Annotated in this window: 55 protein-coding genes and 1 tRNA gene (1 of these 56 running past the window's edge); 37 read left to right on the forward strand and 19 right to left on the reverse strand. The window is 39.2% G+C overall.

All coding sequences use genetic code 11. The features are described 5' to 3' along the window. The coding region (locus BW142_RS10065; protein WP_216351714.1) for a hypothetical protein at nucleotides 1-346 on the forward strand (346 nt) is incomplete at its 5' end. A gap of 224 nt (nucleotides 347-570) precedes the next feature. Here BW142_RS10065 and BW142_RS10070 read toward each other — a convergent pair. Beyond that, complete coding sequence (locus BW142_RS10070) at nucleotides 571-2,424, reverse strand: DEAD/DEAH box helicase (RefSeq protein ID WP_076924790.1); 1,854 nt, start codon at nucleotides 2,422-2,424, stop codon at nucleotides 571-573. Nucleotides 2,425-2,584: 160 nt separating this feature from the next. Then, nucleotides 2,585-2,848 carry a GrxA family glutaredoxin gene (locus tag BW142_RS10075; protein ID WP_002958470.1) on the reverse strand — a complete coding sequence of 88 codons (264 nt, stop codon included), beginning with the start codon at nucleotides 2,846-2,848 and terminating at the stop codon, nucleotides 2,585-2,587. A gap of 256 nt (nucleotides 2,849-3,104) precedes the next feature. Between BW142_RS10075 and BW142_RS10080 the strand changes: the two genes are divergently transcribed. The 9 genes from BW142_RS10080 to BW142_RS10120 all read left to right on the forward strand — a co-directional run bounded on the left by BW142_RS10080 (nucleotide 3,105) and on the right by BW142_RS10120 (nucleotide 12,996). Continuing rightward, nucleotides 3,105-4,142, forward strand: a complete 1,038-nt coding sequence (locus BW142_RS10080) for a response regulator (RefSeq protein WP_076924791.1) — start codon at nucleotides 3,105-3,107, stop codon at nucleotides 4,140-4,142. 22 nt (nucleotides 4,143-4,164) lie between these two features. Further along, a complete protein-coding gene (locus tag BW142_RS10085; RefSeq protein WP_076924792.1) occupies nucleotides 4,165-4,776 on the forward strand; it encodes an isochorismatase family cysteine hydrolase in 612 nt (203 codons plus the stop codon). Beyond that, the gene (locus BW142_RS10090; protein WP_076924793.1) at nucleotides 4,769-7,579 is read left to right on the forward strand and encodes a PAS domain-containing hybrid sensor histidine kinase/response regulator; all 2,811 of its coding nucleotides are present in this window, start codon (nucleotides 4,769-4,771) and stop codon (nucleotides 7,577-7,579) included. Before BW142_RS10085 ends, BW142_RS10090 begins: the two co-directional genes overlap by 8 nt. Nucleotides 7,580-8,268: 689 nt before the next feature. Further along, nucleotides 8,269-8,559, forward strand: coding sequence for a hypothetical protein (locus BW142_RS10095; protein WP_002958474.1), 291 nt, complete (start codon nucleotides 8,269-8,271; stop codon nucleotides 8,557-8,559). Nucleotides 8,560-8,973: 414 nt separating this feature from the next. After that, nucleotides 8,974-9,786, forward strand: a complete 813-nt coding sequence (locus BW142_RS10100) for an EAL domain-containing protein (protein ID WP_231616766.1) — start codon at nucleotides 8,974-8,976, stop codon at nucleotides 9,784-9,786. A 108-nt stretch (nucleotides 9,787-9,894) separates the two neighbouring features. Continuing rightward, on the forward strand, nucleotides 9,895-10,269 hold the full coding sequence (locus tag BW142_RS10105; RefSeq protein ID WP_076924794.1) for an Hpt domain-containing protein: 375 nt from the start codon (nucleotides 9,895-9,897) through the stop codon (nucleotides 10,267-10,269). Nucleotides 10,270-10,278: 9 nt separating this feature from the next. Further along, nucleotides 10,279-11,676, forward strand: a complete 1,398-nt coding sequence (locus BW142_RS10110) for a sigma-54 dependent transcriptional regulator (RefSeq protein ID WP_076924795.1) — start codon at nucleotides 10,279-10,281, stop codon at nucleotides 11,674-11,676. A 113-nt stretch (nucleotides 11,677-11,789) separates the two neighbouring features. After that, on the forward strand, nucleotides 11,790-12,320 hold the full coding sequence (locus BW142_RS10115; protein ID WP_024598195.1) for a redoxin domain-containing protein: 531 nt from the start codon (nucleotides 11,790-11,792) through the stop codon (nucleotides 12,318-12,320). 229 nt (nucleotides 12,321-12,549) lie between these two features. Beyond that, entirely contained in the window at nucleotides 12,550-12,996 is a 447-nt protein-coding gene (locus BW142_RS10120; protein ID WP_007585496.1) for an Hsp20 family protein, read from the forward strand. 60 nt (nucleotides 12,997-13,056) lie between these two features. Here BW142_RS10120 and BW142_RS10125 read toward each other — a convergent pair whose 3' ends face one another. Next, entirely contained in the window at nucleotides 13,057-14,613 is a 1,557-nt protein-coding gene (locus tag BW142_RS10125) for a cryptochrome/photolyase family protein (RefSeq protein ID WP_076924796.1), read from the reverse strand. Between the two features lie 442 nt (nucleotides 14,614-15,055). Continuing rightward, nucleotides 15,056-15,517 (reverse strand): globin, encoded by a 462-nt coding sequence (locus BW142_RS10130; protein WP_024598197.1) that lies wholly within the window; start codon nucleotides 15,515-15,517, stop codon nucleotides 15,056-15,058. Nucleotides 15,518-15,949: 432 nt separating this feature from the next. Here BW142_RS10130 and BW142_RS10135 point away from each other — a divergent pair. The 25 genes from BW142_RS10135 to BW142_RS10255 all read left to right on the forward strand — a co-directional run bounded on the left by BW142_RS10135 (nucleotide 15,950) and on the right by BW142_RS10255 (nucleotide 41,055). Further along, nucleotides 15,950-16,026, forward strand: a tRNA-Met gene (locus BW142_RS10135). A gap of 281 nt (nucleotides 16,027-16,307) precedes the next feature. Continuing rightward, nucleotides 16,308-16,763 carry a ribosome maturation factor RimP gene (gene rimP / locus BW142_RS10140; RefSeq protein ID WP_024598198.1) on the forward strand — a complete coding sequence of 152 codons (456 nt, stop codon included), beginning with the start codon at nucleotides 16,308-16,310 and terminating at the stop codon, nucleotides 16,761-16,763. Between the two features lie 39 nt (nucleotides 16,764-16,802). Then, nucleotides 16,803-18,302, forward strand: a complete 1,500-nt coding sequence (nusA, locus tag BW142_RS10145) for a transcription termination factor NusA (protein WP_007585502.1) — start codon at nucleotides 16,803-16,805, stop codon at nucleotides 18,300-18,302. Nucleotides 18,303-18,327: 25 nt separating this feature from the next. Further along, the gene (gene infB / locus BW142_RS10150; protein WP_076924797.1) at nucleotides 18,328-20,988 is read left to right on the forward strand and encodes a translation initiation factor IF-2; all 2,661 of its coding nucleotides are present in this window, start codon (nucleotides 18,328-18,330) and stop codon (nucleotides 20,986-20,988) included. Nucleotides 20,989-21,145: 157 nt separating this feature from the next. Next, on the forward strand, nucleotides 21,146-21,631 hold the full coding sequence (gene rbfA, locus BW142_RS10155) for a 30S ribosome-binding factor RbfA (protein ID WP_024598200.1): 486 nt from the start codon (nucleotides 21,146-21,148) through the stop codon (nucleotides 21,629-21,631). After that, nucleotides 21,615-22,574: a tRNA pseudouridine(55) synthase TruB gene (gene truB / locus BW142_RS10160; RefSeq protein ID WP_076924798.1), complete on the forward strand. Its 960-nt coding sequence runs from the start codon at nucleotides 21,615-21,617 to the stop codon at nucleotides 22,572-22,574. The genes rbfA and truB overlap by 17 nt, the downstream gene beginning before the upstream one ends. 153 nt (nucleotides 22,575-22,727) lie before the next feature. Beyond that, on the forward strand, nucleotides 22,728-22,997 hold the full coding sequence (gene rpsO, locus BW142_RS10165; RefSeq protein ID WP_002958490.1) for a 30S ribosomal protein S15: 270 nt from the start codon (nucleotides 22,728-22,730) through the stop codon (nucleotides 22,995-22,997). Between the two features lie 395 nt (nucleotides 22,998-23,392). Further along, nucleotides 23,393-25,519, forward strand: a complete 2,127-nt coding sequence (gene pnp, locus BW142_RS10170; RefSeq protein WP_076924799.1) for a polyribonucleotide nucleotidyltransferase — start codon at nucleotides 23,393-23,395, stop codon at nucleotides 25,517-25,519. Nucleotides 25,520-25,660: 141 nt separating this feature from the next. Further along, nucleotides 25,661-26,539, forward strand: coding sequence for a lipoprotein NlpI (nlpI, locus tag BW142_RS10175; protein ID WP_024598203.1), 879 nt, complete (start codon nucleotides 25,661-25,663; stop codon nucleotides 26,537-26,539). Further along, nucleotides 26,526-27,701, forward strand: coding sequence for a hypothetical protein (locus BW142_RS10180; RefSeq protein WP_076924800.1), 1,176 nt, complete (start codon nucleotides 26,526-26,528; stop codon nucleotides 27,699-27,701). The genes nlpI and BW142_RS10180 overlap by 14 nt, the downstream gene beginning before the upstream one ends. Before the next feature lie 216 nt (nucleotides 27,702-27,917). Next, nucleotides 27,918-30,710 carry a monovalent cation/H+ antiporter subunit A gene (locus tag BW142_RS10185; RefSeq protein WP_024598205.1) on the forward strand — a complete coding sequence of 931 codons (2,793 nt, stop codon included), beginning with the start codon at nucleotides 27,918-27,920 and terminating at the stop codon, nucleotides 30,708-30,710. Further along, nucleotides 30,710-31,063: a Na+/H+ antiporter subunit C gene (locus tag BW142_RS10190; protein WP_076924801.1), complete on the forward strand. Its 354-nt coding sequence runs from the start codon at nucleotides 30,710-30,712 to the stop codon at nucleotides 31,061-31,063. The genes BW142_RS10185 and BW142_RS10190 overlap by 1 nt, the downstream gene beginning before the upstream one ends. After that, the gene (locus BW142_RS10195; RefSeq protein ID WP_076924802.1) at nucleotides 31,060-32,577 is read left to right on the forward strand and encodes a monovalent cation/H+ antiporter subunit D; all 1,518 of its coding nucleotides are present in this window, start codon (nucleotides 31,060-31,062) and stop codon (nucleotides 32,575-32,577) included. The genes BW142_RS10190 and BW142_RS10195 overlap by 4 nt, the downstream gene beginning before the upstream one ends. After that, a complete protein-coding gene (locus BW142_RS10200; protein WP_024598208.1) occupies nucleotides 32,577-33,113 on the forward strand; it encodes a Na+/H+ antiporter subunit E in 537 nt (178 codons plus the stop codon). Before BW142_RS10195 ends, BW142_RS10200 begins: the two co-directional genes overlap by 1 nt. Continuing rightward, entirely contained in the window at nucleotides 33,107-33,376 is a 270-nt protein-coding gene (locus BW142_RS10205) for a K+/H+ antiporter subunit F (RefSeq protein ID WP_007378493.1), read from the forward strand. Before BW142_RS10200 ends, BW142_RS10205 begins: the two co-directional genes overlap by 7 nt. Nucleotides 33,377-33,385: 9 nt before the next feature. Then, complete coding sequence (locus BW142_RS10210) at nucleotides 33,386-33,718, forward strand: Na+/H+ antiporter subunit G (protein ID WP_024598209.1); 333 nt, start codon at nucleotides 33,386-33,388, stop codon at nucleotides 33,716-33,718. A gap of 130 nt (nucleotides 33,719-33,848) precedes the next feature. Further along, entirely contained in the window at nucleotides 33,849-34,346 is a 498-nt protein-coding gene (locus BW142_RS10215; protein ID WP_024598210.1) for a DUF2059 domain-containing protein, read from the forward strand. Between the two features lie 687 nt (nucleotides 34,347-35,033). Continuing rightward, the gene (locus BW142_RS10220; RefSeq protein ID WP_076924803.1) at nucleotides 35,034-35,477 is read left to right on the forward strand and encodes a MerR family transcriptional regulator; all 444 of its coding nucleotides are present in this window, start codon (nucleotides 35,034-35,036) and stop codon (nucleotides 35,475-35,477) included. Continuing rightward, entirely contained in the window at nucleotides 35,467-37,713 is a 2,247-nt protein-coding gene (locus tag BW142_RS10225) for a heavy metal translocating P-type ATPase (RefSeq protein ID WP_076924804.1), read from the forward strand. The genes BW142_RS10220 and BW142_RS10225 overlap by 11 nt, the downstream gene beginning before the upstream one ends. Before the next feature lie 20 nt (nucleotides 37,714-37,733). Then, complete coding sequence (locus BW142_RS10230; protein WP_007378488.1) at nucleotides 37,734-38,087, forward strand: cupredoxin domain-containing protein; 354 nt, start codon at nucleotides 37,734-37,736, stop codon at nucleotides 38,085-38,087. A gap of 71 nt (nucleotides 38,088-38,158) precedes the next feature. Next, nucleotides 38,159-38,374, forward strand: a complete 216-nt coding sequence (locus BW142_RS10235) for a TIGR02450 family Trp-rich protein (protein ID WP_076924805.1) — start codon at nucleotides 38,159-38,161, stop codon at nucleotides 38,372-38,374. Between the two features lie 615 nt (nucleotides 38,375-38,989). Then, nucleotides 38,990-39,202 carry a calmodulin gene (locus BW142_RS10240; RefSeq protein WP_024605574.1) on the forward strand — a complete coding sequence of 71 codons (213 nt, stop codon included), beginning with the start codon at nucleotides 38,990-38,992 and terminating at the stop codon, nucleotides 39,200-39,202. Nucleotides 39,203-39,372: 170 nt separating this feature from the next. Beyond that, nucleotides 39,373-39,579, forward strand: coding sequence for a calmodulin (locus BW142_RS10245; RefSeq protein ID WP_076924806.1), 207 nt, complete (start codon nucleotides 39,373-39,375; stop codon nucleotides 39,577-39,579). Nucleotides 39,580-39,659: 80 nt separating this feature from the next. After that, on the forward strand, nucleotides 39,660-39,875 hold the full coding sequence (locus tag BW142_RS10250) for an EF-hand domain-containing protein (protein ID WP_076924807.1): 216 nt from the start codon (nucleotides 39,660-39,662) through the stop codon (nucleotides 39,873-39,875). 232 nt (nucleotides 39,876-40,107) lie between these two features. Then, nucleotides 40,108-41,055 carry a PDC sensor domain-containing protein gene (locus tag BW142_RS10255; protein ID WP_024605575.1) on the forward strand — a complete coding sequence of 316 codons (948 nt, stop codon included), beginning with the start codon at nucleotides 40,108-40,110 and terminating at the stop codon, nucleotides 41,053-41,055. A gap of 35 nt (nucleotides 41,056-41,090) precedes the next feature. Here the strand turns inward: BW142_RS10255 and BW142_RS10260 are convergent, their stop codons facing one another. Further along, entirely contained in the window at nucleotides 41,091-42,710 is a 1,620-nt protein-coding gene (locus tag BW142_RS10260; protein ID WP_076924808.1) for a M28 family metallopeptidase, read from the reverse strand. Nucleotides 42,711-42,852: 142 nt separating this feature from the next. Here BW142_RS10260 and BW142_RS20725 point away from each other — a divergent pair, with 142 nt between their 5' ends. Beyond that, entirely contained in the window at nucleotides 42,853-43,002 is a 150-nt protein-coding gene (locus BW142_RS20725) for a hypothetical protein (RefSeq protein ID WP_007585545.1), read from the forward strand. A 106-nt stretch (nucleotides 43,003-43,108) separates the two neighbouring features. On the opposite strand, the gene BW142_RS10265 is transcribed toward BW142_RS20725, so the two are convergent. Next, the gene (locus BW142_RS10265) at nucleotides 43,109-43,348 is read right to left on the reverse strand and encodes an RNA-binding protein (protein ID WP_007585551.1); all 240 of its coding nucleotides are present in this window, start codon (nucleotides 43,346-43,348) and stop codon (nucleotides 43,109-43,111) included. Between the two features lie 255 nt (nucleotides 43,349-43,603). On the opposite strand from BW142_RS10265, the gene BW142_RS10270 reads away from it, so the two are divergent. Then, nucleotides 43,604-44,884: a VCBS domain-containing protein gene (locus BW142_RS10270; protein ID WP_076924869.1), complete on the forward strand. Its 1,281-nt coding sequence runs from the start codon at nucleotides 43,604-43,606 to the stop codon at nucleotides 44,882-44,884. Between the two features lie 80 nt (nucleotides 44,885-44,964). Here BW142_RS10270 and lipA read toward each other — a convergent pair whose 3' ends face one another. From lipA to leuS, 13 genes are all read right to left on the reverse strand, one after another. Next, the gene (gene lipA, locus BW142_RS10275) at nucleotides 44,965-45,930 is read right to left on the reverse strand and encodes a lipoyl synthase (protein WP_002958515.1); all 966 of its coding nucleotides are present in this window, start codon (nucleotides 45,928-45,930) and stop codon (nucleotides 44,965-44,967) included. After that, nucleotides 45,927-46,580 carry a lipoyl(octanoyl) transferase LipB gene (gene lipB / locus BW142_RS10280; RefSeq protein WP_010554695.1) on the reverse strand — a complete coding sequence of 218 codons (654 nt, stop codon included), beginning with the start codon at nucleotides 46,578-46,580 and terminating at the stop codon, nucleotides 45,927-45,929. Before lipB ends, lipA begins: the two co-directional genes overlap by 4 nt. 19 nt (nucleotides 46,581-46,599) lie before the next feature. Then, nucleotides 46,600-46,878, reverse strand: a complete 279-nt coding sequence (gene ybeD, locus BW142_RS10285; RefSeq protein ID WP_002958517.1) for a DUF493 family protein YbeD — start codon at nucleotides 46,876-46,878, stop codon at nucleotides 46,600-46,602. A gap of 175 nt (nucleotides 46,879-47,053) precedes the next feature. Beyond that, a complete protein-coding gene (locus BW142_RS10290; RefSeq protein ID WP_024598218.1) occupies nucleotides 47,054-48,217 on the reverse strand; it encodes a serine hydrolase in 1,164 nt (387 codons plus the stop codon). Nucleotides 48,218-48,270: 53 nt separating this feature from the next. Next, nucleotides 48,271-49,035 (reverse strand): septal ring lytic transglycosylase RlpA family protein, encoded by a 765-nt coding sequence (locus BW142_RS10295; RefSeq protein WP_076924809.1) that lies wholly within the window; start codon nucleotides 49,033-49,035, stop codon nucleotides 48,271-48,273. Continuing rightward, nucleotides 49,035-50,141: a rod shape-determining protein RodA gene (rodA, locus tag BW142_RS10300; RefSeq protein WP_076924810.1), complete on the reverse strand. Its 1,107-nt coding sequence runs from the start codon at nucleotides 50,139-50,141 to the stop codon at nucleotides 49,035-49,037. Before rodA ends, BW142_RS10295 begins: the two co-directional genes overlap by 1 nt. After that, nucleotides 50,138-52,006, reverse strand: coding sequence for a penicillin-binding protein 2 (mrdA, locus tag BW142_RS10305; protein WP_076924811.1), 1,869 nt, complete (start codon nucleotides 52,004-52,006; stop codon nucleotides 50,138-50,140). Before mrdA ends, rodA begins: the two co-directional genes overlap by 4 nt. 9 nt (nucleotides 52,007-52,015) lie before the next feature. Continuing rightward, on the reverse strand, nucleotides 52,016-52,486 hold the full coding sequence (rlmH, locus tag BW142_RS10310; protein ID WP_007585562.1) for a 23S rRNA (pseudouridine(1915)-N(3))-methyltransferase RlmH: 471 nt from the start codon (nucleotides 52,484-52,486) through the stop codon (nucleotides 52,016-52,018). A 37-nt stretch (nucleotides 52,487-52,523) separates the two neighbouring features. Continuing rightward, nucleotides 52,524-52,841, reverse strand: coding sequence for a ribosome silencing factor (gene rsfS / locus BW142_RS10315; RefSeq protein ID WP_007585564.1), 318 nt, complete (start codon nucleotides 52,839-52,841; stop codon nucleotides 52,524-52,526). Between the two features lie 55 nt (nucleotides 52,842-52,896). Next, nucleotides 52,897-53,532: a nicotinate-nucleotide adenylyltransferase gene (nadD, locus tag BW142_RS10320; RefSeq protein WP_076924812.1), complete on the reverse strand. Its 636-nt coding sequence runs from the start codon at nucleotides 53,530-53,532 to the stop codon at nucleotides 52,897-52,899. Between the two features lie 21 nt (nucleotides 53,533-53,553). Beyond that, nucleotides 53,554-54,591 (reverse strand): DNA polymerase III subunit delta, encoded by a 1,038-nt coding sequence (gene holA / locus BW142_RS10325; protein WP_024598223.1) that lies wholly within the window; start codon nucleotides 54,589-54,591, stop codon nucleotides 53,554-53,556. Beyond that, the gene (gene lptE, locus BW142_RS10330; RefSeq protein WP_024594704.1) at nucleotides 54,591-55,082 is read right to left on the reverse strand and encodes an LPS assembly lipoprotein LptE; all 492 of its coding nucleotides are present in this window, start codon (nucleotides 55,080-55,082) and stop codon (nucleotides 54,591-54,593) included. Before lptE ends, holA begins: the two co-directional genes overlap by 1 nt. A 1-nt stretch (nucleotide 55,083) precedes the next feature. Next, a protein-coding gene (leuS, locus tag BW142_RS10335; RefSeq protein WP_076924813.1) for a leucine--tRNA ligase crosses the window boundary here: on the reverse strand, nucleotides 55,084-57,671 show its 3' portion. Its footprint extends 1 nt past the window's final position; 2,588 of the gene's 2,589 nt are visible here — the last part of the coding sequence; only part of the start codon is in view: it crosses the right edge, with 2 bases visible at nucleotides 57,670-57,671; the stop codon is at nucleotides 55,084-55,086.

Consider the following 57,671-nt stretch of genomic DNA (forward strand, 5'->3'; position numbering starts at 1 on the left):
TATATATACCTTAAAAATAGTATATCTTTTAGGAATTATGGAAGCGACTCTTTTACAAGTTTGTCATGTTATAGGCATTCGCCACTTTTCAATTGGAAAAGAGCCTATTACTTTAATTATAAAATTAATTATAGATATTTACGCATTACAAACTAGTTTTCTTGACGATGGAGAATCTGAGTGTAGCTTTTATTTCTCTCAAAAAAGACAAAGTGCCTTAGTCGATATTTTAAATCTATGGATTAAATATAGTTCGATTTCTAATGTTAATAGAGATAAATATACCGCTGACGATTTCCGACATGAGTGTTTTATAACAGAAGTATTGAGAAGTCAGCCTAGATAGAAGCTAATAATTACAAACGCATAAAATTTGAATTTCTTTTTAAAGAGTTATTTTTAATAAAAGCTAAATTATATTTTACGGTTAATTTCTCAAGTTTAATATGTAGTTAAAAATTTAACGCGAGTTGCTCAAGTCTTTCATCTTGAACCTATTACCTTCAAGCTCCAGACACAAAAAAACCTTGTCACTTTCGTGGCAAGGTTTTTTTATTAAAGAGTCGTTGCTTATTTAGCTGTGAAGCTCACTGGGCGACGTTCTTTACGAGGACCGGTACGCTTATCACCGCGTGCGCTGTCATCTTTGTTAAAGCTGCGTTTTTTGTCACCAGCTGGGCGCTCAGAGCGCTCGCCGCGTGGTTCAGCAGGACCTTGATCTTGTGTAATTGTTAAGCCCATAGGACGTTTACAAATAAACACTTTTTGGAAATGATCAAGTACATCTTTAGGCATGTTTTGCGGTAATTGAACCGTACTGTGATTGTCGTGTAAACGAATATCACCAATAAACTTGCTTGAGATGTCAGCTTCGTTAGCGATAGCGCCAACAATATTTTTAACCTGAACACCATGTTCACGACCTACTTCGATACGGTAAGTATCCATAGGACCTGCATCACGGCTGTTACGTTCGCGAGGTTTACGCTCAGCGCGCTCACCACCACGTTCGCCGCCACGCTCGTTACGACGTCCACGGTCACCGCGATCGTTGCGGTCATTACGTGGGTTACGGTCGTTACGCTCGTTACGTTCACGAGGTTGAATCTTAACTTCTTCAACTTTAATTGGAGACTGTTGCTGTGCTAAACACAGTAACGCACCCGCTAAGCTTTCAAGAGGAAGTTCAAGCTTTTCAGCCATGTTAGTAGCTACTTCATTGAAGAACGTGATGTCTTTGTTTTCAAGCGCAATAGTTAATTTTGCTTGTAACGCTTCGATACGTTTTTCTTCAACGATTTTTGCAGTTGGTAATTCAACTTGTGCAATTTCAGACTTCGTATGACGAATGATATTTTTAAGTAAATAACGTTCGTTATGTTTTACGAATAAAATTGCTTTACCAGTACGACCAGCACGACCTGTACGGCCAATACGGTGAACGTAGGCTTCAGAATCTTGTGGGATATCGTAGTTGATAACTAAGCTTAAGCGGTCAACATCTAGACCACGAGCAGCAACGTCTGTTGCGATAACAACATTTAGCATGCCGCTTTTTAAGCGTTCTACAGTGCGTTCACGTGCTTGCTGGTTCATGTCACCATTAAGTGGAGCTGCAGAGAAACCTTCGCGCTCTAATAACTCAGCAAGTTGTACTGTATCGTTACGCGTACGTACGAAAACAATAGCACCTTCATACTGTTCAGCTTCTAAGAAGCGAACAATCGCTTTATTTTTATGTACGCTTGCATTCCAAAACACTTGCTCAACAGATGATACTGTAGAGTTACGCGCAGAAATATGAACCTGTTCAGGATTGTTCATATATTTGCTACTGATGTTTTGAATTTGCTTAGGCATAGTCGCAGAGAAAAGACATGTTTGCTTTTCGCGCGGTGTTTTTTCCATGATGCTTTCTACATCATCGATAAAGCCCATACGTAACATTTCATCGGCTTCATCAAGTACAAGTGCTTGTAAAGCATCAAACTTGATAGTGCCACGGTTAATGTGATCGATTAAACGACCTGGAGTTGCAACAATAACCTGAGCGCCACGACGAAGTGCGCTTAATTGGATACTGTAGCTTTGGCCACCATATAGTGCCAATACTTCAATACCACGAACATGTTTAGCATATTGTTCGAATGCCTCAGCAACTTGGATCGCAAGCTCACGTGTTGGTGTGAGTACAAGGATCTGTGGCTGTTTCACAGACGGGTCAATATTATTTAGTAATGGCAGTGCAAATGCTGCGGTTTTACCTGTACCCGTTTGAGCTAGTCCCAGTACGTCCTTTCTTTCTAGCAATAACGGTATACATTGAGCTTGGATTTCAGATGGTGTCTTGTAACCCAACTCTTCAACTGCCTTCAAAATTGCAGGAGAAAGATTTAGAGATTCAAACGTGACTGGTTCTGACATTAATACGCCTCAACGAATTTAAAGAGGCGCGCATTATATAGGATTCGCGAGGCAAATGCTTGTATAAATTGAAACTAATTTGTATGTGTTTGATGTTGGTCGAAATTTAACCAGTCTAATTTGAGCTTTATTAAACTGGTTAACAAATTTGATACAAAGCTTACTTATACAAGCCTAGGTTTTCTTTTGCGTAAGCTTCAAATTCGGTAAACCCACCAACGTGTGTTTGATCTACAAAAATTTGTGGAACTGTTGGGCAAGGCTTACCCGCTGACTTTTCAAGATCGGCTTTACTTATACCTTCCTTAATTATATCGATGTAACGAAATTTAAAGTCATCACGTTCATTTGATAGTTGCTCAGCCACATCTTTCGCACGAACACAAAATGGACAGCCTTCACGGCCAAAAATTACAGTTAGCATAGTTTTCTCCTCAATTTGATTAATATCAGTTTAAATGATTAAAAAATTATTTAAAGCGAAAAAAATCGATTGCACCATTCTAATAAAATCATAAATCATATTATGCATAGCAATATGATTTGCAAAATGCGAATGAGGAACTAAAGCGCGCCTGTCTAATACTTAAGTCTATGAATGCAAGTGGGTTTACAAGAATTAATTTGTGGCACACAACTTGATGATATAGAGCCATACATTGGGTTAACAAGAGTACTTTATGAATATTAATAGTCACGTTTTAGAAATTATCCAAGGGATAATAGGTAAATATTGTGAAACCCAAAATCGAAATTTCTCTATTACCTTAATCAATAAGCTGCAATGTAACTACGTCTGTTTGCAAATTCCGATTGAGCATATGATTGCGCAATGCGAAGAGTTTCTTATACCGGCGCTGGCTTCTACAAAAGAGAGCTTTTTACTTACGCTTGAAGCAAATATCCAAGGGATTAGTTTTCATTACCAAATTGATGATTCTGAACAAGTAAATATATTCGATTTCCACGGACTTTTAGCTACAAAAGAATCAGTTAGTTTAGCGCTTGATATTACCCAGAATGTAGACGTTTTAACTGATTGTGAGGCGCTACTTAAAAGCTGCTTAAAAATGTCGGCCAATACTCATAACCGTTTTGGTTTAAATTTTAAATTATTTAATAGTAACTTTAGAGAGTCGGTACAGCTAGAAGATTTACGCCACCTTAGTGGTAACGCGTTAATAGATAGGTTGAATAGTGACAGTTTAAATACACACATAAAGTTGTGCACAATTAACGACATTAATGAGTTAAGTCAAGCTCATAAATTATCTAAAAAAATATTGGGTTGGCCATTTTTTGATACTGATTTAATTACTATTTTAACAACGTTTCACACGCAAACACGTTTGTCGGTATTGGTTGCGGATGACAGCTTACCGAGCCAAATTGCTACAAAGGTAATGCTTGAAATGCTGGGCTGTTTAGTAACATGTGCAGAAAATGGTGCTAGCGCTTTGACCCTCGCCCAGAATGAATCATTTGACTTACTGCTTTTAGATGAGCGTATGCCAGGAATGTTTGGTAGTGATGTTGCGCAGCAATTAGTTAGGGAAAATACTCCTAACAACAACACACCTAAAGTTATTTTAACAGGGCTAACAGGGGATGATGAAATAGCTGGGTTATTTGAAAAAGGAATAACTCACTATTTACAAAAACCAGTGACAAAAGCAGTACTTGAGAAGTTTATTAAACCTTGGCAGATAGCATCTTAAATTGATTAATAAGGAGAGGGCTATGGATGATTTATCTACAACAGCACTTGTTTTAATTGGATTTCAAAATGACTATTTTTCCTCAAAAGGTATTTTATATGACGTGGTTGAGGAATCATCAAGAATTACTGGTGTTGTAGAAAATACAGTCTCTTTATTAACTTCTTGTGCAAAGCATTTTGCTTTAGTTGTTAATACACCTATTCATTTTACGCAAAATTACAGTGAGCTAAAAAACCCGATTGGTATATTAAAAGTAATTGCCGATGTAGGTGCATTTAAAGCTGGCTCCTATGGCGCTCAAACAATAGAGCAGCTAGACCCCTTTAATAATATTATAGAAGTTGTACCTGGAAAAAGAGGTTTAAATGCTTTTACACATACTGCTTTGGCCAGCAAATTAAAAAAACATGGCGTAACCAATATAATCTTAGCGGGTACTGTGACTTCTATCTGTATTGATTCAACTGCACGCACCGCTGTTGAGCTGGGTTTTAATGTTGCCATTTTAAGCGACTGCACATCGAGCCGCACTCCTTTTGAACAAACATTTTACTGTGAAGAGGTTTTCCCCCTTTATGCAAGTGTTTGTGAGAGTGATACTTTTATAAAGCATTGGAGAGGGCATGGATAAAAATGATGAACTACAAGTGCAAATCCAGTATGCGCTGGTTGAAAAACTGTCCAATAGTAATCGACGTCAGGCAAAGTTATTAGCTATTTTAGATGAGTGTATTTTTGAGTGCGATAAGCATTTAAATTTCACTTATATTAATGAAGCTTGGGAGAAGAAACTAGGTTATTCAAACGACTCATTAATTGGCTCTAACATTACTAAACTAATGAATAGTGAAGATATTATGCACTTTGTCGCATACAGTTGTTGTCTGCTTGAAGGCAAGCAGGCTCCCAGTGTAGAAATACAAATAAAAAATAGTCTTGGACTCATGAACTGGTTTGAGCTGAGATTAGTTTATGATGAGAAAAGCGGTTTTATAGGCTCGTTCTATGACATACAACGCCATAAAGATTCTCAATTTTTGCTAACCCAACAACAAAAATATGTAAAACGTTTATCGCTCGTAGCGAGCCATACAAATAACTTAGTAATTATTACAGATAAATTTGGTGTAATTGAGTGGGTTAACAAAAGTTTTGAAGTACTTACAGGTTTCACATGTGATGAGGTTGTAGGCACTAGCCCAGGCCAATTGCTACAAGGGCCAAAGACATGTGAAAAAAGCCGTAAGGTTATGTCTCACGCTGTAAGAAATGGGCTTCCTTTTCAAGTTGAAACTATAAATTACGATAAAAATGGTAACGCTTATTGGGTTGCTATTGATGCAAACCCGGTGCGAGATGATGAAGGCCAAGTAAAGCATTTTATCGCTATAGAAACGAATATTACGCAACGAGTTAAAGCTGAACAAGCAATGGCAGAGATAGAATATAACTACCACTCTGTCGTAGATAATATTCCTGATATTGTTTTACGCCTTGATACATTTGGCAATTTACTATTTATAAATCAAGCATGGCAACGGGTCCTGCAAAGCAATGTAAATGAGAGCCTTGGCTTGCCTATAATTAAGTTTATAGCAAAAGAAGATGTAGAAAAAATTAGTAGTACTTTGCTTGATTATAACCAAGGTAAGCGTGATATACGTCGCTTTGATATACGTTTAATTAACGCACAAGGTATAAATAATTGGGTTGAAATTACTCTCACTCCAATTGTGGGTGGCTATGAAAGTGATTTATCATCTATTGCTGCAACACTTGTTGATATACAGGAGCGTATAGAAAGTGAGCAAATATTACTTGAAGCTAAACATCAGGCAGAAACATTAGCTGAGTCAAAAAGCCGATTTATGGCAAATATTAGTCATGAAATTCGCACGCCATTAAATGCTGTGATTGGCTCTGCAGATATTTTGCATCATACCGGTTTAACTTCTGAGCAAATGCGTTATACACAAATGATTAAAACAAGCTCTGATGCACTACTGAGTGTATTAGACGATGTATTAACGTATTCGCGTTTTGAAGCACAAGCCATAACACTCGATAATCAGCCATTTAGTATTGATACGTGTATCGAAGAAGCGATCGATATCATTACCCAAAGCGCTTTGCAAAAAAGGCTTGAGGTTATTTTTGATTTTTATCCTGATGTCCCCGCTCAAGTAATTGGTGATCATGCACGTGTAAGGCAAATAGTTATAAATTTATTAGCCAATGCGATTAAGTTTACTCAGCATGGCGTAATAACGGTCACTGTTAGGTGCACTCACATCAAAGGTAATAATTTAAATCTTCATTTATCTGTGAAAGACACCGGAATGGGGATTGCAAAAAATAAAATTGAAAGTATGTTTATGCCTTTTATTCAATCCGATAATTCAATTACTCGAAAACATGGCGGCAGTGGCTTGGGGCTTGCGATATGTAAGCAAATCTGTGATGTAGTAGGAGGAGATATTTCAGTTAGTTCTGAGCTCAATAAAGGGAGTGAGTTTATCGTCAATTATCCATTACAAATAGACACAACCGATTCAATATTAAGAGAAGGGTTTGCAGCACGAAGTAAAAAACCAAAAGTATGGATTATAGGTAGTAACCAAGTCCTAAAAATAGCGCTGGAACACACACTCACACGGTATTCTATTGCTTTTGAACACTATGAAATATGTCCAAAAATACCCGAATACAATAACTTTCCAGATGCAATAGTATTAACTAACCCACAAATATTAACCCAAACACGTGAGCGTATAAACACATATAACTCACTTAATTCACCGTGTTTACTCCTCATAGATTTACAAGGTGAAAGCTTATTACCGCAAAATATTAACGACAGAGAGCTTAGGCTAAATGGCCCTTTTAAAGTTTCCCATGTACCGCGAGCAATTAGTTTATTGGAAGAGCAGTTATTTCATTTAGATATTATATTTACTAATCGCGAACAAAAAGATGCATTAGAAAGCCCTCCAGGGTTAACTCAGTTGAATGGGGTCAATGTACTGGTTGCTGAAGATAATACTAATAATCAAATAGTAATAAGGGAGTTTTTAGAACAAAAAGGTTGCCGGGTACATATTGCTAGCGATGGGCAAGAGGCAATAATTAAGGCGAAAAACGATAAAATTGATATTATTTTTATGGACATACAAATGCCAATACTTGATGGAATTTCAGCAACTAAAGCAATCAGGGAATTAGGTATAGAAACTCCTATAATAGCACTCACAGCTAATGCGATTCATGGTGATAAAGAGCGATTTATAGAAGCGGGGATGGATGATTATTTAGCTAAACCAATAGTAAGTGAAACGCTTTATCTATTACTTGATACATATGCACCAGAGCACGTTGTTGAACCTAAAGATTTAAAGCTAACTCGTTTAGCGCAAGTGTGGGAAAAGTTGGGTTGAGCAATCGAAAGCTAGGGTCTGTTGAACTTTTAGGGTTAAATTTGCAGTAGTCTGTTTGGTATTTAGGCAAGGCAGAGCCTATGCAGTACTCCCTATAAATGTGCGATAACGTAGTATTAATGCCAAACAGGCGCTACCCAAAGGGTTCTTCCTAGGGGCTACTTACTCCTTGTTGCTTACATGGATTTAGATAAGGGGCGTGAGCAGGATGCGGAAGCTTTGCTCGGTTTTACTTATTATTACATGGATGTAAGCCAGTAGAATAACGCAGGAGTAGTTATCGAGCCGACCAGGTTACAAACCTCACGCCGCGATTAATCCGCCTCTAGTTTGAACAAGTTTTAATTCGCAAAGATCAACAGGCCTTAATATAAAAAGTAGGTTTTGTAGTATAAAACTTGATAAATAGAGACGTTAAACTAGTATTTTGAGCGTAGTTTGTAATTTTTTATTAGTATTTAATGGTTTATTTTTAGGTTTTTCAATTTGATTCGCAAATTGCAATTCAAAATAAAAATAAGATGTTCCGAACTGCTTTTAAGTTCTGGGTATGGCTTATTAATTTATTTTAAAGGATTAATTTTATTGGTTATTTTATTTTTTTATAAATTATTGTTTGGTTGGCATGGCTTTCGCAATAAGTTAGATATCAAACCGAGATGAATTAGTTAAATTTTAAGGGGTGCAATATGCAAACAAACACAAAAGCTAAACAACAACCTAAAGGTAACAACTGGGTACTTACACCTGAAATTATGGTTTTGTCCATTTTGCTTGTTGCTACTTTAGTTATCGGTATAACAGTTTTACGTGGCAGCGCCTCTTTAGAGCCGTTAGCGGATATACAGCCTATTACTTTTACACAAGCTGATGTTGAAAATGCACAGTCTATGAGTAATACATTTGATTCGCAAAATATAAATTACGCACAAAATGTAACAGCATCCAAAAACGAAAATAACGACACTCTTTCAAACTAGAGACTTTTGCGCAGGTAACAATTTATTGTTGCCTGCGTTTTTTTATATTACTTACTGTCATTTTCAATTTTCGTTCCTACTTATAAAATTAGCTATATGTTTTTAAATTTAGATTGTATGTAACCTAGCCTATTTTATTGAATCTTCTCTTGTGCATACCTTCAATGATTAACTCCAATTCTTAGTCAATTATAACCAACTTCCACCTTCTTACTTGTTAGGCTTAAATAAACGCTCATCTATCAATTTAGTTGCATTGCAAACTGAATTGCAAAATGCAAATAACAGTAAAAAATTTGAAGATTAAACTAAAAAAATGTAACCAATTGAATTAATTGTGTTTTATTTTTGAAAAGTGGTCTGTAACTTGCTGTCAACTATACAAGTCACTAAGGGTGAAAATCGGAGCAGATCATGAATGCATTTAAATACCTAGAATCAGAAAGTCCAGTTAACCTCGCAAGATGGCATGAGTTAGAAAGAATCATGACTGATGCAATGCAAAATAATTATTTTAAAATGGTTTATCAACCGCTTGTATCGTTAGGGACTGGAAAGTTGGTCGGCTTTGAGTCATTAGTAAGATGCCAATCACCGCGTTTTGGAGTTGTAGGCCCTGATGAATTTATACCTCATGTAGAGCAATCGGGCATGATTTTAGAATTAGGTGACTGGATTTTTGAGCAGTGTTTATCCGATTTGAAACATATGCGACATTTTGGTATGACAGACATTTCTGTTTCTTTGAATATTTCACCGGTACAAATTTTAGATGGTGATGTTTTTTCAAAAGTAATGTACTTGCTTGAGAAGTATCAAATACCACCACAGGCTATCAAAGTAGAATTAACGGAAACAGCGCTAATCCATAGCCCTGAAAAAATAGCAAAAGCATTTGAAAACTTCCATAAAGAAGGCGTAAAAGTGTGGATAGATGATTTTGGTACCGGGTACGCGTCTTTAGGTCTGCTTCGTCAATTTAATATTGACGGATTAAAAATTGATCGCAGTTTTGTTAGTGGGATTTCAACTAATAATGAAGACTTTACGCTATGCAGCGCAATAATTGCAATGGCTCAGCGATTGGGTTTACAAACCGTAGCAGAAGGAATTGAAGAGAATGAGCAATTACAAATACTAGAGCAACTTGGTTGTGATATCGCTCAAGGATATTTGCTCGATAAGCCACAAACATTAACCAAAAGTATTGATACCTGGGCTCTTTAACTGTTTATATTCATTTTGATTTGCAAAATGCAAAAAACAAATTACTCTTAAACTACAACCCCTACATGTTATTAGTGTACGAAGCTTAAACTTACACAAAGGTTATCTATGCCTATATCAGAGCAGTTTATCGATAAAAGTATTACCGAATTAAATGTATTAACCCAACTTGAAAAGGATGTTGGAATAAACGTTTTAGCTCGACTGATAAACTTATTTATCGATGAATTAGTTACTATGGCGAACCAATTAGATACGGCAATTACTCGTGAAGATATTATAAAAATTAAAGAAGTGATGCATGTTTTAAAAAACTCGGCTGCTTTATATGGAGCTGCTCCTCTGGCTGCATTGGCAACACAGTTACACGATTCACCACCACCAACTACAGAAGAAAACTTGCACGCAGCACTTGTTATTAAGCATAACTTGGATAAAGCCCGGGATGCGTATCAAATAATGAGTAATAGTATAGCTATCTAGGAGAAAGCCGTGTCAGATACGATAAATAAAGGCCTCGTTTACATCGTTGAGGATAGCATTGCAAGTGGTGCTTTGTACGCAAGTCAGCTTGAGCAAGCAGGTTTCGAATGTAAGCATTTCGCTGATGGCTATTCTGCTTTGGTTGGTATTAAAGAAAAAATGCCTGCGGTTATAGTACAAGATGTATGCTTGCCTGATATAAGTGGGCTAGAAGTTTTACAATTTGTAAATAAACAAAAAAATCCAGCCAATGTAGTCATGATCACCTCAAATAGCTCTATTGATATTGCTGTGGAAGCTATGCGTTTAGGTGGCTTTGATTTTTTAGAAAAACCCTTCACAAGTCAACGACTTATTAGTTCAGTTGAAAGTGCGTTTACCCCTAAAGAGCAAATCAAAGTGCAGCCCTTGGTTGAAAGCAGCGATAAAAACCAAGATTTTGTTGGTGAATCTCTCTCAATGAAAACTGTCTTTAGGTTGCTAGATAGCGCCGCGAGAAGCAAAGCATGTGTATTTATTACAGGTGAAAGTGGAACAGGTAAAGAAGTTTGTGCGCAGACCCTTCATGATGCGAGTCCCCGAAATAAAGGACCATTTATCGCTATAAATTGTGCAGCGATACCTGCAGAGTTATTTGAATCAGAATTTTTTGGTCATGTTAAAGGGGCATTTAGTGGTGCGCTAAGCGATCGAAAAGGCGCTGTTGAGGTAGCTAACGGTGGAACGTTATTTTTAGATGAGTTGTGTGAAATGGAGCTTAACTTACAAGCTAAGTTATTACGCTTTTTACAGACAGGCATATTTAACAAGGTTGGCAGTAGTGAAGTATTACACAGCGATGTTCGCTTAGTATGTGCAACAAACAGAAACCCAATAATAGAGGTTGCGGAAGGGCGCTTTAGAGAAGATTTATATTATCGTTTAAATGTTATCCCCGTAAAGCTACCGCCTTTAAGAGAGCGCGGAAATGATATATTACTGTTGGCTGAGTATATCTTAAAACAGAAAAGCGATAGTAACGCTAAGCATTTCATTGGCTTTTCTGATGAAGTTAAAGCGCTTTTTTGTAACTATGATTGGCCAGGAAATATACGCGAACTGCAAAATGTAATTGAAAATACAGTCGTTATTAATGATGGCGATGTAATTGAAAGGGACATGTTACCAAATTTATTTGGTCTAGGTGCTGTAAAGCACTCGAGCTCATCTAAGTCAATTCACAATATAAACGAGCAGAGTGTACAATTATCTCCTATGTCTGTTCACGACATAGAACCTCTATGGCAAGTTGAAAAAAGAGCGATTGAAGATGCAATTAAAAGCTGCGAAGACAATATTCCTCTTGCTGCTGCTTATTTAGGGGTAAGTGCATCTACCATTTATAGAAAAATAAAAGGGTGGTCTTAAAGTCATAATTGATTTTTAATTACACTTTTCAGGTTGAATTAATAAAAGTTACCCTAAGCTCTATGGGTAAGAGCAAATTAATTTTTAATCTGAAACAGTAAAAGGAGATCGCAATGAGTAACACTAGTTTAAAACCTGCGGATATTATGCCATCACTAGTAGTGAGTGATGTTGACGAGAAAAAGATAGATTTAGTCGACAGAATAAGTGATTCCCCATGGAAAATGATTGTTGTTTATCGAGGCCAGCACTGCCCTAAATGTACTGCGCAACTCAACGAGCTTGCTAAAGTACATAAGGATTTTAAAGAAGCAGGAGTTGAAGTCGTTGCTGTAAGTGGTGATAGTCATGAACAGCTTAATAAGCATCTTGAAAAGATAGATATTAACTTCCCGATTTACTATGGTTTAACAATCGAACAAATGACTGATTTAGGGCTACATATTAGCGAGCCTCGCAGTGATGCAGAAACTGACCATCCATTTGCTGAACCAGGAATCTATGTGCTTAATGAAAAAAATCAGCTTCAAATGGTCGATATATCAAACAGTCCGTTTGTTCGTCCTGATTTAGAACAACTGCTAGGTGGGATTAAGTTTTCAAGAGAAAACGACTATCCAATCCGGGGCACATTTATTAAATAGTATTCATTCTACATGGTTTCAAAAAAGGCACTCTTCAGTGCCTTTTTTATTTATTTTTAATAAATTTACTTGAAAACAATTTTACCGTCCATATATAGTTAAGTAGGACGCCTGATGGGTCCTAAATTAAACTTAAACAATTGAAATTTATATTATTAATTAAAATTTGCTTGAGCTTGTTCAATAGAAAAGCACATGCAAAATATCGCTTAAATATGAGGATATTATTATGCGTACAGTAGACTTATCACCACTTTATCGTTCATTTATCGGCTTCGAACATTTAGCATCACTTATGGATGCGGCGGCTAATACAGACAAGCAGCCGAGTTTTCCTCCTTACAATATAGAAGCACTCGATAAAGACAAATACAGAATCACTATGGCCGTTGCTGGTTTTAGTGATAGTGAATTGACCATTGAGTCAGAAAACAACACGTTAAAAGTTGCAGGTATTAAAGCTAACAAAGATGAAAATAATGAACGTAAGTTTATTCATCAAGGTATAGCAGAGCGTAACTTTGAACGTAAATTTCAGCTTGGAGACCATGTAAAAGTACTTGGTGCCGATTTAGCTAACGGCTTATTGAGCATAGAGTTACAGCGTGAAATTCCTGAAGCACTTAAACCACGTAAAATAGAAATTGGTAATAGCAATCTAATAGAAGGTAAATAATCTTCTAAAGTACATATTCCCCTGATTATTTAGCCGCCTCATTTGAGGCGGCTTTTTTGTTTAAAGCGCTTCTAAATTATTAAGGTAGTAGGTTGCTTGTTGCAGCGTTTGTTCTTGAAGTGTTTTATCTTGTTTATCCCAGTTTTTATATACCATACCAATACGTGGGTTCTTCTCTAGCCTGTCTCTGTGTCTATTCATGAAATGCCAATACAAGCTATTTAGCGGGCAGGCTTTATCTCCTACTTTTTGTTTAACATCGTACTGACAGCTTTTGCAGTAATCGCTCATTTTATTAATGTAGTTACCGCTTGCAGCATAAGGCTTTGTTGCAATTATTCCATCATCGGCAAACTGACTCATGCCTCGGGTGTTAGGCATTTCTACCCATTCTATGGCATCTATATAAACACCTAGGTACCAGTTATCTACGTCATCAGGGTTTATTCCTGTGAGCATACAAAAGTTACCAATAACCATTAGGCGCTGAATATGATGAGCATAAGCGGTTTCAAGGCTTTGCTTGAGTGAGTGGCTTAGACAATTCATTTTTGTAGAGCTGTTCCAAAAATAAGATGGCAGTTTATTTTTGGCTTGTAATTGATTTTTAACTGCGTAGTCGGGCATGTTAATCCAATAAATGGCACGTACATACTCTCTCCAACCTAATATTTGCCTAGTAAAACCCTCTACTTGCGAGAGGGATATTTCATTGGGCCTTTGTTCGTATTCGCTTACTACACGTTTGATTACATACAGCGGGTGGAGTATTTTTGCGTTTAGGGCAAACGATAAACGGCTATGGTACAGGCTGGTATTGTTTTTACTTTGATCTGTCATCGCATCTTGAAAGTGGCCAAAGCGACTAAGTAAGTGCTCACAAAAGTATTCAAGAGATTCAATCGCTTGTTTACGCGTTGTTGGCCACTCCAGTGAATGTTGATTTATTTCACCTAAATAAGCGACTTTGTGTTTGTTTAAACGAGAAATAATGCTGCTAACATCAGTATTGAATAACTTAGGTTTCGGGATATCTGCTAAGTCTTTTTTGGAAAATTTATTACGATTATTACTATCAAAATTCCATTTGCCACCGGTTGGCTTTGCATCATCAATTAATATATTAAATTGTTTACGCATAGCACGATAAAAGTGCTCCATTGTTACATGCTTGTTTTTTGTAAAGCGTGTTTTTATATCGGTGAACGGTAATAAAAAGTGTTCAGTATCTGTAGCAATTATATTTAATGAGCTATCACTTTTAAACTTAGCTAATTGAGACTTAAGCCTAAACTCGTCAGGGTATTGATATTCGATAGAGTCGCATTGGTATTTATCGGCAACTCGTTTAAGTAATTCAATTAAGTCTTTGTCATCATCGGTATCATCAAGTGTTAAATGCAAAACATTGAAACCGGCCGTGGTTAATGCAGTTGCGAAGTTTTCCATAGCACTAAAAAAAGCACACAGTTTTTGAATGTGATGTTTAACGTAGTCGGTTTCTTGTTTTAGTTCTGCGATCAGATAAAGCGTGTCGTCGTCTTTTTGTTTGTACCATGAATGAGATGGGTTTAGCTGATCGCCTAGTATTAGTCTGAGTGTTTTGTGGTAGGTCATAGTAAAGCCAAATTTTTTTATACGGACATATTTCATGAAACGATCGTTTTACTATTTAACGGTGAGTGAATGGGAGCTACAAAATACTTTACTTTAAAAATGTGCTGATTTTAATACTGGGAATTAGCTGTTTTTCTTGTTTGGTCAACAACCTTGTCTAAAAACCCAAAGTTGGGAAATTTAAAAGTAATGAGAGCCTGTATTAAGTTTAGAGTCACTTATAAAGCTGATTTGTCGAGCAAGCTAATAGTAATAAGGAAGTTGCGTTTAATAGCGGGTTAGTAAAATAAATGTAGGTGATAGGAAACCAATATGTTGTGTCGTTAGCAGCAGAGCTTAACCGATTATCAAATCAATAAAGACGCGTTGGACGATGGTGTTGAAATGCGCTTGATGTGAGGGGGTTAAATAAGTAATTTAACCACTTTTAAGGCTTATATATTTAAAGTTTATTACTTTGCTTTTGTAGCATTTTTTGTTGTAACGAAACCACATTAGATACATTAAATAAAACATTGCCTGCAAAGCTTTCAAAATATCTGAGCGCTTTTTTCCAAGCAAGTTGGCTCTCAGCATTAAAGTGTTTACCAAGGTGCTCTTTAAGGGTTTCGTAAAACGCATCAGATAATAGTGCAATGTCATTTTGTGAAACACTGCTTTTTTTTAGGTACATTAAATGATGTGCTAAAAAAGGAGCCACCGATGCCGGCTTATCTAAATGTTTAACAATTCGTTCTAGCACACAAAAAAGAGTAAAACTCTTTTCGTTAAATTGTAAGGCTGTTGGGTAATTCATCTCAATGCTAGATTCAGCTAATTTACTGTGAAATCGAGCCGTGAATGCATGAAAATTTGGCTTAATAATTGTTAAGTTATTTAACAATGCTGATTGTTGTTGATTCATTTTTTATCTCTCTGCAGTGAGTAATAACTATTATTATCAAGTGGCATAAAATTGATTATAGCGGGCAGTTAAAATTCTGCACGTTTTTTTAGTGTTAAAGTATGGGTTTTAGTTATATCAATTTATTTTCTGGTAAATTGCAAGCATGTAGGAGGCTATGCAGTTGCAAGAGTTCAGTTGGTTTGATTCTCACTCAAAAATAGTAAGCTGCAATATTTAGCATTTTGACGATGAACATTTTATAAAACTGACTGATTACTTATGTTACTAACACATACATTAAATTAGCATCTTGACGAATTGGAAATTTTATAAACTAATTGCGTATTATAGTTGCTAATTAGCCCACACATCCTTATAATAGCGGCCATTGTTTAGTATGTTGTAAAACAGCTAACAGCGATATTAAATTTAAGGTTTGATATCTATTGGCGCGGGATGGAGCAGTCTGGTAGCTCGTCGGGCTCATAACCCGAAGGTCGTCGGTTCAAATCCGGCTCCCGCAACCAATTCTACTAGTAGGTATTACCTTACTAATTTATATCGCGCATTCTAAGTAATGCGCGTTTTGCGTTTTAGGCTATGTAGTTTAATTAGGTCAGTTTACTGACTCGCAACCAAGCTTGGCCCTAGGCCACACAGTTTTATGCTTTATTGGTGTGACGCCCCGCTTGGTTCGGGGCGTTGTTGTATCTGCACCTTATGATTTGTGGCAATTGTCATCAAATTAAAATTTAAACTCAGTATTTTAGGGCTATAAGCCCTTTTTTTGTTTGTATGGAGGATTTTCGTGACAAAACTTGAACAAGATTTAGTAACCATGTTAACGCCTGCGGTAGAAATGTTAGGCTTTGAGTTGCATGGTCTTGAATTTGTGCAAGCGGGTCGCCATTCTACCTTAAGAGTATATATTGCTCATGAGGATGGGATCTCAGTTGATAACTGTGCGGATGCAAGTCGCCAAATTAGTGCGATTTTAGACGTCGAAGACCCAATTACAAATGAATATGATTTGGAAGTATCGTCTCCTGGTGTTGATCGTCTATTATTCAAACAAGATCACTACGAGCAGGCGCAAGGAGAGGAAGTACGCGTGCGTACCAAACTTCCACAGGATGGTCGTCGTAATTTTAAAGGCGACTTAGTAGCAGTTAGCAGCGATATGATCACACTATCTAGCGATGGTGAAGAGCATCTGATCATGCTTAGTAACATCGAACGTGCGAATTTAATCGCGAAGTTTTAAATTCGAGTGCGAAGGAATAGGGCAAGCGAGGCATTACCCATGGCAAAAGAGATATTATTGGTTGCTGAAGCCGTTTCCAATGAGAAAGCGGTTCCAAAAGAAAAGATTTTTGAAGCTCTAGAGTTCGCTTTAGCGACAGCGACAAAGAAAAAACACGATGGCGAAATTGAAGTGCGTGTAGCAATTGACCGTAAAACCGGCGATTACGACACGTTCCGTCGTTGGCAGATTGCCGCTGTATTAGAAGACGGTTCTTTAGAGAATCCTTACAGCGAAATCACTCTAGAAGCAGCGCAGGTTGAAGAACCTGATTTGCAAATGGGTGATTATGTTGAAGAGCAAATCGACTCAATCAAATTTGACCGTATTACAACACAAATGGCCAAGCAAGTTATCGTACAGAAAGTACGTGAAGCTGAGCGCGCTTTAGTTGTTGAAGCATACAAAGATCAAGAAGGCGAGCTAGTAACGGGTGTTGTTAAAAAAGCAACTCGCGATGCAATCGTACTTGATTTAGGTAACAACGCAGAAGCGGTAATTTACCGTGATGACATGTTACCACGTGAAAACTTCCGCCCGGGTGACCGTATCCGTGGTCTTTTATATGAAGTTAAGCCAGAAGCACGCGGTGCACAATTATTTGTAACGCGCTCTAAACCTGAAATGCTAATGGAATTATTCCGCATTGAGGTGCCAGAAATTGGCGAAGAGATGATTGAATTACGTGCCGCTGCACGTGATCCAGGTTCACGCGCTAAAATTGCTGTTAAATCTAACGACAAACGCATTGATCCAATTGGTGCATGTGTTGGTATGCGTGGCGCACGAGTTCAGGCTGTATCGTCAGAGCTTGGTGGTGAGCGTGTTGATATCGTACTTTACGATGACAACCCAGCACAATTTGTTATTAACGCAATGGCGCCAGCAGAAGTTGCTTCAATCGTAATGGATGAAGACACTCACTCAATGGATATCGCTGTAGAAGCTGATAACCTAGCGCAAGCAATTGGTCGTAATGGTCAAAACGTTCGTTTAGCAAGTCAGTTAACTGGCTGGGAACTAAACGTAATGACTGTTGAAGACATGCGTACTAAAAATGAAGCTGAATCTGATAAGTTACTTAACTTATTCACTGAAAATTTAGAAATTGATGATGAGTTTGCATCATTACTTATCAACGAAGGTTTCTCGACACTTGAAGAAGTAGCGTATGTGCCAGCGTCTGAATTTTTAGAAATTGATGGTCTTGATGAAGAGACTGTAGATTTACTGCGCTCACGCGCAAAAGATGCATTGACAACTAAAGCACTCAAAACGGAAGAAAGCTTAGATGGCGCAGAGCCAGCTGAAGACTTACTTGCGCTTGAAGGCTTAGAACGTCACTTAGCATTTGTTATGGCAAGCAAGGGTGTTGTTACACTTGAAGACTTGGCAGAGCAAGGTATTGACGAATTAGTTGATATCACAGAACTTTCATCTGAAAAAGCAGGTGAACTGATTATGGCTGCACGAAACATTTGTTGGTTTGCAGACGAGTAATTTATTAACGGAGGTATTACACACTATGGCAGAAGTAAATGTTGAAAAACTAGCCGGCGATATAGGTACAACTGTTGATAAATTGCTACAGCAGTTTTCACAAGCAGGTATCACTAAGCAAGCAACTGATAACGTAACAGAAGCTGAAAAAGCAACGTTACTTGATCATTTAAGCAAGCATCATGGCGGCGCAGGTTCAGATGGCCCAGCGCGCATGACTTTGCAACGTAAGAGCAAAAGCACTTTAAGTGTAACGGGTTCTACGGGTAAAGCTAAAGACGTTCAAGTTGAAGTTCGCAAAACACGTACATACGTGAAAAAAAGCGCAATGGAACAAGAACAAGAGCAAGCACGCTTAGCTGCAGAAGAAAAAGTGCGTCTTGAACAGCAGCAAAAAGCTGACCAAGAAGCTGCAGAATTAAAGGCGAAACAAGAGGCAGAGCGCAAAGCGAAAGAAGAAGCTGACCGTAAAACCAAAGAAGAAGCTAAACGCAAAGCTGATGCAGAGCGTAAAGCGAAACAAAAGCAGATGACCCCAGAGCAAAGTGCTAAGTCTGAGAAAGATCGCATAGAAGCTGAGCGTCTGCAAAAAGAAGCAGAAGAGGCCGCATTGAAGAAAGCTGAAGAAGAAGCGAAACGTCAAGCAGAAGAAGCAAGAAAGCTAGCTGAAGAGAACTCGGCACGCTGGAAGAAAGAAGAAGAAGAACGTAAGAAACGCGAAGAAACAGCGGATCACCATCTTACGACTTCTACTTATGCACGTGAAGCAGAAGATGTTGCCGATGCTCGTGATGAGCAAGGTACTCGCCGTGCTAAGAAAAAGAAGAAAGCGCCAGCAAAAGATAAATTTGCAGCGTCAAGAGGCCGTAACAAGTCTAAGTTAAAAGCACCAGCATCATTACAACATGGTTTCCAAAAACCAACTGTTGATGTTAAAAATGAAGTGCGTATTAGCGAAACAATTACAGTAGCTGAGCTTGCATCACGCATGGCAGTTAAAGGCGCTGAAGTTGTTAAAACAATGATGAAAATGGGTGACATGGTTACTATTAACCAAGTGATCGACCAAGAAGCTGCACAACTAGTTGCAGAAGAAATGGGTCACAAGGTTATCATTGTTAAAGAAAACGAATTAGAGCAAACAGTACTTAATGACCGCCATGAAGATGGTAAGTCAGAGCCGCGTGCTCCAGTAGTAACTGTAATGGGTCACGTTGACCACGGTAAAACATCGACTCTTGATTACATTCGTTCTGCGAAAGTTGCTTCTGGCGAAGCTGGTGGTATTACACAGCATATTGGTGCATACCACGTAGACGTAAATGGTCACATGATCACGTTTTTAGACACACCAGGACATGCTGCATTTACTTCAATGCGTGCTCGTGGTGCTAAAGCGACAGATATTGTAATCCTAGTGGTTGCAGCAGATGATGGTGTAATGCCACAAACTAAAGAAGCGGTACAGCACGCACGTGCAGCTGGCGTTCCTTTAATCATTGCTGTAAACAAAATGGATAAAGAAGGCGCAGATCCAGATCGCGTTAAAAACGAACTTGCTGTACTTGACGTTATTCCAGAAGAATGGGGCGGCGATACGCAGTACGTTCATATCTCAGCTAAAACTGGCTTAGGTATTGATGACCTTCTTGAAGCAGTATTGAACCAATCTGAACTTTTAGAACTTTCTGCACCTACTGAAGGCATGGCTGCGGGTGTTGTTATTGAATCTCGTCTTGATAAAGGCCGTGGTCCAGTAGCATCAGTACTTGTTCAATCTGGTACGCTTAACCAAGGTGACATTGTATTATGTGGTCTTGAGTATGGCCGTGTTCGTGCAATGCGCGATGAAAACGGTAAAGACATTAAGTCAGCTGGTCCATCTATTCCAGTTGAGATTTTAGGTCTTTCTGGTATTCCAGCTGCAGGCGACGAAGCGACTGTAGTTAAAGATGAGCGTAAAGCGCGTGAAGTTGCTTTATACCGTCAAGGTAAGTTCCGCGATGTTAAACTAGCACGTCAACAAAAAGCTAAGCTTGAAAACATGTTTACTAACATGACTGAAGGCGATGTTTCTGAAGTTAACGTGGTACTTAAAGCTGACGTTCAAGGTTCTATCGAAGCAATCTCTGATTCACTAACTAAACTTTCTACTGATGAAGTGAAAGTGAAGATCGTTGGTTCAGGTGTTGGTGGTATTACCGAAACTGATGCAACACTAGCTGCAGCGTCTAACGCAATTGTAGTTGGTTTTAACGTTCGTGCTGATGCTTCAGCTCGTAAAGTTATTGAGACTGAAAACTTAGACCTACGTTACTACAGCGTAATCTACAGCTTGATTGACGAAGTTAAACAAGCAATGTCAGGTATGTTAGCGCCAGAGTTTAAGCAAGAAATTATTGGTCTTGCTCAAGTTCGTGACGTATTCAAGTCTCCAAAAATTGGCGCAATCGCTGGTTGTATGGTTACTGAAGGTGTTATCAAACGTAGCGCTCCAATCCGTGTATTACGTGAAAACGTTGTTATCTATGAAGGTGAACTTGAGTCACTTCGTCGCTTTAAAGACGATGTTGCTGATGTTCGTAACGGCATGGAATGTGGTATCGGCGTTAAGAACTACAATGACGTACGTGTTGGTGACCAAATCGAAGTATTTGAAACAGTTGAAGTACAACGTACTCTATAATTGTTACTAGGGAGTATTGAACGCTCAGGTTAACGCCCGAACGTTCTACACACCCTACGCTAAGATTTTAAATGGGGGCTTAGCCCCCATTTGCATATCCATTATTTAGTTAACTTATTATTTAATTTCAATAAGTTATTATTTTAGGACAAGTATAATGAGAGAATTTTCTCGCACTGATCGTGTTGCACAGCAAATCCAAAAAGAGATTGCTGTAATTTTACAACGCGAAATTAAAGATCCACGCTTAGGTATGGTGACAGTGTCAGCGGTAGAAGTATCGCGCGATTTATCTTATGCCAAGATTTTCATCACGGTGTTCAACACGCAAGATGAAGATGCAGCAAAGCAAAGCGCAAAAGTACTTAATGAAGCAACGGGCTATATTCGCTCGTTACTTGGTAAGCGTATTCGTGCACGTATAATGCCTGAGTTAAAGTTTGTCGTTGATAACTCATTAATGGAAGGTATGCGTATTTCTAACTTAGTGGATTCTATTATCCGCGAAGATAACGCAAAGCATGTTGATGAAGACGTAGAAAGTGTTGATGCTGCTGATATTTCAGATAGCGAAGAAGGTACTGAGCACGTAGACGATACAGATAGCGAAGAAGGCACTGATACAGATGGCAAAGCGCAGTAAAGGCCGTGCAGTTGACGGTATTTTGTTGTTAAACAAACCTGAAGGCATTTCATCAAATAAAGCATTACAGCAAGCAAAGAGCGTCTATTTTGCGCAAAAAGCAGGGCATACAGGTGCTTTAGATCCACTTGCTACAGGTATGCTGCCAATCTGCTTTGGTGAGGCGACTAAGTTTACGCAGTTTCTACTTGATACAGATAAAACTTATATCGTTCGTGCACAACTGGGTGAGCGTACAACAACATCAGATTCTGATGGCGAAATTGTTAGTACTAAAGATGTGAACGTAACGCGTGAACAGCTAACAAAAGAAATAGCTGCTTTTGTTGGTGAGTCTGATCAATATCCGTCAATGTACTCGGCACTTAAGTACCAAGGTAGACCGTTATATAAGTACGCACGCGAAGGTATTGAAGTACCTCGAAAATGCAGAAAAATAAACGTGTTTAGCTTATCGTTTGACGAATTTGATGAAGAAAGTAACGTATTACAGATGACGGCCCATGTATCTAAAGGGACGTACATTCGTACAATCGTTGATGATTTAGGCGAAAACCTAGGGTGTGGCGCACACGTTATAATGCTTCACAGAACTGCTGTTGGTCAGTACCCGGCAGATAAAATGGTCTCGCTTGATGAAATTGAAGCATTACTTGCTAAAGCGAAAGAAGAAGAGCTTGCACCTTCTACTTATTTAGACTCGCTGCTACTACCAATTGATACTGCTTTAACTGACTTACCTGTCATTGAAATTTCAAAAGACGAAGGCTGGGTATTTAGCCACGGACAAGCAGTTGAGTTACCAAAACCTTTGCCTGAAGGTGCTATTAAAGTAGTTGCTGATGGTGTGTTTATTGGAACCGGTGAGCGTAACTCAAATGGTCATTTAAAGGTTAAACGTGGTCTTGCTAGTCAGCAAGACGATTACGTGAAACCGGAATAAGCAACTAATGTGCCTAACAATGGCTTAATAGTTGTAGATGGGGATAATTAACTTGTAGTTATTCCCACAGTTGGTAGAATACGCCCGCTTAATCGTTTTGGCTGAATTAGTGATCGGCTAAGACACCTTTTAAATTTAATTTTTGGAGTTACTATGTCACTAAGCAATCAAGAAAAAATCGATATCATTGCTAAATTTGCACGTGCAGAAGGCGATACAGGTTCATCAGAAGTACAAGTAGCATTACTTACTTATGATATCAACAAGCTTCAAGGTCACTTTGCTGATCACAAGCATGACTTCCACTCACGTCGTGGTCTGCTTCGTAAAGTAAGCACTCGCCGTAAACTACTTGATTACCTTAAAGGTAAAGACATCACTAGTTATACTGCGTTAATCAAAGAACTTGGCCTACGTCGCTAAGAACTAGATTATAGAAAAAGGAGCTTTTTAGTTCCTTTTTTTGTGCCCGAAATTTGTGTTTTCAAATTAAGAAAATTCTTAAACCTATTGAATTGCAATATAAAACCCCCATTTCATAGCTTACCGAGAGCTTTTGTATTTAACCGCTAAATAAGCCCAGCTGAAATCTAGTCGTTAGATTGAACAAATTTCAATCCGCAAAGATCAACACACCCTAGACTCGCATTTTGAAGTAGCTTTGGTATATACTATGCGCGTAGATAAAAAGGTTTATCTACGCTTATTCACATCATTGCCAATTGTAGTACTTAATTGATTTCCAACTGAATACAATTATGTACTGTAATTGGTACTTTGATGACAACTTATTAGAATACATTTAAGGAATATTTTAAGTGCAAGCAATTATTAAAGAATTCAAACTAGGTCAACATACAGTGACTCTAGAAACTGGTGCAATCGCTCGTCAAGCAGACGGCGCTGTACTTGCAAGCATTGGCGACACTTCAGTTTTAGTAACTGTTGTTGGTAAGCGTGAAGCACAACCTGGTCAAGACTTTTTCCCACTAACAGTTAACTACCAAGAGCGTATGTACGCTGCTGGTCGTATCCCAGGTGGTTTCTTAAAGCGTGAAGGTCGTCCTAACGATGGCGAAACTCTTATTGCACGTCTTATTGACCGTCCAATTCGTCCACTTTTCCCAAGCGGTTTTGTAAACGAAGTACAAGTTATTGCGACTGTTGTTTCTGTTAACCCTGAAATCCAACCTGATATGGTTGCAATGATTGGTACTTCAGCAGCACTTGCTATCTCAGGTATCCCGTTCAGTGGTCCAATTGGTGCATCTCGCGTTGGTTACATCAACGGCGAATACGTACTTAACCCTACATTGAAAGAGCTTGAAGAAAGCCAACTTGATTTAGTAGTAGCCGGTACTGATAAAGCGGTACTTATGGTTGAATCAGAAGCTAACGTACTTGCAGAAGACGTAATGCTTGGCGCTGTTGTATATGGTCATGAGCAATCTCAAGCGATCATCACTGCAATCGAAGAATTTAAAGCGCAAGCAGGCAAGCCTACTTGGGATTGGACTGCACCAGCTAAAAACGTTGCACTAGAAGATAAAGTAGCAGCAATTGCTGCTGATAAAGTAGGCGCAGCTTACTTAATCACTGATAAAGTAGCGCGTAAAGAAGCACTTGGCGAAGCGAAGGACGAAGTTGTTGCAGTATTAACAGCTGAACTTGCTGAAGGCGAGTCTTTAGACAAGCAAGAAGTTGGTAAAATCTTCGGTTCACTTGAGAAGAAAATCGTTCGTGGCCGTATCGCTGCTGGCGAAAAACGTATCGATGGTCGTGAACCAGATATGATTCGTGCACTAGATGTAATGACTGGCGTATTACCGCGTACTCACGGTTCTGCTATATTTACTCGTGGCGAAACTCAAGCGTTAGTAACAGCTACACTTGGTACAGAACGTGATTCACAGTTAATCGACGATTTAACTGGTACTCATAAAAACCACTTTATGCTTAACTATAACTTCCCTCCATTCTGTGTAGGTGAAACTGGTTTTGTTGGTTCTCCTAAGCGTCGTGAAATCGGCCATGGTAACCTTGCTAAGCGTGGTATTGCTGCTGTAATGCCAACACTGACTGAATTCCCATATTCAATCCGTGTAGTATCTGAAATTACTGAATCAAACGGTTCATCTTCAATGGCTTCTGTGTGTGGTACTTCACTTGCACTTATGAATGCCGGTGTACCAATTAAAGCATCTGTTGCGGGTATCGCGATGGGTCTAGTTAAAGAAGACGAAAAATTCGTTGTTCTTTCTGACATCTTAGGTGATGAAGATCACTTAGGTGACATGGACTTTAAAGTTGCGGGTACTGCTGCGGGTATTACTGCACTTCAAATGGATATCAAAATTGAAGGTATTACTCAAGAAATCATGCAAATTGCGCTTAAACAAGCTAAAGCTGCACGTTTACACATCCTAGAAGTGATGGACGAAGCGATTTCTGCTCCTTCTGAAGAGCTATCAATGTTTGCTCCTCGTATCTACACGATGAAAATCCCACAGAAGAAAATCGCTGAAGTTATTGGTAAAGGTGGCGCAACTATTCGTCAACTTACTGAAGAAACTGGTACAACGATTGAAATCGGTGACGACGGTACAATCAAAATTGCCGCTACAGATGGCGAAAGTGCAGCTAATGCCATTAGCCGTATTGAGCAATTAACAGCTGAACTTGAAGTAGGTACTATCTACGAAGGTAAAGTTGTACGTATTGTTGACTTCGGTGCATTTGTAAACATTCTTCCAGGTAAAGATGGTCTAGTACATATTTCTCAAATTAGTACTGAGCGCGTTAACAACGTGGCTGATCACCTTTCTGAAGGTCAAGAAGTTAAAGTTAAAGTACTAGAAGTAGATCGCCAAGGCCGTGTACGTCTAAGTATTAAAGAAGCAATGGAATCTGCAGCACCAGCTGTTGACGCGCCAACTGACGCGTAATTGCTAACTTATTAATCTAGTTATATTAGCTAGATGATAAAAAAGGGGCTGTTTAGCCCCTTTTTTTATGCTTTAATGAAACCTTATTGGACAAGGTCTGTCTTATATTAATCGCGATATATCTTGGTATTAAGGATTTTAATGATACTCAAACATTTAGCTTTGGCATCTTTTGCTATTTTGTCTTTAAGCGCTTGCCAAACTACAACCGAATCAGAACCAACCCCGATTGTTAATGTGCCATTTACTGCACCTTTAGCTTCTGACTTTAGAAGTGAAATTGCCATTGCACGCTACTCAGAGTTATTGAATAGAGCTGACTTAAGCGAAGAGCAACAAGCTAAGCTTTATTATGACCGTGGTGTACTTTTTGATAGTTTAGGTATGACCACTCTTTCGCGTATTGATTTTAACCGCGCAGTAAAGCTTAAACCTGATTTAGCTGAAGTATATAACTTTCTAGGTATTCAACATACGCTTATGCAGCAATACGAAAAAGCCTATGAGTTTTTTGATTCAGCCCTTGAGCTTGATGAAGAGCATGAATATGCTTATTTAAATAGAGGCATAGCCCTTTATTACGGTGATAGAGCAGGTCTTGCTAAAAACGACTTTGATGAGTTTTTAGCCCGCTCTCCAAATGATCCATACCGTGTTTTATGGGTTTACTTAGCCAGTGCACAAGAAGATAAAGCAGCAGCGCTTGAATCACTTAAAACTAATGCAACAGCACTTGATGAATCGCAATGGGCGTATCAGTTAATTTCTCTTTATACGGGGGATATGACTGAGTATGCATTTTTATCTGGCATTAGTGATGGTGTTAGAACCGAGCAAGAATATGCGCAGCGTTTATGTGAAGCTTATTTTTACTTAGCCAAAATGCATCAAGCAGCTGGTGAGCTGTATTTAGCATCAGACTATTTTAGGCTTGCGCTAGCAACCAATGTACACGAGTTTATTGAGTACAAGTATGCGCGTTTAGAACTTGAGTTGATGGAAGGTGTTGACGCAAGTTAAGCGTTTTAAGTTAATAGGTGTGTTACTATGTTGTTTGTTAATTACAGGCTCGAGTAATCACCTTGGCGCTATTGGCTTTTGGCATGTTTTAAATACAAAAGCCAATGTTCTACAAAGTTATTGGAATTCACCTGCTTACTTTTCTGACCACCTAGAGCAGTTACCAAAGACCTCTTTAGCTATACTCGCTCGCAATCAAATTTCTTCAGCGCAATATATGTATTCTCTTAAGCTTATTAAAAGCAGTCAGAGTGATACTGCAAAACCATTTTGGCTCTCAGCTATAAATGACTTAACAATCCCAGAGCGTAAAATATTAGCAACAAAGTTACTTGAGCAATTACGTTGGAGCGATTTAGAGTTACTCGCTAGTAAAAACAAATTACCAGCAGGGGATGTGCTAAATCATCTAAAACTTCAGTTAAAAACACCACAGAGTAAAGTATCTACAGCGTTTATCCACAATCTTGGTTTTTCATCTTTAAGAAATATAAGCAAACCTAATAAGCAATGTATGTTTAACGTACTGACTATGAGCGATCATCGTAGTGGCTTATATAAACTTATAGAGTTTATTAATACTTATAATAAACAGCCAGAGCCCCGTGAAAATATTTTTTGCTTTTCAAAACCAGTTTACGTTGCGGGTATGCTTGAGTGCAAAAGTAGCACTAGTAAAATAGCAAACTGTGACTGGCAATTATCTAAACTTAATAACCAGCTTCCTAACAATTATGATTTTATAGTGATGATGCCTAAAGACGGTACGGCTAATGTCACGAAGGGAACAATGCTAATAAACTCAAAAGCAAAATACAGTGTATTTTTGCACGAGCTGATGCATTTTAACGGTTTTGAGGATGAATACGCTTTGCCTAAAACTAAGCAAGCATGGTTGTGTGCAAAAACAGGTTTTGTTGCGCCTAACCTATTTATTTCTCATGGTGAGCCGCCGCCAACAGATTGGCATAAGGCAAAGAGTTGTCAGCAAGGAGGCATTGCTTATAAGCCCAGTGAAAATTGGTCCATTATGCAATATCAGCAGTTAGGTCTCTCAGCGCAGTATAGGCAACTTTGGTTGAAACATTTAGATACGACCAATGGTAAGTTTCATCGTCACTCTAGCGCGCTTACATTTGCAAATAAGACTATATTAAACTAACAATTATCACTATTAATTAATTGTTTTTTTAGGCTTAATAAATTGTTAGTTATTGTTTGAAAAATGTCCATATAGAACCGCTTTTTATAGACAAAATAAGTGTTTTTCAGTATAACTATAGTCATTAATGTCGTTTAAAAACAGGCAGTAAAAGCATCACTTAGTATCAAAAAAGAGATGCCCTGATAAACTTATGATTATAAAAGGCCCTACATTATGACTTTGCTCTGGATACCCTTGTTATCCTTAATTGGCAGTGTTATTTCTGCATGCACAGGTAAGTTATCCCGTAATTTAAGCACTAGTTTAACGGCTCTTGCGCCTTTGACTGCTTTGGGGATTACTCTATACCATGCACCTGCAGTTTTAGCGGGCGAAACAATTCGTTATTCTTTAGCTTGGATCCCGTCAATAGGACTCGACTTATCTCTGCGGTTAGACGGTCTTAGTTTATTGTTTATGTTTATGATTTTAGGCATAGGCCTGCTCGTTATCCTCTACACGCGTTACTACCTCAGTGCTAACGATTCAATGGCTAAGTTATATAGTTACTTAATGCTATTTATGACCGCAATGCTTGGCATTGTTATGTCTAATAATGTTATCCAATTGTGGCTGTTTTGGGAATTAACGAGTATAAGTTCATTTTTATTAATTAGTTTTTGGTGGCATAAGTCAGAAGCGCGTAAGGGCGCACGCATGGCGCTTGCAGTAACAGGGGCGGGTGGCTTAGCACTACTTGCTGGCTTAATGTTATTAGGAGACATTGTTGGTAGTTACGACCTAGATGTTATTTTAGCAAGCAAAGCAATCATTCAATCTCACGATTTATACGAAGTAGCATTGGTATTGGTACTATTAGGTGCGTTTACTAAATCGGCACAATTTCCATTTCATTTTTGGCTTCCTCATGCAATGGCAGCACCTACTCCAGTAAGTGCGTATTTACATTCTGCAACTATGGTAAAAGCCGGTATATTTTTGTTAGCGCGTTTTCATCCTGCTTTAGCTGGCACGGATACTTGGTTTTTACTTGTAGGGTTAACAGGTTTAGCAACGCTATTGTTTGGTGCATACATAGCATTATTCAAACACGATTTAAAAGGATTGTTAGCCTATTCAACAATAAGCCACTTAGGTTTAATAACACTGCTATTAGGACTTGATACTGAGCTTGCGACCGTTGCTGCTATTTTCCATATAATTAATCATGCAACCTTTAAGGCATCGTTATTTATGGCAGTTGGTATTATTGATCATGAAACGGGCACGCGTGATATGCGTAAATTAAATGGCATGTGGCGATACTTACCTTACACAGCAACACTTGCAATGGTCGCGGCAGCGGCAATGGCTGGCGTTCCGCTACTTAATGGTTTCTTATCGAAAGAAATGTTCTTTGCAGAAACACTGCATCAACAAGTGCTTGGTTCTATGTCGTGGTTAATTCCAGTATTGGCAACTGTTGCAGGTGCTTTCGCTGTAGCGTACTCAGCCCGCTTTATTCACGACGTATTTTTTAATGGCGACCCGATTGATTTACCTCGAACGCCGCATGAACCACCACGTTATATGCGTGTACCAATAGAAATACTCGTTGTGATTTGTTTATTAGTGGGCATGTTCCCGCACTTTACAATTGACGGTATTTTATCTGCGGCATCTTTAGCTGTACTTGGAAAAGAAATGCCAGTGTATGAATTAGCTATCTGGCATGGGTTTAACTTACCTCTACTTATGAGTGCAATGGCGATTGCTGGCGGCTTATTTATTTACATTAATCGTAAATATCTATTTCAATTTCAAGCATCACTACCACCTCTCAACGCTAAAAAAACCTTTGAACGTGTAATTTTAAGTATCGTTGCTTGGTGTCAATCAAAGGTAAATAGTACAGAAAATGGTTCCCTACAGCGCTATCTTGTAATTATGTTAGCAGTAGTACTACTGTGTGCTGGTTGGCCATTATTTGAAATGCAACAGCTTGCCGGTAGCATGCCACTTACGCCGGTTGATGTGCACAATGCAATTGGAGCTGGCTTGTTGATTATTGGTGCCCTTGCTACCGTTATTTGGCATCGCTCTCGAATGGTATCGTTGTTAATGCTCTCAATTGTAGGGTTAATGGTGTCGGTTGTATTTACACGTTTTTCTGCACCTGATTTAGCACTTACACAGCTAACTGTTGAGGTTGTTACTATTATCTTACTTATGCTGGCATTGTTTTTTTTACCGCAGCATACGCCAAAAGAATCAAGTTCGTTACGCGTACTTCGAGACTTAGGCATAGCCTCTACGCTAGGTGTAGTTATAGCGAGTATTTGTTATGCATTACTTACACGTCCATTAGATTCAATTTCAGACTTCTTTATTGCTAACGCTAAGATTGGTGGCGGTGGTACTAACGTAGTTAACGTTATTTTGGTCGACTTTAGGGGCTTTGATACGCTTGGCGAAATTACCGTATTAGGTATTGCCGCATTAGGTATATTTAAAGTACTTTCTCGAATCCCATTATTTATGCCTGCAAGTGACAGTGAAGGGCGCCCATGGGCTAAAGAGCGTCACCCAATATTACTGGCGAGTATTTCACAAAGTTTATTGCCGCTTGCCTTATTGGTTTCTGCGTATATTTTCTTACGTGGGCATAACTTACCTGGTGGTGGTTTTATTGCTGGGTTAGTAACATCAATCGCGTTTATTTTGCAATACATGGCGCATGGTACGGCATGGATTAACGAACGTTTTGATGTTAATTATCGCAAAATTATAGCTTCAGGCATTGGTATTTCTTTGTTTACAGGTGTGGGTAGTTGGTTCTTTGATAAGCCATTTTTAACAACTTGGTTTGACTACTTTGATATTCCGTTTGTCGGTAAAACAGAGCTTGCCAGCGCGATTGCATTTGACCTAGGTGTTTACTTAACAGTTGTAGGCGCTACGTTAATGATTTTAGCAAGCTTAGGTAATATGACAGCAGATACCCAGAAAAAAGAGGTAAATATTTAATGGAATTATTGTACGCATCTTGCGTTGGAGTATTGGTCAGTTGCGGTGTGTTTTTACTGCTGAGAGCTCGTACATTCCCTGTAGTACTTGGGCTTACTATGATTTCATACGCTGTTAACTTATTTTTGTTTTCAGCAGGTCGTCTCACTATTAATAAAGCAGTAGTGCTTGGCACAGGATCAGATTATGCAGATCCTCTACCTCAAGCTTTAGTGCTTACCGCTATTGTAATCGGCTTTGCGATGACCGCATTTGTGGTTATTTTGGCAATACGTGGGCGCGCCGATTTAGGTAGTGACCATGTTGATGGTTATGTGCCTAATGCCTCTGCAGATAATAAGGAGCAAAAATGATCCAACATTTAGCTTCGCTACCTATTTTATTACCTATGCTGACGGCAGTTATTTTATTGCTGCCGCCATGTGGTAAAAGCGTCAAAATTCGCCGCTTAGTTTCAATTGTAATGGCAATAGCTACTTTTGCCATTAGTGTGCTGTTACTGGTACATATTAATAATACGGGTATTAATGTTTACGCTATTGGTAATTGGTCTGCACCATTTGGGATAGTCTTAGTCGCTGATATGTTATCTACCTTATTAGTTACGTTAACTTCACTTTTAGGTTTGGGCGCTATTTTATATGGTAGTGCTGGCGATGATGAAAAGGGCAGCTTTTATCATCCACTTGTCCACTTTTTAATATTGGGTGTAAATGGCGCGTTTTTAACGGGCGATTTATTTAACCTATTTGTATTTTTTGAAGTGTTACTGATTGCATCCTATGCATTGTTAATGCATGCCGGTGATAAACAAAACACTCGTGCTGCACTGCAATATGTAATATTGAATTTAGTTGGCTCAAGCGTGTTTTTAATCGGTTTGGGTATTTTGTACGGTGTACTTGGTACGCTTAATATTGCAGATATGGCGCAAAAAGTATCCGAGCTTACGGGCGATGATGTATACCTAGCAAAGGCTGGTGGTTTATTACTACTCATTGTATTTGCATTAAAGGGCGCATTATTACCTCTGCATTTATGGCTTCCAAATACATATTCAAGCGCTAAACCTGTGGTTGCTGCATTATTTGCGATTATGACCAAAGTAGGCGTTTACGCTATGCTTCGTGTTTACACTGTGATATTTGGCGAACAAGCAGGGGCGCTTGAACATATGGCGCAGCCTTGGCTTTGGGGCTTAGCAATTGCCACGATTATAGTGGGTGCTATTGGTGTTATGGCAGCGCAAGACTTACGTAAACTCACTTCTAACTTAGTATTGGTATCTGTGGGAACGTTGGTTGCGCTAATCGCATTACAAAATGTAAATGCCACTGCTGCACTTTTATATTATTTAGTTCATTCAACACTTATTAGTGCCGCACTATTTTTATTAGCCGATTTAGTTTCAATCCAGCGCGGTAAAGTTGGCGACAGGCTAGTAGCAGGTCGCTGCGTTAAACAACCATTTTTATTAGGTGTGTGCTTTATTGTTGCGGCTTTAACAGTAGTTGGTATGCCGCCACTATCAGGCTTTGTAGGTAAAATTTGGATACTTAAAGCCACATTAAATAGTGAGCAAGCTTTACTATTTTGGCCTGTATATTTAGTAACAAGCTTTGCGTTATTAGTAGCGCTTTCGCGTGCCGGCACGACCTTATTTTGGGAGCATAAAAGTAAAAAAAGCGAAAACGCAGATGGTGCAAATGCACACCCGTTGCAGGTAACTGTAATTATAGGTTTACTTGCTTGTTCGCCATTGCTCGTTATTTTTGGCGGGCCAATAAGTGACTACATGCTAGGTGCTGCTACTCAGTTACATGATATAAGCGGCGGTATTAATGCTGTACTTAAAGGAGGCATGTGATGAGATTACAAGCCCGTTTTCGTTGGTTACCAACACCATTTCGTAGCCTGTTTTTGTTTATGGTATGGTTGTTGTTAAATAATAGCGTGTCGGTAGGACACTTAGTACTAGCGACTATTTTTGCTATATTTATACCCCTATTAAGCTTTTCACTTCGCGAACCTCAACCGCTTATTTTAAGGCCTGGACTAGCATTAAAGCAGTTACTTATAGTACTTTACGATATTATTGTTGCAAATCTACAGGTGGCTTTGCTTATACTTGGGCCATCTAAAAACTTACGCCCGGCCTTTATAAAAGTACCGATTGATTTAACTCATGATATGCCAATTACTATATTGGCCAGTAGTGTATCGCTTACACCCGGTACAGTGAGCGCAGAGGTTTATCCAATTGCAGAATCGTTACCTGAAGGTGAAGAGCCAACACAACGTTACTTACTAATACATGTGCTTGACCTTAAAGATGAAGAAGCACTTATCAAACAAATAAAACAACGCTACGAAGCTCCACTGAAGGAGATATTTCAATGTTAGACACCGTATTACTCATTGTTTTTTCGATGATTGGCTTATCATTATTGCTTAATTTATGGCGATTGATTATTGGTCCGTCAGTGCCTGACCGTGTTTTAGCGCTCGATACAATGTACATAAATGTTATTGCACTGATTATTTTATACAGTATAAGTATGGACACAGGGCTTTACTTTGAAGCAGCACTGCTTATTGCCATGCTTGGTTTTATAAGTACAGTTGCAGTGTGTAAGTATTTACTACGCGGCGATATAATTGAATAAGGTGAAAACATGATCAGCGAATGGGTTGTATCAATACTATTGTTATTTGGTGGTACGTTTATTTTAATTGGCTCGATAGGCTTAATTAAACTGCCTGACTTTTTTATGCGTTTGCATGGACCAACGAAGGCAACAACGTTGGGTATGGCAAGTATGTTAATCGCAGCTATGGTTTATTTTGTAAATTCAGGCCATGGACTCAGTGTTAGAGAAATACTCATTACTATATTTTTACTAATTACGGCGCCGATTAGTGGTTACATGCTAATAAAATCAGCTATTCATCATAAGCTAAAAGCTAAAGAAGGCACTAAAGGTCTCGATAATGTAGAGGACGATTAACGCAAATGCGCACTAATAAAAGGCCGAATAAACGCGATTTATTCGGCTTTTTTAATGATTACCTGTCCCCTTTACAATACTAATTAATCATGTGACTATAAAACGATTATTTATATTAAAGGATATTATTATGGGTAAGGTACTACTTTTATCATTACTGATTTTTTCTAGTAGTTTATATGCTGAGCAAAATACAAAACAGCAAAAAATAGATGAACTTATTAGTGTAATGAACTTAGATTCAATGGTTGATTCTATGTACGGCCAGGTTGAAGGTATGATGAAAGGTATGTCTGATCAAATGGGTGTTAAGCCTTCTGAACAGGCAATTTTTGATAAGTACTATGGTGACATGACGACGGTATTAAAAACCGAAATGAGCTGGGCCAAAATGCAGCCGATGATGATTAGCGTGTACGACAAACATTTTAGTGAGCAAGAGATTGCTGATATGTTAGCATTTTATAAGACAGATACCGGGCAAAAAATACTTGAAAAAATGCCTGTTGTAATGCAAGAGTCTATGCAAATGTCTCAAAGCTTAATGAAAGATGCCATGCCTAAAATACAAACTTTAGCGCAGCAGCTAAGCGACGAATTAGAGCAAAGCCGTAGCGAATCAAACTAGGGCATGTAGATCTTTGTGGATTGAATTTATTCAATCCAAGGAAGATTAAATTGCGGCGCGAGGTTTGTAACCTAGTGAGCTCGGTAACTGCTCCTGCGTTACCCTACAGGCTTACATTCATGTAAGAATAAGCAAAAACCGAGCACGCGTCCTGCTCACGGCCCTTATCTATATCCATGTAGGCAACAAAGAGTTAATCGTCCCTAGAAATAATCCAAAGGGCAGCGCATGTTTGGTATTTGTGCTGCGTTATCGCCAACTTATGGGGAATAACCACATAAATAGGCCTACCTTGGCTAAAAACCAAACAGCCTGCTGTAAGTTTAACCACTAATGTTCAACAGGCCCTTAGATTAATACGCGCCTTACTTAGGCGCTTCTCTCCTGAATTCACCCCTCCTGATAATAAACGCCAGTATCAGCTTAAGTTAATTCTGTTTGTGTCATTATGCCAATGAGCAATAATACTTAATCATTTTTGATATACGACTGCATGGAAGCAGAGGCAATTAGTGATAACAACTAAATAATAAAATCTTTGCCTTGTTATCAACACGATTTTATTCTCTCAAACAGGTCACTTAATTAAGCGAATTGGTATTATTTTATTAGCTTTAAAATAGTCATTGACCTATGTGTTGCACCTAGGTTTATTGTGAAGCCACTGAAACACGACGGAGTCAAATTATGTATGTTAAACAACTCGCCAAGTTAATGGGCGTGACTGCCGATACTGTTCGTCATTACACGCGTGTTGGGTTACTTAATCCAATACGCAGTGAAGAAAATGGCTATCAAGAATATACAAAGCAAGACCAGCAGCGTTTAAAGTTTATTATTAGCTCTCGTCAACTTGGTTTTTCACTCAAAGATATTCAACACATTATAGGCGAGTCAGAGCAGGGAAATTGTCCTTGTCCTTTAACACGCAAACTCATTACTAAACGCCTAGAAGAAACCGAAGCACTATTTCAAGAAACATTAAAGCTACGAAACAGAATGCATGCAGCCCTTGAGCAATGGGATACATCAGCCGATGGTGCAAATGCCAGTGACGTGTGTAGTTTAATAGAATCTTTTGTTGATCCAATAAACGATTCCGTAAATAAGGAGCAGCGTAATGACGACTAATACAAAAGACACCACGCAAAACTTTATTATTGAAGGCGCTAATTGCGGCAGTTGTGTAGCCAAAATTGAAAAAGCCCTTAATAGCGTGCAAGGTGCGCAAAACGTGGAAATGAACTTTGCTGAGCGTACTGTACGCGTAGAAGGTAAAGCTGACGAAAGTACGCTTATTAAAGCAGTTGGAAACATTGGTTATTCAGCCAAACCGATGAGTAACGAGTCTGATCAAGATGCACTTGATGAAAAAGCAAAGTCGGACGAGGCACATTACAAAAAGCTAATGCGTAATATGATATTAGCGTTAGGAGTCGGTGCGCCGTTAATGATATACGGGCTTATTTTTGACATGAGTGTGACCACCGATACACAACGAATAGCATGGTTTTTAGTGGGTATAGTCACGCTTGTGGTTATGGCTATATCAGGTAAACAATTTTACAACGGTGCATGGCAGGCATTCAAAAACCATGCTGCCAATATGGATACTTTAATAGCACTTGGTACAGGTACTGCGTGGTTGTACTCAATGTTTGTGGTAATAGCGCCAAACTTATTACCACAAGTCGCAAGACACGTATATTTTGAAGCATCATCGATGATCATCGGTTTAATTAGTTTAGGGCTCGCTTTTGAAGTAAAAGCACGTGGGCGCACCTCACAAGCAATTAAACGCTTAATTGGCCTGCAACCAAAAACTGCACGCGTAATTCGTGGTGGCGAAGAGCAAGACATCGACATTAGTGATGTTGTAAAAAATGATGAAGTACGCGTACGCCCGGGTGAAAAAATCCCTGTGGATGGCGATGTTATTGAAGGCAGTAGTACAGTTGATGAGTCAATGCTTACTGGTGAGCCAATGGCCGTCCGCAAAAAAACGGGCGATAAAGTTGTTGCCGGAAGTATAAATAAAAGTGGTACTTTATTATTTAAAGCCACTCACATTGGTAGCGAAACCACACTTGCCAATATTATCAATATGGTAAAGCGTGCACAAAACTCTAAGCCATCAATAGGGCGCTTAGCTGATGTTATATCAGGAATATTTGTACCAACAGTTATGATTATTGCGGTACTTGCAGGGCTTGCATGGTTAAACTTTGGACCTGAGCCATCAATTGCTTATGCAGTTGTTGCAGTAACTACGGTACTTATTATTGCTTGTCCTTGTGCGTTAGGACTCGCAACCCCTATGTCGGTTATGGTGGGTATTGGTAAAGCCGCTGAGTCAGGAATATTAATTCGAAATGGTGAGTCGCTGCAAACGACATCTAAAATCACCACCATGATTTTAGATAAAACAGGCACCATTACTCAAGGCACACCGCAAGTTACCGATGTAGTTACCTTTAACAACAGTGATGAAAATACAGTAATGCAACTTGTTGCAAGCCTAGAAAGTAGCTCAGAGCATCCACTGGCTGAAGCAATTACTGCATACGCTAAAAAGCAGGGCTTAACTTTAAGTAAAGTAGCCGATTTTGATGCAATTATAGGTAAAGGTGTAGCCGGCAGTGTTGACGGGCAAACATTGTTGTTTGGTAATAAAGCGCTAATGGATAAATACGATGTAGCCGTTGATGATGCAACCGAGCAAGCTCAAACACTTGCCAGTGATGCTAAAACGCCCATGTATTTTGCAAGTAATAATAAGCTCCAAGCTATTATTGCAGTAGCAGATCCTATCAAAGAGGATTCAGTTGAAGCGATTAAACGCCTGCAAGATAAAGGTATCCACTTAGTTATGCTAACAGGTGACAACAAAGCCACTGCACAAGCCGTTGCTAAGCAAGTTGGTATTGATGACTTTATTGCAGAAGTAATGCCCGATGACAAAGTAAACGAAGTAACAAAGCGCCAAGCAAACGGTGAAATAGTGGGTATGACAGGTGACGGTATTAACGATGCTCCCGCACTTGCGCAAGCCGATGTAGGGTTTGCAATTGGCACAGGTACCGATGTTGCAATAGAAAGTGCAGACATTACCTTAATGCGTGGTTCGTTACATGGACTTGCTGATGCAATTGCAGTGAGTAATGCAACTATTTCAAATATTAAACAAAACCTATTTGGTGCCTTTATTTATAACGTGGCGGGTATTCCGATTGCAGCCGGCGTGTTGTATCCATTTTTTGGAATACTACTTAACCCTGTTGTTGCAGGTGCAGCTATGGCACTTTCATCGCTTACAGTGGTAAGTAACGCTAATCGCTTACGTTTTTTCAAACCAAATAAATCGTAATTTAAGCTAAGGAGTACATTATGTTGATGATTAATATAGGTGGTGCACTGTTAATAGCCGCAATTATTTATTGGTTTTGGCTATACAAACCAGAGCAAACACAAAGTGATGACAACAAAGTAACGATAGTTGTTGATAACGGTGTTTATAAGCCAGGACATATTAAAGTGGCAGCCAACAAAGAGGTTGTACTTACCTTTGATAGAAAAGACAGCGCGCCGTGCGCCGAAACAGTGGTATTTCCCCAGCTTGATATAAGTAAAACTCTAGCAATGGGTGATGGCAATACAGTTAAACTACCTGCGCTTGAAGCCGGTGAGTATGACTTTCATTGCCAAATGCAAATGTATAAGGGCAAGCTAGTTGCTCAGTAACTTGAACTAAGTAGGTATTGGGGTCGTATAGTTGCCTTATAAATTTACTAGTAAGAGTCGCTATATATTAAATGAATAAATTAAACCCTAAAAAATTATTGAATAGTAAATGGACCGCAACACCTGCTATAAATAAAGAAAAACACTTCATTATTGTTGAGGTGGAATTTGATGAAGACGGTAATGTAATTGAATGTATTACTGAGGCTGTTATGTCAAAAAATCAATATCCAATTAGTTGGCGAGATTTAAAAGATAACCAAAAGTGGCTACAAGGGTGGAGGTAGTTTAAATCTATGTAATTTTACCTATCTCTAATAGCGGCACTTTTGCAGATAGCTGATACACGATGTAGGTTTGCTTAACTCAAGCGAACCTATATTTTACAACGCATCAAATTATGAGTTGAATGCTACAACTTAGCTTTAACATTGAAACCTTCCTAGGTAAATTCGCCATTTGGCAACAAAACAGTTAATTTCAAAATATCCTTTCAAAGTTTTTATAATAAATCTCAAAATTAATGTAACTAACTAATTATAAAAGAATTAATTTTTTAATAGACGTGAATAAATCCTATGTAATTTCCATGTTCATATTCAGTTTATTTTGAGGGCTAACCCAAATGCCCTCTTATTGGCTTTTTAGCAAAAGTGTGTCTTTTTAATTAAACTTAACCAATTGATTTATAGTGCTTTATTGTTTTTAGTTAAATGGCTGTTGCTAAATAGCAACAATAACACCTCCCCAAATTAAGCTTTTCTCGCTTCATATCATTTAACTTATTGTTTTTAAAGAATAAATAAAAAGTGGCATCGAAGTTGTAATACCTAGAGTGTATTAAGCAAAACGTGATGAAAGCCAAAGGCCTAATCGCAACAACCCAATGAAGGAATACTATTATGAAAACATTTCAATCAACACTAGTACTAATGGCGCTAGCTTCTTCATCAGCGGCTTTTGCAGCAACAGATTTTGATACGCTAGACGTAGACGGTAATGGCGCAATTAGCCAAGCCGAAGCATCAGTAGATGCTGAGCTTTTAAGCAAATTTGAAGAACTCGATACAAACCAAGATGGTGAGTTATCAGAAGACGAGTTCTCTGAGGCCTAATTTCAGAGCCTTAAGTAGTTAATGCTCTGTGATGTAATCTAAATTCTGAGTTGCCAAAGACAACCTAAATAGGCAAGGGAGCCTATTAAAAAGAATAACAAGGATGTGACTAGAGAGCACTATAGAGCAAATTTATATCAGGACATCGCATACTATTGAAGGATTATATTATGAAAAAGCTACAATCAACACTTGTACTTATGGCTATTGTTTCTTCATCAGTCGTATTTGCAAACACAAACTTTGAAACTCTAGACACAACCGACAACGCCCCAGATAGTCAGGCTGTAGAGTCGGTACAAGTGAAAGAGCAATTTGATGAGCTGAATGTTCAAAGTAGCGGTGGGCCGACAGAAAATGATTTTTTTGAATATTAATTTACAGACACTTTACTCCTAAAGGATCTTTGAAAAGGACTTCTTACCTCCAATCAGGCTCAAAGCCTAAGGAAACGATTATGAAAACATTACACAAAACTCTAGCACTTGTAGCCCTAGCTTCTTCTTCAGCAGCGTTTGCTGCGGTAGATTTTGATTCTTTTGATGCTGATGGCGACGGCGTAATTAGTAAAACAGAAGCCCAAGTCAACTCGCAGCTAGTACAGCTTTTTGATCAATTAGATGCAGATGGAAATGGCGAGTTATCTAAAGAAGAGTTTTCGAAGGTTCAGTAACAGGCTCTAGATTTGAGTCGGGTTTAAACCTTATTAATCATACTCACAAAGCAGCTAAGTAATTAATACTTAGCTGCTTTTTTGTGCATTTAATTTAATATTTTATTATTTATTCACCAAAGTAGTGCAAAACTCAAGTTTGAATATGATTAAACTGCTGATTATTATGTTATTTTATTGTTGGTTTTAAACTTGCAAATCTATTGATAACTTAGGTTAATGAGTGTTTAAAATGGCGCGGATGAGTTATATCAGTAGTGTTGAGCGCTACCACGAATATGAGCATGTAATACACAGTTTACTTGAATCTATCTTGATGAGTATTGAGGATGGGTTAACTAAAGAGCGTGATACCCGCTACCTGATTAAGCAGTACCCATTTTTAGAATTACAATATTGTTTAAATGCAGAAGGTTTGCAGCAGGGTAATAATGTCTGCTTTAAACGGGCATATAGCAAAAAACTAGGTGAAAGTGGTAATCAACAAGATTTAAGCGAGCGACCCTATTTTTTGAACGCTAAAACAAGTGATAGGGTATGCTTTACTGATCCCTACATTTCTATAGCGACTAACCATTTATGTATATCGGCGATTAAAGAACTAAAAAAACCAATTAATAATCAACATTACTTGGTCGTTGATGTGAGCTTAACGCAGCTTATTGAGTTTGTAATGGGTGATACTGCGCGCGCTAATATGTCGCCTTACTTTAAAGCGGGTTATGGTATTATTGTGGCGTGCTTATTTTGCTTAGTATTATTTTTACTGAATATCGTTTTTAGTGATATATACGCGCTATTAACCCATGTAGATACCTCATCAGATCCACTTGAACCCTTTAGTATCATTATTTACATCACCCTAGCATTAGCAGTATTCGATTTAGGTAAAACAATACTCGAAGAAGAAATCCTTATGCATAAGGATATTTTTAGGCACTCATCTACGCGGCGCACTATTACACGGTTTATATCTACAGTGTTAATTGCTATATCAATTGAGGCGCTGTTAACTATGTTTAAAGCGGCGTTGGGGCAATCGGAGTATTTAATGCCTGCAATAGCGATGATGCTTGCAGTAGTGGGGCTTTTAATTGCACTGGCTATTTATGTTTACTTAGGGGCAAAGGCCGAAACGCTATTAATGCGGGCTCGTTTAAAGCAAAAATCCTCCAAGTAGGAGGATTTTTATATTACACAACTATTAATAGTTATTTATTGCTTATCTTGCGCGCGTTTAGCTTTAAAATCAGACTCGCTCGTCCACTTTGGCCAATCGCCATTGTTTGCAAGTTGAGTGGCTATATCAACAATAAGATCTATATCTTGCTTAACGCCACCTAACGACCAATCAGCTGAGTAGTCGTCTGCTTCTTTATGGTACTTATGCGCAATGTACTCAGGATCGGTATCGCCCAGGCTCATAAATAATAGACTAGGCACACCTTGCTTAGAAAGTGAGAAATGATCAGATCTAAAAAACAAGCCATTTTGCGGGCGAGGATCCATTTTAACAACACGGCCTTGTGATTTTGCAGCCTTTGCTAAATAGTTTTCCATTGTCGATAAATCTTTACCGTATTGTAAAATGTAGTCAGTGCCATCAAGCACGTTCATGCCATCAATATTTAATAGACCGACCATTTGTTTTGTAGGTACAACCGCACCCGATGCAAATTCTTCAGAACCAATTAACCCCGTTTCTTCTGCTGTAAAGTTAGCAAAAATAATTGAGCGTTTAAATGGTTTTTGCTTATTCATTTTGCTCATGATGCGTGCTATTTCAAGCGTGGCTGCAGTGCCTGAAGCGTTATCTACTGCGCCGTTATAAATCTTAGGGCCAGTATCAGTTTGTTTAGTACCAAAGTGGTCCCAGTGAGCGCTAATAACAACGTATTCGTCAGGTGATTCGCTACCTGTAATTTGTGCAACTACGTTATGCGATTTTGCATGAGATACTTCGTTTTTAAAGGCAAGGTTTGCTTTTAAGTTAAGTGGCGTTGCTTTAAAGTCATCATTTAATGCTGCTTGTTTTAAATCTTGATAGTTAAGCTTTGCGGCGTTAAACATTTTCTCAGTCGCATCAAGTGTTAGCCAGCCCATAACCGGTAATTTAGACGCGTTTAAATTGTTATCCATTAACGTGTATTTAGTGCCGGTGTTTGAACTTTCAACTACGCCCCAAGGGTATGCCGCAGGTGCTGTTTCATGAACAATAAATACAGCCTTTACACCTTGGCGAGCGGCTTCTTCATATTTATAAGTCCAGCGACCGTAGTAGGTCATTGCATTGCCAGTAAAAAGGGCATCGTTTTGAGTAGCAAAGCCTGGATCGTTAACTAGCACAACTACTGTTTTACCAGTTACATCAATATTTTTATAGTCATTCCAGTTATATTCTGGCGCATTAATACCGTAGCCCGCAAATACAACGTCAGAGCTTCTTACATCAATTAATGGCTGAAGTTGCTCGGTACGTGCGGTAAAGTCTTTGCCTGATTCAAAGCTCAAATCACCTACCTTTAACTGCATGTCCTGATTAGCTGTCACCATTGCCATTTTTACAGGCTGTAAGTATTTACCTTTATAAGCACCGGTTAAACCCAGCGCTTTATATTGCTCGCTTAAGTAGCCTACTGTTTTCACTTCGCCATGAGTAAGCGGGCCTCGGCCTTGAAAGTCATCAGAGGCTAGCGTTTTAATATGCTGTTTAATATTGCTAAGGCTTACACCGGCTGTATTTTCTAATGGGGTTTGTTGGCTTGCAGGCTCTGAGCAGCCAAAGAGTGCAACTAGCAGGCTTAGGCTAGCGCTTTTTAAAAGAGTAGATGCCATAGTCTTCATATTGTTATTTAATTAGGCTTTCAATATAAAGGAAGCACCGCAGCGATGTCGAATTTTTATAGAGAACTTTTCATTCAATTGCAGATTGATTTGATAAGGTGTATAAATAACGAACAACCTAAGGGAGCACATAATGAGCCAATGTAAAAAAAGTGGGTATTTATTTATAGCTAGTGGCATTGCATTTTTTGCTGCTGCAATATTAGCTGAGCAGGAGACATTTTTTGTGCTGTCTGCTTCTTTTATTATATTGGGCACTATAAGTATAAAAAAAGCGGCTTAATAACCGCTTAGTTTTTTTAGCTAAATATAAAGCTTAAATACAATACTTGGCACTAAAAGCAAAAAACCAGCATTAGCTGGTTTTTTAGTATAAGTTGCAGTTAGCTTTATGCGTCTGCAAGCTTTACGCGGATCTTACTTTTATCAACAGTAGATTGGTTAAGTGCTTTAATGGCGCTTTTACTTTCTATGTCGTTTGGCATTTCTAAAAAGGCAAAGCCTTTAGATTGGCCAGTTTCTTTATCAAGTACCAAGTTGCAGGTAGTCACTTTACCGTGCTCTGCAAATAAAGTACGAAGCTCATGCTCAGTGGTAGCACGAGACAAGTTGCGAACTAATAGTTTCATAATGAACCTAAATAATTATGTCAGTACTAATTATCTCAAGTAACTCAGCTTTAACCTAATTTTATTTTAAAACATATATAAATAAACGTTCTATAGGAATAATTGTTTGTATCACACTGAAAAACATAGCTTTTATAATTTCAAATGGATTGCCATCAAATTGGTCATGTTAATTGGTAATTGAGTTGTGGTTATTTGCATAGTTAATTGGTAAGTTTATGTTTTATTAACTTACTATTAACTATAAAACTAACAATGCCTAAATATAATCTTAAACTGTGTAATGTAATTACAACCGCACTTCTATCTTGTTTAGTTGTTGGTTGTGGCAGCTCTGGCTCTACGGTGCAAAATAATGAAGCGATTACTTTACAAACTCCTGCAATAATTGGTGGTAATAGCCGAGGCGAAGTTATTAGTGATAGTAATGATGCAATAACAGGCTCATTAACCATTACTGATCAACAATCCGGTGAGGCTGCTTTTATAGCACAAGAAAATAGCGCTACAAGCTATGGTTTTTTTAGCTTAAATGCTGGTGGAGATTGGTCATACACACTTGATGATTTAAATGCTTCAATAACATCTCTCAATGAGGGTGAAACACTGCAAGACACAATAACAGTAAACTCTGTAGATGGTACTAGCGCACAAATTATCATAACAGTTGTAGGTGCACCAATAGCTCAAGCTGATGGCTTTGAGAACATTTCGAACGTGTTATTACAATCAGATGGTGTAGATTCGGGACTTGACGCATATACACTTATTGAAAATGCATTCGGCGAAGGGTCAATTGAATCTCCAGACTTATACGTTGGCAATCATGAAAGTGTTGTCCATATTATCGAAGATACCGATACGATAATTGGCAACCATTTTGTATTTTTAGCCCACCGAGATGATGACCAAGATAAAGACAAAGGTGCAAGTGACAGACAACGTAATGAAATAAAAACCTACGATAAATCACCACAACAAACACTGGCGTTTAAGGGCGAGACATTTCAATACAGCTGGAAATTTAAAGTAAGTAGCGAGCTTGAGCTTACGAGTAAGTTTAGCCATTTTTTTCAAATAAAAGCCCGTAACGAGAGTAACGACAACACCAATGGTAATGACGATCAGCCTATTATCACTCTCTCAGGTGCACAAAAAAATAGTACAGGTAATCAACTACAGGTTCGATATAGCGCGGGGTTTGATGAAAACGGCAACAGTACGGGTCTTGATAGAAACTTAATTGAAACCGACTGGTCTTTAATTACAGATGAATGGGTCGAGGTATTTGTACAAGCTACATTTAGTGAAAGTGGTAAGCTTGATATGACATTAACGCGCTTAAGCGACAACGCAGTGATATTTAATATAAGCGAGCAAAACATAGATATGTGGCGCGGCTTTAGTGATGATGATTTTGCTCGTCCTAAGTGGGGGATATACCGCTCAATTGTTGAAACCGACAGTCTTCGAATTGATGAAGAACGTGTTAGGTTTGCTGATTTTTCTATCACTAAAGGTAAGTTAGCGCAGTAAGCTATTTGATCAATTAGCATGAAAAAGCCGTTAATAATTATGCATTATTAACGGCTTTTTTTGTTCTTTGATAAAAGTGGTTATTTTACTTCTTTGCCCGCTGCTTGTTGATCAGCATGGTAGCTTGAGCGTACAAACGGACCTGACGCCGCGTGAGTAAAGCCAATTTCGTCTGCATACGCTTTTAAGCCGTCAAACTCTACTGGTGGCACGTAGCGTTTAACCGGTAAGTGATGCTTAGAAGGTTGTAGATATTGGCCTACAGTTAGCATGTCAACGTTGTGTGCACGTAAATCGCGAAGTACTTCTTCAATCTCGCTAATTTCTTCACCTAAACCTACCATTAAGCCTGATTTAGTCTTAACTTCTGGGTGAGCTTCTTTAAAGCGACGAAGTAATTCTAATGACCATTTGTAGTCAGCACCTGGGCGAGCTAGTTTGTATAAACGTGGCGCAGTTTCAAGATTGTGGTTAAACACATCTGGTGGCGTCTCGATTAATATCTCTAGTGCGCGGTCCATACGACCACGAAAATCAGGTACTAAAATTTCGATAGTGATAGTTGGATTATGTTTACGAATCTCGCGAATACAATCGGCAAAATGCTGTGCACCACCATCGCGTAAATCATCACGGTCAACCGAAGTGATTACAACGTAGCTTAGCTTCATATCTTTAATAGTAAGTGCTAGCTTTTCAGGTTCAGTGGCATCAGGTTTTAATGGGCGACCATGAGCAACATCACAAAATGGGCAACGACGAGTACAAATAGCACCTAAAATCATAAAGGTGGCTGTACCGTGGTTAAAACACTCTGATAGGTTAGGGCACGAAGCCTCTTCACATACTGAGTGTAAGCCATGCTTACGTAGCGCTTTTTTAATGCCGTCAATGCGATCGGTTGATTTAGGTAAGCGAATTTTTAACCATTCTGGCTTACGCAACATTTCAGTTTTTTCTGTAGGTAAAACTTTTACTGGGATCAACGCCATTTTTTCTGCGTCGCGTAGTTTTACACCTGGTTCCATTTTGACTGGTTTATTCATTCGTTTTCAAACCCTTCAGTATGCTTAACCTGTGTTGCATTAAGCTTCTTGATCATGTGTTTTACCAATCCTTCACCTGCACTTTCTAGGTTTTGAGGACCATCTAATTCTTTAGTTTGCACCATATTCATGCCCGCATAACCACATGGGTTAATGCGTAAAAATGGACTTAGGTCCATGTTAACATTTAATGCTAAGCCATGAAACGAGCAACCACGACGAACCCTTAACCCAAGGGATGCAATTTTGCTGTCGTTAACGTAAACACCTGGTGCATCAGCTTTAGCGTAAGCTTCAATACCATACTCGGCGAGTGACTCAATAATGCACTCTTCAAGCCATGTAACCAGTTCACGTACACCAATTTTTAAACGACGTAGATTAAATAATACATACATCATTTGCTGGCCAGGGCCGTGATAAGTTACTTGTCCGCCACGGTCAACTTTAATCACCTCAATGTCGCCAGGAGCCAGTAAGTGTTCGTCCTTACCAGCCTGACCTTGGGTGAATACACTCTCGTGCTCTACAAGCCAAATTTCATCTGGCGTATTTTCATCACGGGTGTCGGTAAAGTCCTGCATTTTTTGCCAAATTGGCATATAACGCTGACGACCCAGTTGGCGTACGATCAAAGTGTTTTCGTTCACAACAAATCTCAACTATGGCTTAAAGCATATGGCGTACGTCATCAATATTGCTGATCACGTTGTAAATTTCTTCAATGTGTTTGCCACTAGTAACCGTTGCTACAAGGCTTACTGACTCGTAATTACCTTTGCTGCTTGGTTTTACTTTAGGGGCGTAATCGCCAGGTGCTATTGGTTGTAACTTAGCTAAAATTTGATCAGTTAAGTTTACATTAGCTAAACCCATTATTCTGAATGTAAATGGGCAAGGGTACTCTAGGTACTCATCAAATTTAGTATCTTTAACAGGTTGAACCACGACGGTGACTCCTCATACAAAAGTGTGGACTCTATGCAAGCTTGAAGCTTAATACAGATAGGCAATTAGCAGTCTTGCTTATATGAGGCGCATTCTAACATTTTTCAAGCAAAAAAAAACGCCTCACAGTGGAGACGTTTAAATTAGTTACCCTAGTTAATAGGGGAGCTATAAATTACTGCATTATCTGTAAGCGTAAGTAATCATAAATTTTGCTAAAGAAGCTGCCTTCTTCCACTTCTTCAAGTGTGACTAGTGGGTATTGAGCAATATCTTCACCCTCTAGTTGTAAGAATAACGTACCTACTTTAGTACCTTTAGCAAGGGGTGCTTCAAGCGTGTTATCTAGCTCAAAGTTAGCTTTAAGGTTTTTGTGCTGACCACGTGGGATAGTAATTGGTGTATCTTCTAAAATACCTAAAGATACGTTCTCTTTGTTACCCATCCAAATACGTTGCTCTGCAAAGCTATCGCCTGCCTTGTACGGAGTAATTGTTTCATAAAAGCGAAAACCATAGTTAAGTAGTTTTTTGCTTTCTACTTTACGAGCGCGTTCGCTTGAAGTACCCATAACAACAGCAATTAAACGCATATCGTTCTTGGTTGCTGAGGTAACTAGGCTGTAGCCTGCTTCTGATGTATGGCCAGTTTTAATGCCATCAACATCTAAGCTTTCGTCCCACAATAATGAATTACGGTTATATTGCTTAATACCGTTATAAGTAAATGATTTTTGCTTATAAAGTGCGTATTCGTCTGGCACATCACGAATAAGTGCAGCACCGAGTGTCGCCATATCGCGAGGAGTTGTGAAGTGCTCGTCAGTATCAAGGCCGTGGCTGTTGATAAAGTGACTGTTGCTCATACCTAATTTAGCAGCATGGGCATTCATTAAATCAGCAAATGCGCTTTCGCTTCCAGCAATATGCTCAGCCATTGCAACACATGCATCATTACCTGATTGGATAATAATACCGTGGTTAAGCTGATCAACACTAATTTGCTTACCTACTTCAATAAACATCTTTGAAGATTCTGGAAAGTTTTTAGCCCATGCTTTTTCGCTTACCGTTACCATATCGGTAGTGGCAATATTACCCGCTTTAATTTCAGTACCAATTACATAACTGGTCATCATTTTAGTTAAACTTGCAGGTGCTAGCTGTGTGTCAGCTTCACCTTCAGCAATTACTTTACCAGTTGTAAAGTCGACTAAAAAATAACCTTTTGCATTAACTTGAGGTGGTGCCGGAATAATTTGGGCGCTGGCTGAGAATACGGCGGCTGTACAAACTAGGCCGCATACACCTTTGAGGATTTTTTGTTTAATAGATTTCATCATACTCATTAATGGTTAAAGTTAAAGATTCGCGTTACGCCATTCTAAAGGTCTTACTGAGTGTAAAGCAAGAACGCGTTTTGAAATTGATTTTGTTTTAATTTTTTTAATACTTCGTCTGCATGAGGGGTGTCTTTTATTGGTCCTAAATGCAATCTGTAAATATCGTCTTTTTGAACGATATTTGTTGGTAATTTGTATTGCTCTCGCAATGTGCTGGCAAGTGCTTCAATGTTAGCAAGTGTACTACCTGCAGCTACCTGAATATAGGTTTGACGCGCAGTTGCGCCCGCAAGCGTAACGGCCTCTAGCTTAACCTTTGCTGTACCATGGGTGTAATAGCCAAGCTTATAAGCGGCTGCGTACGAAAGGTCAATTATTCTATCGTCATGAAACGGGCCCCGGTCGTTTACGCGCACAATTACCGATTTACCATTTGCTGTATTGGTTACTTTAACAAAGCTAGGCAGCGGCAGCGTTTTATGCGCTGCGGTCATGGCAAACATATCGTACGTTTCACCATTTGAGGTGTGGTAACCATGAAACTTACGACCATACCAAGAGGCAACACCTTCCTCGCTAAAGCCCGTCTCATCAAGCATGGGCGAATAACTTTTACCAAGCACTGTATACGGACGGCTAGCGCTGGCACTTTTAGTAACTTCGGTAACTATAGCGTCTTGCATCTCAAGTGTAGTCGGTGCTCTAAGCGGTGCTGCATCATGGCGCATGCTATAACGGCTACTAGAGCCGCTACTACATGCACTTAAAAGCAAAATTAATAACGTGGTAAATATAAGCTGAGTAGTGTGTCGCATTATTTTAAAAGCATCCTTTTATCTGTTGCGATTGACATAATAATGCCAAATCCTGCCATTAACGTCACCATCGATGTACCACCATAACTAATCAGTGGTAAAGGTACGCCTACAACAGGTAATAAACCCGAGACCATGCCTATGTTTACAAATACATACACAAAAAAGGTGAGGGTGAGCGCGCCTGCGAGCAATTTACCAAATGCATCTTGTGCATTAACAGCAATATATAAACCACGGCCAATAATAAATAAGTACAGGCTAAGTAAAACACATACGCCAAATAAACCAAATTCTTCGCTTAAAACTGAAAATATAAAATCGGTGTGGCGCTCTGGCAAAAACTCTAGTTGCGATTGTGTGCCAAGTAGCCAGCCTTTACCTTCTATACCGCCTGAACCAATAGCAATTTTAGATTGAATAATATGATAACCAGAACCAAGCGGATCGCTCTCAGGGTCCAAAAAGGTGAGTACACGCTGCTTTTGATAATCGTGCATACCGTAGTGCCAAAATGGCCATGCGGCAAGCGCTACAATAGAGCTTAAAAAACCGATTAAGCGCCAACTTAAACCAGACAAAAACAAGACAAATATACCTGAACTTGCAATAAGTATAGCGGTGCCTAAATCGGGTTGTTCTTTAATTAATAATGTAGGGAGCATTACAATCATAAAACCAATAATTAAGTGCATTGGCCGAGGAGGTAAGTGATTACGTCCTATGTACCAAGCTACCATCATCGGTACTGCCAGCTTCATTAGTTCTGCAGGTTGAAACCGTGTAACACCTAAATCCAGCCAGCGCTGCGCGCCTTTTGAGCTTACGCCAAATAAAAGCACACCGACTAGCATTAATAACCCAACACAATAAAGTGGGATCACTAACCGTTTTAATGTGGCAGGCGAAAACTGGGCTAAAACAACCATAGCAACAATCGCGCCGCCCATACGGGTCATGTGTCTAATCATCATTGAGGATTCTTGACCACTGGCGCTGTATACAACCATTATGCTACCAGCCATCATTATAAGTAATGCAATAAGCAATGGTAAATCTAGATGCATACGCATCCAAATAGAGCGTTTATCGTGCAAAGCGGTCATGGTGTATCGTTCCTTGCAAGATTAACTGGATTGGCTGCAAAGTAGTAATCCATAAGTTGGCGGGCAATTTGAATACCGCCGTGGTTGTTTTCTAATACAACAGAAACCACAATTTTTGGATCGTTGTAAGGTGCAAAACCTACATAAATCGTATTATCGCGTTGGCGTTCTTTAAGTGATTTGGCATCGTAACGCTCACCTTGGGCAATACTGACTATTTGCGCAGTACCTGTTTTACCAGCCGAGTCGTAGTTAGTGCCTTTAAATGCTTTGTGTGCTGTACCTGATATTTTTTTAACCGTGTTATGCATTGCATCTAACGATACCTGCCAATGGCGGGGATCTTTTAAAATAACAGGGGGTTTTTCTTCATTATTTATTTGCGTTACATCGTTATCTTTTTTTACCACTTGCACCAAATGGGGTGGGTGGTTAATACCACGATTAACCAATATGTTAGTTGCGTTTGCAATTTGAATCGGTGTGGCAGTCCAGTAACCTTGGCCAATGCCTACCGAAATTGTATCGCCGCGCCACCAAGACTCTTTAAAACGACCTTCTTTCCATTCTTTTGAAGGGAGAATAGCAGTGGTTTCTTCGTGAATATCAATTCCTGATAAATCACCGTAGCCAAAGCGCGCCATAAAGTCGCTTATTTTAGTAATGCCTAATCGATAAGCTGCATCGTAAAAGTAGGTATCGCAGGATTCTTCAATTGCTTTGTATACATCAACGTGGCCATGCCCCCACCGTTTCCAATCTCGCCATTTGTGTTCGACGTTTGGAATTTGAAAAAAGCCCGGGTCCCACATCGATGTTGTTTCATTTACTATGTTTTCTTCAAGCGCTAATACTGCCATTAAAGGTTTTACCGTAGAGGCAGGCGCATAGCGACCTTGCGTAGTACGGTTTATTAATGGGCGGTCTTGGTTAAGTAACGCTTTATAATTTTTGCTGCTAATGCCGTGTACAAATAAATTTGGGTCGTAACTTGGGTTTGAATAAAGGGCAAGCACGCCGCCATCTTTTGCATCCATAACGACAACAGCGCCACGCATATCTTTAAGCCCATGCTGTGCAATTTGTTGCAAGCCAATGTCTAAGGTAAGTACTAAATCGCTACCAGGTTGTGGTTGGGTCATGCTTAGGGTGCGAATTACACGGCCACGGTTATTAACTTCTACTCGTTGTGAGCCCACTTTACCGTGCAATGTTTCTTCATAGTATTTTTCTAATCCGAGCTTGCCAATATCATATGTAGCACGGTAATTGGTTGCACGATCTTCTTGTTCTAATTGGTTTAGCTCTTTTCTATTAAGCTTGGCAACATATCCAAGCGCATGCGTTAGCGTGTCGCCAAATGGGTAGTAGCGAGCCAGACGTGCCTCAATACTAAAACCGGGGAATTTATGTTGATTAACCGAAAATTTCGCTACTTCTGTTTCGTCTAAGCGGGCTTTTAATACTTGTGATTTAAAACGACGGGTGTGTTTTATATCTTTTAAAAAGTCTTGTTTATCTTGCTCTGTAATCGCAATTATTTTACTTATTTGATCAAGCGATTCGTCAAGGTCATCTACCTCTTCGGGGATGACTTCAAGGTTGTAAACAGGTTTGTTTTCAGCAAGTAGTACACCATTACGGTCGTAAATTAAACCACGGTTGGGTGCAATAGGAATAACTTTAATGCGGTTATCATTGGAGCGAGTTTGGTAGTCTTCGTGATCTTCTACCTGAATAGTATAAAGATTAGAAAGCAATACTGCGACTAATCCTAATACAAAAACAAAACCCACGAATGCTCGCCTAGCAAATAAGTTTGCTTCTGCGGAGTGGTCACGAATAGTGGGTCTATGTTTTAGCATGGCAAGGCGTTACTCGCGATGATAAGGATGGTTGTTATTTAAGCTCCAGCCTCGGTAAAGGCTCTCTGCAACAATTATACGCACCAAAGGGTGCGGCAATGTTAAATTAGACAACGACCATTTTTGCTCAGAAGCCGCAATGCATTCTGGAGCAAGTCCTTCAGGTCCGCCAATAAGTAAACTTACATCGCGGCCATCGAGTTGCCATTTTTCCATATTTTTAGCAAGTTGGTGAGTATCCAGCGCTTTCCCTGTTACCTCTAACGTTACAATACGATTGCCTTTTGGAATAGCCGCTAATGTTTTTTCACCTTCAATGTGTAAAATGCGTTTTATATCTGCATTTTTACCACGTTTTCCGGCTTGAATTTCAATTAACTCTAGGGCCATATCTTTAGGGAAACGGCGCTGATATTCTGCAAATCCCGTTTCTACCCATGCTGGCATTTTGGTACCAACAGCAATCATTTGTATTTTCACGTATTACTTCCAAGCATTGTCTAAAATGAGTGAGCGTTTAGCCCCACAGTTTTTCTAGATCGTAATAGCTACGTGCTTCGTTTTGCATCACGTGTACAACCACATCACCTAAATCAACCAGTGCCCATTCGCCGTCGCCTTCACCTTCATAACCTAATGGTTCTGAATCTGCGTGACGTGCTTCTTTTGCTAAATGATCGGCAATTGACTGTACGTGGCGTTTAGAAGTACCAGAACAAATTACCATGTAATCTGTGATATCTGATGTTCCAGTTACGTCAATATGAACGATGTCACGCGCTTTCATATCGTCAATTTTGTCCATAGCAAAGGCGAGTAGTTGTTTTGAATCCAAGGTTTTGTCTCAATTTAAAAATTTAATGGCGCGCATTTTAACACGCTAGGAGTTTTTAAGCATCAATTTGATAGAGCTGATGCACTTCTATGTAATGACTCACTGCATCGGGTAATAGTTCATTCTTTTTATTACTTTTTTTCAGCTGCTTACGAATTGTACTTGAGGCCGCATCGAGCATTTCGCCCGGTAAAAAATAAAGTTTACCTGCAAGTGAGTGTTTAAGTGTTGCTACTTCGCTGGCATTTGCGTTTTGCATATAGCTTTTAAGCTCACCTTTTACAGTGCAATTTTGAGCAGGGCGTTGATACACCACAATATGACAAAGCTGCGTTATTGCCTTCCACTCAAACCACTTATCTAGGTTGTTAAATGAGTCCATACCAATTAAAAATAAAATAGGTGTAGTGGGTTGCTCTTTACGAAGTTCTTGTAAGCTCAGCAACGAATACGATGGACCGGTTCGATTAAGTTCTCTTAAATCGAGTTCAAAATGAGGATAAGGTGCAATGGCTGCGTTGAGCATATTAATTCGGTGCTGTGTACTAATACCCGAAGCTGCTTTATGAGCAGGCAGTGCACAGGGCATAAAGTAAAGCGTATCTAAATTAAACGCATTTACGCATTGCTGCGCCATATTTAGATGGCCTAAATGGACTGGGTCGAAAGTGCCACCAAAAATTGCGATCATTTAACACCCATTAGTTATTTATTAATTAACCGCGTGGCACGGCATAGGAATGTTGAGCGGCTGGCAAAACTTAATACAAATATGAGCAAGCGCTTGGTAAGGTGCAATTAAATTACCTTGCTTGTAACTGGCATCAAACAACGCTACATCACTGTTTATTTGCTCAAGCGTGTGCATATTTAAACGGTTAATTGCGTTTTGAACTGGACCTTGTTGGTTTTTCCAAATTGCTTTTTGTTTAAATAAATTAGCGATAGGTTCGCCATTTAATAAACCAAGTTGCACACTTATTAGTGTATTAAGCTCTTTGGTTATAGCCCACAATATGCTCACGACTTCGGTGTTATCGCTGGCAAGTTTATTTAATACTTTTATAGCTTGTTTGGCGTGGCCATTTAACAGTGCATCACTTAAATCAAAAATATCAAATTTGGCTTGATTTAACAGACCTTGCATTACTAATTGCTGAGTAATTAATGCATTGCCGTGCAGTAGCGAGAGCTTTTCAAGCTCCTGGAAACACGCTAATAAGTTGCCTTCAGTGGCATTAATTAAGCTTACCTTGGCGTCGTTTTGTACATTAAGCGATAAACGTTGGCATTGATCGTCAAGCCATCGTTTTACATGAGTGCCTGTAAGCGGGTAACAAGGAACAAATACGCCTTGCTTATCAAGGGCTTTAAACCATGCTCCACGTTGTACTTCTTGGCTAGCTTTAGCGCCTTTAACAATTAAAATAGTATCGGGGTTAACGAGTTCAACCACTTTTTTAAAGGTATTGCTGCCAATAACGCCTGGCTTTTGTTGGTTTAAATCAAGCTCAATAATAGTACGCGCGCTAAACAACGACATGCTTTGGTACTGGGCTATGATTTCTTGCCAATCGAATCCTTGCATTAAAGTAAACTTAATTACTTCATCAAAACCTTGTTGCTTAGCACTGTCGCGAATTTGTTGTACGCACTGTGCTTCTTGAAAAGGCTCTTCTCCAAATACTAAATAAAAGGGCTTTAGCCCTTTATTTAATTCACTCGGTAGTTGATTAGCGTAGCAGCGCATTATAGTTGCGACAGCTCTCTAACAATACGACGACTGGCCTGCTCACGAATTTCGCTAATAAGTAGTTCAAGCTCTTTTGCTTTTGCTAATGCATGATCCGGATCGTCTTGGTAATTACGATAAAGCTCAAAACGTTTTTCTATCGCTTTTTCACCTGGGAGTTTAACTACATACGATACGCCATAAGCGAGCTCGTATTCAGCAACCTGGCCGTTTTGGAACAGCGAAAGTGTTTGGCGTTCAATGCTTTCTTTACGTAAATACAATTGGGCTTTATCTTTAGCTGACGATACTAACTCTACGTTACTCGCTTTAAGCTCTTTTTTAAGCTCAGTGAATAAAGTCGATTTTTCGTCATCGCCTACAAGTGTTAGCTGTTTTAAGTTATCAGGCAAGCTAGAGGCTTTTTTTAAATGAAAGCCACAGCTTGATAACAAAAAACAGACTAGCACTAAGGCTAGTCCATTTTTAATGGCGTTAAATGCAGCCATATTAGTTAGCTACCACGTTAAGTAGCTTGCCTGGTACGTAAATGATTTTACGAATGGTTGAGCCATCAGTAAATTTAGTTACGTTAGATTCTGCAAACGCAAGGGCTTCTACTTGCTCTTGAGTTGCATCAGCTGCCACAGTTAACTTAGCGCGAAGCTTGCCGTTTACTTGCACGATGATTAATTTTTCATCTTCAACAAGAGCCGACTCGTCAACTTTTGGCCATGGCGCATCTAAAATTTCACCTTCTTTACCAAGCTCTTTCCAAAGCTCATGCGATAAATGCGGAGTAATAGGTGCAAGCATAATAATTAATGCTTCAAGTGCTTCGTTGGCAATGGCTACATCTTGCTTGTCGCTCAGTGGTGCTTTTAATAACTTATTAGAAAGCTCCATAATAGCGGCAATAGCGGTGTTAAAGGTTTGACGACGTTCAACATCATCAGTCACTTTAGCAATGGCTTTGTGTAAGTCGCGACGTAGTACTTTTTGCGGGTTAGTTAGCGTTGATTTATCAAGTGCTTGGTAACCTACTGTTTTAACGTCTACCGCGTATTTCCATACACGTTTTAAGAAACGATGCGCGCCTTCAACACCCGAGTCTGACCATTCAAGCGTTTGCTCTGGTGGTGCTGTAAACATCATGAATAAACGCACTGTATCTGCACCATACTGGGCAATTACATGTTGTGGGTCTATACCATTGTTTTTAGACTTAGACATTTTGCTCATGCCTGATGAGAATACCGGCTCGCCGTCTTCCTTATGCCATGCTTTAGTTACGCGGCCTTTATCGTCGGTTTCGGTGTTTACATCACTTGGCGAAATCCAAATGTCGCCGCCTTTTTCATCTTTACGATAAAATGTTTCAGCAAGTACCATACCTTGACAAAGTAAGCGGTCAAACGGCTCGTCTGAGTTTACTAAACCAAAGTCACGTAGTAATTTATGGAAAAAGCGCGAGTACAATAAATGTAAAATTGCATGCTCAATACCACCAATGTATTGGTTTACTGGTAACCAGTAGTTAGCAGCCGCAGGATCTAGCATGCCTTCGTCGTAGCGTGGGCTACAGTAGCGTGCGTAGTACCAAGACGATTCCATAAAGGTGTCAAACGTATCAGTCTCGTGAAACGCAGGTGCGCCATTTACTGTTGTTTTAGCCCATTCTGGGTCTGCTTTAAGTGGTGACGTTACACCGTTCATTACCACATCTTCTGGTAAGCGAACTGGTAGCATATCTTCTGTTGCAGCAAGTTCTTTACCATCTTCATCGCTAAGCATAGGAATTGGAGAACCCCAATAGCGCTGACGGCTCACACCCCAGTCACGCAGGCGGAAGTTTACCTTACGCTCACCAACACCGAGTGCTTCTAATTTATCGGCAATCGCTTTAAAACCAGCTTCAAAATCTAGACCGTTAAATTCACCCGAGTTTACAAGTACGCCTTTATCGGTAAATGCTGATTCTTTTAGGTTTACTTCAAGCTCTGAACCCTCAGCAGGCGCAATAACTTGTTTTATATCTAGGCCGTACGCTGTTGCAAACTCAAAGTCGCGTTGGTCGTGTGCAGGTACTGCCATAACAGCGCCTGAGCCGTAATGCATTAATACAAAGTTAGCGACCCAAATTGGTACTTGCTCGCCCGTTAATGGGTGAGTGGCGTAAAAGCCTGTTGCAATGCCTTTTTTCTCCATTGTTGCCATGTCTGCTTCGGCAACTTTGGTGTTTTTGCATTCTTCAACAAACATTGCAATAGCGTCGCTATTTTTAGCGGCTTCTTGCGCAATAGGGTGACCACCGGCAACAGCAACATACGTAACACCCATAAAGGTATCTGGACGTGTTGTGTATACGCTAAATGTTTCGTCGTTATCGGTGCGTTTAAATTCAATATCACACCCTTCAGAGCGGCCAATCCAGTTGCGCTGCATTGTTTTAACTTGCTCTGGCCAATCTTCTAACTTGTCTAAATCGTCAAGTAGCTCTTGTGCGTAGTCGGTTATTTTAATAAACCACTGTGGAATTTCTTTTTGCTCAACCACAGCGCCTGAACGCCAACCGCGACCGTCAATAACTTGCTCGTTAGCTAATACGGTTTGATCCACTGGATCCCAGTTAACTGTCGACATTTTTTTATACACTAGGCCTTTTTCGTAAAGCTTAGTGAAAAACCACTGCTCCCACTTGTAGTATTCTGGATGACATGTCGCAATTTCGCGATCCCAGTCATAACCAAAACCTAATTGCTTAAGTTGGGTACGCATGTAATCAATATTTTCGTATGTCCACTTAGCTGGTGCTGTTTTGTTTTTAATAGCAGCGTTTTCTGCAGGTAAACCAAACGCATCCCAACCCATAGGTTGCATTACGTTTTTGCCTTGCAGGCGCTGGAAACGAGAAACAACATCACCAATGGTGTAGTTACGCACATGACCCATATGCAGTCGACCACTCGGATAAGGGAACATAGAAAGGCAGTAATACTTTTCTTTGCTCTCATCTTCAGTGACTTTAAATACCTGGTTTTCTTCCCAGTAGCTTTGTACTTTTGACTCTATATCTTGCGGGTTATATTGCTCTTGCA

The sequence above is a fragment of the Pseudoalteromonas sp. EB27 genome (assembly GCF_001974875.1).
GTDB lineage: Bacteria > Pseudomonadota > Gammaproteobacteria > Enterobacterales > Alteromonadaceae > Pseudoalteromonas.

Coding starts and splice junctions, on each gene's coding strand:
- BW142_RS10125 (WP_076924796.1), bottom strand. CDS start 14,613: ATGACCTACCACAAAACACTCAGACTAATACTAGGCGATCAGCTAAAC.
- infB (WP_076924797.1), top strand. CDS start 18,328: ATGGCAGAAGTAAATGTTGAAAAACTAGCCGGCGATATAGGTACAACT.
- BW142_RS10085 (WP_076924792.1), top strand. CDS start 4,165: ATGGATGATTTATCTACAACAGCACTTGTTTTAATTGGATTTCAAAAT.
- BW142_RS10090 (WP_076924793.1), top strand. CDS start 4,769: ATGGATAAAAATGATGAACTACAAGTGCAAATCCAGTATGCGCTGGTT.
- BW142_RS10185 (WP_024598205.1), top strand. CDS start 27,918: ATGACTTTGCTCTGGATACCCTTGTTATCCTTAATTGGCAGTGTTATT.
- BW142_RS10130 (WP_024598197.1), bottom strand. CDS start 15,517: ATGAATCAACAACAATCAGCATTGTTAAATAACTTAACAATTATTAAG.
- BW142_RS10115 (WP_024598195.1), top strand. CDS start 11,790: ATGAGTAACACTAGTTTAAAACCTGCGGATATTATGCCATCACTAGTA.
- BW142_RS10215 (WP_024598210.1), top strand. CDS start 33,849: ATGGGTAAGGTACTACTTTTATCATTACTGATTTTTTCTAGTAGTTTA.
- BW142_RS10220 (WP_076924803.1), top strand. CDS start 35,034: ATGTATGTTAAACAACTCGCCAAGTTAATGGGCGTGACTGCCGATACT.
- BW142_RS10225 (WP_076924804.1), top strand. CDS start 35,467: ATGACGACTAATACAAAAGACACCACGCAAAACTTTATTATTGAAGGC.
- nusA (WP_007585502.1), top strand. CDS start 16,803: ATGGCAAAAGAGATATTATTGGTTGCTGAAGCCGTTTCCAATGAGAAA.
- lipA (WP_002958515.1), bottom strand. CDS start 45,930: ATGAATAAACCAGTCAAAATGGAACCAGGTGTAAAACTACGCGACGCA.
- truB (WP_076924798.1), top strand. CDS start 21,615: ATGGCAAAGCGCAGTAAAGGCCGTGCAGTTGACGGTATTTTGTTGTTA.
- BW142_RS20725 (WP_007585545.1), top strand. CDS start 42,853: ATGAGCCAATGTAAAAAAAGTGGGTATTTATTTATAGCTAGTGGCATT.
- rodA (WP_076924810.1), bottom strand. CDS start 50,141: ATGACCGCTTTGCACGATAAACGCTCTATTTGGATGCGTATGCATCTA.
- BW142_RS10245 (WP_076924806.1), top strand. CDS start 39,373: ATGAAAAAGCTACAATCAACACTTGTACTTATGGCTATTGTTTCTTCA.
- nadD (WP_076924812.1), bottom strand. CDS start 53,532: ATGATCGCAATTTTTGGTGGCACTTTCGACCCAGTCCATTTAGGCCAT.
- rpsO (WP_002958490.1), top strand. CDS start 22,728: ATGTCACTAAGCAATCAAGAAAAAATCGATATCATTGCTAAATTTGCA.
- BW142_RS10270 (WP_076924869.1), top strand. CDS start 43,604: ATGCCTAAATATAATCTTAAACTGTGTAATGTAATTACAACCGCACTT.
- BW142_RS10100 (WP_231616766.1), top strand. CDS start 8,974: ATGAATGCATTTAAATACCTAGAATCAGAAAGTCCAGTTAACCTCGCA.
- BW142_RS10205 (WP_007378493.1), top strand. CDS start 33,107: ATGTTAGACACCGTATTACTCATTGTTTTTTCGATGATTGGCTTATCA.
- BW142_RS10210 (WP_024598209.1), top strand. CDS start 33,386: ATGATCAGCGAATGGGTTGTATCAATACTATTGTTATTTGGTGGTACG.
- BW142_RS10265 (WP_007585551.1), bottom strand. CDS start 43,348: ATGAAACTATTAGTTCGCAACTTGTCTCGTGCTACCACTGAGCATGAG.
- BW142_RS10095 (WP_002958474.1), top strand. CDS start 8,269: ATGCAAACAAACACAAAAGCTAAACAACAACCTAAAGGTAACAACTGG.
- BW142_RS10295 (WP_076924809.1), bottom strand. CDS start 49,035: ATGCGACACACTACTCAGCTTATATTTACCACGTTATTAATTTTGCTT.
- BW142_RS10240 (WP_024605574.1), top strand. CDS start 38,990: ATGAAAACATTTCAATCAACACTAGTACTAATGGCGCTAGCTTCTTCA.
- rbfA (WP_024598200.1), top strand. CDS start 21,146: ATGAGAGAATTTTCTCGCACTGATCGTGTTGCACAGCAAATCCAAAAA.
- lptE (WP_024594704.1), bottom strand. CDS start 55,082: ATGGCTGCATTTAACGCCATTAAAAATGGACTAGCCTTAGTGCTAGTC.
- BW142_RS10070 (WP_076924790.1), bottom strand. CDS start 2,424: ATGTCAGAACCAGTCACGTTTGAATCTCTAAATCTTTCTCCTGCAATT.
- nlpI (WP_024598203.1), top strand. CDS start 25,661: ATGATACTCAAACATTTAGCTTTGGCATCTTTTGCTATTTTGTCTTTA.
- BW142_RS10255 (WP_024605575.1), top strand. CDS start 40,108: ATGGCGCGGATGAGTTATATCAGTAGTGTTGAGCGCTACCACGAATAT.
- BW142_RS10120 (WP_007585496.1), top strand. CDS start 12,550: ATGCGTACAGTAGACTTATCACCACTTTATCGTTCATTTATCGGCTTC.
- BW142_RS10230 (WP_007378488.1), top strand. CDS start 37,734: ATGTTGATGATTAATATAGGTGGTGCACTGTTAATAGCCGCAATTATT.
- BW142_RS10075 (WP_002958470.1), bottom strand. CDS start 2,848: ATGCTAACTGTAATTTTTGGCCGTGAAGGCTGTCCATTTTGTGTTCGT.
- BW142_RS10080 (WP_076924791.1), top strand. CDS start 3,105: ATGAATATTAATAGTCACGTTTTAGAAATTATCCAAGGGATAATAGGT.
- BW142_RS10235 (WP_076924805.1), top strand. CDS start 38,159: ATGAATAAATTAAACCCTAAAAAATTATTGAATAGTAAATGGACCGCA.
- BW142_RS10195 (WP_076924802.1), top strand. CDS start 31,060: ATGATCCAACATTTAGCTTCGCTACCTATTTTATTACCTATGCTGACG.
- mrdA (WP_076924811.1), bottom strand. CDS start 52,006: ATGCTAAAACATAGACCCACTATTCGTGACCACTCCGCAGAAGCAAAC.
- BW142_RS10290 (WP_024598218.1), bottom strand. CDS start 48,217: ATGAAATCTATTAAACAAAAAATCCTCAAAGGTGTATGCGGCCTAGTT.
- holA (WP_024598223.1), bottom strand. CDS start 54,591: ATGCGCTGCTACGCTAATCAACTACCGAGTGAATTAAATAAAGGGCTA.
- BW142_RS10250 (WP_076924807.1), top strand. CDS start 39,660: ATGAAAACATTACACAAAACTCTAGCACTTGTAGCCCTAGCTTCTTCT.
- BW142_RS10190 (WP_076924801.1), top strand. CDS start 30,710: ATGGAATTATTGTACGCATCTTGCGTTGGAGTATTGGTCAGTTGCGGT.
- BW142_RS10105 (WP_076924794.1), top strand. CDS start 9,895: ATGCCTATATCAGAGCAGTTTATCGATAAAAGTATTACCGAATTAAAT.
- BW142_RS10260 (WP_076924808.1), bottom strand. CDS start 42,710: ATGGCATCTACTCTTTTAAAAAGCGCTAGCCTAAGCCTGCTAGTTGCA.
- BW142_RS10200 (WP_024598208.1), top strand. CDS start 32,577: ATGAGATTACAAGCCCGTTTTCGTTGGTTACCAACACCATTTCGTAGC.